Origin of the sequence: Micromonospora sp. CCTCC AA 2012012 (assembly GCF_040499845.1) — a bacterium.
In the GTDB taxonomy this organism is placed as follows: Bacteria; Actinomycetota; Actinomycetes; order Mycobacteriales; family Micromonosporaceae; genus Micromonospora; species Micromonospora mangrovi.
Map to the genome: position 1 here is coordinate 57,448 of NZ_CP159342.1, position 54,355 is coordinate 111,802.

The following is a 54,355-nucleotide window of genomic DNA, read 5'->3' on the forward strand; positions in this document are numbered from 1 at the left end:
CGGACGGCCGTCGGCGGGGCGCCGAGGCGGGCGGCGACGGCGTCCCGCAGGGCGGCCGGCAGCCTCGCCCACGCGGGGCGCAGCGCCGTCGCGTCGTACGGCACCGGGGGGAGTGAGATCTCGGCCACCGGCCCATGCTGCCCGACGGTGACCGGCCCGGCGAGCGGGTCGGCTGTCGGTGTGCTCTGCCAGACTGGCGAGCCATGAGGACCGACGACTTCTGGCAGTTGATCGACCGGGCCCGGACCGGGGCGGGCGAACCGGGGGCGGTGGCCGCCCGGGCGGTCGCCCTCCTCGCCGAGCTGCCCCCGGAGGAGATCGTCGGGTACGCCCACCACCAGCAGCGGGTCCTCGCCGCCTCCTACACGGTCGACCTGTGGGGCGCGGCGTATCTGATCAACGGGGGCGCCTCCGACGACGGCTTCGAGTATTTCCGGGGCTGGCTGATGACCCAGGGGCGGGCGGTCTTCGCGCAGGCCGTCCGGAGTCCCGACGCGCTCGCGGAGCTGCCGCAGGTCCGGGCCGCCGCGCTCAGCGGCGAGGAGTTCGAGTGCGAGGAGATGCTCTCGGTGCCCTGGGACGCGTACCGGAAGGCCACCGCGACCGACCTCCCGGCAGACCGCGACCCGGTGAAGGTGCCGGACCTCAACGACTTCTGGGACTTCGACGACGAGGACGAGGCACGCCGCCGGCTGCCGAAGCTCGCGGCGCTCTTCGTCGAGCCGCCGGCGGAGTGAACCACCCCGGCGACGGGTGACCCGCCCCGTACCCCAGGAGTGATCGGACCGCGTCGTGAGCGACGTGGGAGCATAGAGGGGGCCGGCGGCGCGCCGGCCCGCTCCCGTCAGCCGACCAGAACGGACCGCTGTGCCACCGACGCTCGATCCCGGCGCGAACGCTCCTGGTGCCACCGACCCGGCGCGCATCAGGAACTTCGGCATCATCGCCCACATCGACCACGGAAAGTCGACGTTGGCCGACCGGATGCTGCAGCTCACCGGCGTGGTCGACCCGCGGCAGATGCGCGCGCAGTACCTCGACCGGATGGACATCGAGCGCGAGCGCGGCATCACCATCAAGAGCCAGGCCGTCCGCATGCCGTGGACCATCCGCGAGGGTGACCGGGCCGGCGAGCCGGCCGTGCTCAACATGATCGACACCCCGGGCCACGTCGACTTCACCTATGAGGTGTCCCGGTCGCTGGCCGCCTGTGAGGGCGCGATCCTGCTGGTGGACGCGGCGCAGGGCATCGAGGCGCAGACGCTGGCCAACCTCTATCTGGCGCTCGAGAACGACCTGCGCATCATCCCGGTGCTCAACAAGATCGACCTGCCGGCCGCCCAGCCGGAGAAGTACGCCGAGGAGCTGGCCCACCTGATCGGCGGCGACCCGGCCGACTGCATCCGGGTCTCCGGCAAGACCGGTGAGGGCGTGCCGCACCTGCTGGACGAGATCGTCCGGCAGTTCGTCCCGCCGACCGGCGAGGCCGACTCCCCGGCCCGGGCGATGATCTTCGACTCGGTGTACGACGTCTACCGGGGCGTGGTCACCTACGTCCGGGTCGTCGACGGCCGGATCAGCGCCCGGGACCGGATCAAGATGATGTCCACCGGCGCGGTGCACGAGCTGCTGGAGATCGGCGTCATCTCGCCGGAGATGGTGAAGGCCGACGCGCTCGGCGTCGGTGAGGTGGGCTACCTGATCACCGGCGTGAAGGACGTCCGCCAGTCCCGGGTCGGTGACACGGTCACCATCAACGGCAACCCGGCCAGGGAGGCGTTGGGCGGCTACAAGGACCCGAAGCCGATGGTCTACTCCGGCCTTTATCCGATCGACGGGTCGGACTACCCGAACCTGCGCGAGGCGCTGGACAAGCTCAAGCTCAACGACGCCGCGCTCGACTACGAGCCGGAGACGTCGGGGGCGCTCGGCTTCGGCTTCCGCTGCGGCTTCCTCGGCCTGCTGCACCTGGAGATCATCCGGGAGCGGCTGGAGCGGGAGTACAACCTCGACCTGATCTCCACCGCCCCGAACGTGGTCTACCGGGCCATCACCGAGGACGGCCAGGAGATCGTGGTGACCAACCCGAGCGAGTACCCGACCGGCAAGATCGCCGAGGTGTTCGAGCCGGTCGTCCGGGCCACGGTGCTCACCCCGAACGACTACGTCGGCGCGGTGATGGAGCTGTGCCAGGGTCGCCGGGGCAGCCTGCTCGGCATGGACTACCTCTCCGCGGACCGGGTGGAGCTGCGCTACACGCTGCCCCTCGCGGAGATCATCTTCGACTTCTTCGACCAGTTGAAGAGCCGTACCAAGGGCTACGCCTCGCTGGACTACGAGCCCTCCGGCGAGCAGGCGTCCGACCTGGTGAAGGTGGACATCCTGCTGCACGGCGAGCCGGTGGACGCGTTCAGCGCCATCGTGCACAAGGACAAGGCGTACAACTACGGCGTCACCATCGCGGCGAAGCTGCGCAACCTGATCCCGCGCCAGCAGTTCGAGGTGCCGATCCAGGCGGCCATCGGCAGCCGGGTGATCGCCCGGGAGACCATCCGGGCGATCCGCAAGGACGTGCTCGCCAAGTGCTACGGCGGTGACATCAGCCGGAAGCGCAAGCTGCTGGAGAAGCAGAAGGAAGGCAAGAAGCGGATGAAGATGGTGGGCCGGGTCGAGGTCCCCCAGGAGGCCTTCATCGCCGCGCTCTCCTCCGACTCCGGCGACGGCAAGGCCGCCGGCAAGAAGTGAGCCACCGCCGCCGGTGACCCGGCGACCGGCGCCCCGCCGGAGCGGACCGACCGGTCCCTCCGCGCGGGGCGTCGGCTTTTCCCCGGCGTACGCGGAGGAATTTTTCCTGGCCGCGCGGCCCGGTTCCGTGCCCGGCTGGTACCGCTCCCACCTGCGGTTTCCCTGCGGTACGGCGGATCGACGCGGTCGCCGGGCATCGACATCCGGCAGCGTGCCGGCGGATGAGTCGGTTTGGATTTTCGGCGCTTCGGGAACTTAGCGGTCACGACAGGAACCACACAGATCGTGTGAAAACATCTGAGGAGGAGGGCGACCGTGGAGCTCACCGTTTGGGGCATCATCACCGCGCTCGTTGTTGGTCTCATCGTCGGCGCTCTGGGCCGCCTGGTCGTGCCGGGCCGTCAGAACATGCCGATGTGGCTGCACATGCTGATCGGTGTCGGCGCCGCGCTGCTCGGTACGGTGCTGGCCCGGGCCATGGGCATCGCCACCGAGACGTCCGGCATCGACTGGACGGAGCTGCTGGTCCAGGTCGTGCTCGCCGCCATCGCGGTCGCCCTGGTGGCCGGCGTGGGCCGTCGCCGGAGCGTCTCCCGGTACTGATCCACACCCCTGAACCGCTGAAGCGGGCGTCCGACCCTCGGGTCGGGCGCCCGCTTCGCGTTCCGCCCCGGGCCCGCCCGTCGGTCCTGGGGCGGACCCTGTCCCGCCGGTGCCCGCCCCAGCCCCCTGGCGGAACGCACCGGTCCGCGCGAGCTCCCGACGGAACGCGCCGGCCCGCGCCCTCCGACGGCTTGCGCCGGCCCGCCGGGAGACCCCGACGGAACGGGTGGTGTCGATGGCCGGCGCGCCCTCCAATCCGGGGCATTCGATGGCAGGCGGCGGCCGACGGCTCTGGTGGGAGCGATGAAAGTGCTGGTCAGGGGCCAGACGCGTAGTTCGTCACCAGAGTCGGTTTGGATTTTCTGCCGGTCGGGAACTTAGCGGTCACGACAGGAACCACACGAACAATCGTGTGACTCACTTATGAAGGAGGAGCGACCGTGGAGCTCACCGTCTGGGGCATCATCACCGCGCTCATCGTTGGTCTCATCGTCGGCGCTCTGGGCCGCCTGGTCGTGCCGGGCCGCCAGAACATGCCGATGTGGCTGCACATGCTGATCGGCGTCGGCGCCGCTCTGCTCGGCACCATCGTCGCCCGCGCGTCCGGCTTCGCCGACACCGCCGGCATCGACTGGCGCGAGCTGCTGCTGCAGGTTCTCTTCGCCGCCATCGCCGTCGCCCTGGTGGCCGGTGTGGGCCGTCGCCGGAGCGTCTCGCGCTACTGACGCACCCCGAACCGCTGACGCGGGCGTCCGACCTCAGGGTCGGGCGCCCGCGTCGTGTCGTTCCCCGGGCCCCTCGACCTGCCGTACCGCAGGCTTGCCCGGGCCCCCGCCGGCTGCGATACGGTCGCCTCGCCTCGTCGTCGCGGCCACCCCCTGTCGTAAAGGAATCTTTCCTACTAGGGTGCGGCGGAGAAGGTTAATGCCAAACCGCGCGAGGGAGATATGGCGTGAACAGGTGGAAGCGGCTGGCTCCGGTCACCGCCGTCGTGGCCTCGGCCGCGATGGTGCTCGCTGGTTGCGGTGGCTCCGGTGACGACGACAAGGCCGCCGACAACAGCAAGCTGACGGTCTGGATGATGGGCGAGGGGGGCGACGCCCAGACGAAGTTCCTCGACGGCGTCGAGTCCGAGTTCAAGAAGAAGCACCCGGAGACCGACGTGGTCGTCCAGTACATCCCCTGGCTCGAGGCGCCGAAGAAGTTCCAGGCGGCGCTCGCCGGTGGCGAGGGGCCGGACGTGACCGAGCTGGGCAACACCGAGACCCAGGGCTGGGCGGCGCAGGACGCGCTCGCCGACGTGACCGGCAAGTTCAACGGCTGGTCCGAGGGGAAGGACATCCTCCCCGGCCTGGTGAAGAACGCCCAGCTGGACGGCAAGCAGTACGGCGTCCCGTGGTACGCCGGCGTGCGGGCCATCTACTACCGCACCGACTGGTTCGCCGAGGCGGGCGTGAAGCCGCCGACGAGCTGGGACGAGCTGGTCACCGCCGCGAAGACCGTCCAGGCGAAGAAGCCGGGCACCTACGGCATCGCGCTGCCCGGCAACTCCGAGCTGCCGTTCTACTCGTTCCTCTGGGGCGCCGGCGCGGAGATCGCCACCAAGGACGGCGACACCTGGAAGTCCGGCTACAACACGCCGGAGGCCCAGAAGGCCGTCAAGTTCTGGACCGACCTGGTGACCGTGCACAAGGTCGCCCCGCCGGCCGCCGCCGGCTGGAACGAGGTCGACGCCCGTACCCAGTTCGCCACCGGCAAGGCCGCGATGGCCTTCGCCGGCAGCTGGCAGGGCGGCGCGATGAAGAAGGACAACCCCGACATCGAGAAGGTGTGGGGCACGTTCCCGATCCCCGGCCCGGACGGCAAGCCGGCCCCGGCCTTCGCCGGCGGCTCCGACATCGCGCTCTGGAAGGACAGCAAGCGGCAGGACCTGGCCTGGGACTACCTGACCGTGCTGCTGAGCAAGCAGAAGGACCAGGAGTTCGCCAGCAGCCTGAACTTCTTCCCGGTCTATCAGGACCTGGTCAGCGGCGGTAACTACGCCAACGACAAGGTGATGGCCGCCTTCGCCACCAGCATGCAGAACACCAAGCTGACCCCGCTGACCCCGAAGTGGGTCGAGGTGAGCCGGACCAAGACGGTGACCCAGGCGATGAACAGTTCGGTGATCAAGGGGCAGAAGACGGTCGAGAAGGCCACCGCCGACGCTGCCGCCGAGATGGAAAGCATCCTCAACGCAAAGTGAGCGTCCTGACCGAGAGCACCGGGACGGCCGCCGCGCGGGAGACCCCCGCGCGGCGGCGGCCCCGCGTCGACCGCCTCCCGTACCTGCTCCTGCTGCCCTGTCTCGCGATCATCGGCGTGCTGCTGCTCTGGCCGCTCGGCGAGGTCGTGGGCATGTCGTTCTACAAGCTCAACAGCGTCCGGCAGCTGCGCGGCGACCGCGAGTGGCCGTGGGTGGGCCTGGACAACTACGCCCAGATCCTCGGCGACCCGTTCTTCCGTACGGTGCTGCGCAACACCGTCCTCTTCGCCGCGGCCAACGTGGTGCTGACGATGATCCTCGGCACCCTGGTCGGGCTGCTGCTCAACCGGCTCGGCAAGCGGATGGCCACCTTCGTCGCGAGCTGCGTCATGCTGGCCTGGGCCACCCCGGCGCTGACCGGCACCATCGTCTGGAAGTGGATCTTCGACGACACCAGTGGCCTGGTCACCTGGCTGTTCAACAAGCTCCCCGACGGCCTCTCCACCAGCCTCTTCGGGCGCAGCGACTGGACCGGCTACGGCTGGTTCAACGACCCGCTGCTCTTCTTCTCGATCCTGACCCTGGTGGTGGTCTGGCACTCGTTCCCGTTCATCGCGGTCAGCGTGCTGGCCGGGCTCAAGAGCGTGCCGAGCGAACTCCAGGAGGCGGCCCGGGTCGACGGCGCCGGCCCGTGGCGGGTCTTCTGGTCGGTGACCTTCCCGATGCTGCGGCCGGTCTTCGGCATCCTGGTGGTGCTCTCCACGATCTGGGACTTCAAGGTCTTCACCCAGCAGTTCGTGCTGGCCGGCGGCACCCAGGACCGCTCGACCTTCATGCTCTCCATCTACTCGTACGCGGAGGCGTTCTCGCCGCCGCCCAAGTACGGCCTCGGTGCCTCGATCGCGGTGATCCTCACCCTGATCCTGCTCGTGGTGACCGGTGTCTACGTCCGCATGGTGCTGCGGCAGGAGGACGAGTCGTGAAGAAGTTCGCCCTCAACGGCGCGGGTGTGCTGGTCGCGCTCTTCGCGGCCTTCCCGGTCTACTGGATGGTCGCCACCTCGCTGAAGCCCAACCGGGAGATCTTCTCCAGCACACCGCGCCCGGTCCCGGCCGAACCCACCCTGGAGCACTACCGGGAGATCCTCACCGGCAACCTGATCCCGGGCGTGACGTTCGTCGACTTCTTCCTCAACAGTGTCCTGGTGGCGGTGTCGACGGTGCTGCTCAGCGGCCTGGTGGCGCTGCTCGCCGCGACGGCGGTGGCCCGCTTCCGGTTCCGGCTGCGGACCACCTTCCTGATCCTGCTGCTGGTGGTGCAGATGATCCCGCTGGAGGCGCTGGTCATCCCGCTCTTCCTGATGATCCAGCGGCTCGGGCTCTACAACACCCTGCCCAGCCTGATCCTGACGTACCTCGGCTTCTCGCTGCCGTTCGCGGTGTGGATGCTGCGCGGCTTCGTCGCCGCGGTGCCGAAGGAGCTGGAGGAGGCGGCGGCGATCGACGGCGCGAGCCGGGCGCAGACCTTCCGGCGGATCCTCTTCCCGCTGGTCGCGCCCGGTCTGGTCGCCACCAGCATCTTCTCCTTCATCACCGCCTGGAACGAGCTGATCTTCGCGCTGACCTTCGTCAACGACCAGAGCCGCTACACCCTGCCGGTGGCGATGACGTTCTTCTTCGGCCGGGACGACACGGCCTGGGGGTCGGTGATGGCGGCGTCCACGCTCTTCACCCTCCCGGTGATCGTCTTCTTCCTGCTGGTCCAACGACGGATGGTCTCCGGGCTGGTCGCGGGCGCGGTCAAGGGCTGACCGGGCCCCGGCCGTCGTCAGGCCCCGGGCGGGGCCAGGGTCGCGCCGGCCCGGGCGACGATCTCCTGGAGCGCGGCGACGTGGCCGTCGAACGCGCCGCGTCCGTGCCGGCTCAGCTTGACCGAGGTGCGCGCCCGCTTGCCCACGAAGCCCTTGTGCACCTCGACGTAGCCGGCCTGCTCCAGGACGCTGAGCTGCTTAGACAGCGCCGAGTCGGAGAGCCCGAGCTCGTCGCGCAGATAGCGGAACTCGGCCCACTCGGTGGCGGCGAGCAGGCCCACCAGCGACAGCCGGGTCGGCGCGTGGATCAGCTCGTCGAACCGGGGTGCGGTCATCGGCCGCCGCCGATCGGCCGGGCGGTCATCACGCCGCGAAGGTGGCGCATCAGCCGGGGGCCGGTCAGCGCCATGGTGATCCCGGTGATCGCGGCGCCGGTGGTCGCCGGCCAGCGCACGTCGAGCGCCTCGGCGGCGAAGCCGGTGGCCAGCCCGAGGCCGACCAGGGCGAACACGAAGCCGACGATGGCGACCGCCCCGCGCGCGCCGAGCAGCGAGGTGCGTACCTGCGCGCGGTGCCGCCGCACCACCACGACGATCAGCGCGCCGAGGGCGACGGCGTACCCGACGGAGCCGACGGCGACCACCCACGGACGGTGCGTCTCGACGGCGGCGGTGAAGGCGACCATGAGGCCGCCGACCGCCGCCCAGTACCAGCTGGGCACGAGGGTGGCGGTGACCGCCTGGTCGCGGCGGGCGTGCAGCTCGGTGAGCGCCGCCGCGGCAGCGGCGGGGGAGACGGCCGGCTCGGACATGGCATCCTCCTTGAGGGCTGGGTGAGTACTTTCCCACTTGGAAAGTACCCGCTGACTTTCCTGTGGGGCAAGTGCTTTCCAGGGCAGAATTCGCTCGACGGCCCCGTTAGGCTGAGCGCCATGGCGGGCAGGCTGGTGACGGTGAACCTCGGCGCGGTGACCGAGGCGGAGTGGGCGGGCGACGCGAGCGGCCGTACGGGCATCGACAAGCGGCCGGTCGACGGCCCGGTGCTGCTGCGGGCCGACGGGGTGGCCGGTGACTTCATCGGCGAGCGGGCCCACCACGGCGGCGCCGACCAGGCCGTCTACGCCTACGCCGAGGAGGACGCCGGCTGGTGGGCGGCCGACCTCGGCCGGGAGATCCGGCCCGGTGCCTTCGGCGAGAACCTCACCACCTGGGCGGTCGACGTCACCGGGGCGGTGATCGGCGAGCAGTGGGCGATCGGCTCGGCCCTGCTCGAGGTCACCAAGCCGCGCACGCCCTGCCGGACGTTCGCCGGCTTCTGGGACATGCCCGACCTGATCAAGCGGTTCACCGTCCGGGCCGCGCCCGGGGCCTACCTGCGGGTGCTGCGCGACGGCGAGGTCGCCGCCGGCGACCCGGTCGAGGTGGTGGACCGTCCCGCGCACGGGGTGACCATCGGGGAGGTGTTCCGGGCGACCACCCTGGAGCCGGAACTGCTGCCCCGGCTGCTGGACGTCCCGGAGCTGCCCGAACCGATCCGGGAGAAGGTCCGCCGCCGGCTCGTCGCCGACCGCGCGCTTTAGCCGGACGGCCTAGACGTCGGCGAAGACCTCGGCCAGGACCTGACCGGCGCTGGCCGGGTCGTCGCCGACCTTGCTCCAGGTGCCCCGGTCGGCGGTCCACTGGAGGTCACCGAAGCGAACCCGCTTCACCCCGTGGTCGTCGGCGTGCGAGACCAGCCAGTGGGCGTACCGCCAGCCGTTGCGGGCGTCCGGCGCGGGCACGGCCAGCCCGGTGAGGTCCGTGGGGGAGGTGACACCGGGCAGCCCCCAGTCCAGGGTGAGACCACGGGTCAGCGCGGCGGCGGCCGCCGCGCCCCGCATCGTCGGCGTCGGGCCGACCGTGCAGGCCACCGCGCCGGTCGCGTCGCCCAGCAGCGCCCGGGTCAGCACCTGCGACTCGTCGGCCCACTTCTGGTACGCCTCGGGGTAGGCCGACCGCTGCACCCGCTGGGCGGCCTCGGTGACCCGCATCCCCTGCCAGCCCTTGACCTTCTTCAACGCGGCATAGAACCGGTCCGCCGCGTAGCGCGGGTCCTGGATCTGCTCGGCGGTGCCCCAGCCCTGGCTCGGGCGCTGCTGGAACAGTCCCACCGAGTCCCGGTCGCCGTGGCCGATGTTCTTCAGGTGCGACTCCTGGTAGGCGGTGGCCAGCGCCACGACGACGGCCTGCTCGGGCATCTTTCGTTGGATGCCGATCGCCGCGATGGTCGCCGCGTTGGCCATCTGGTCGGCGCCGAGCACCACCCGGCCGTCCGCCTGCACGGTGCAGGTACGACTGGCCAGCGGCAGGGTGAGGTGGTGCCCGAACTGCCGCACCACGATCCAGACCCCGAGCAGGGCCACGACCGCCACCGTCACACCGGCTGCCACGACTGCCCGACTTCGCACCGACACCCCCTGTTCGACCGTCCGCCAAGAGTACGTCCCCCGAGACACCGTCCGGGTCGTCCGACCGGCCCCCTCCCGCTGCGTCACCACCTCACCACAGTGCGCCCTTGGGCAGGGCGATGCGCCCAGCTCGCGCCCGAGGCCGGTTTCCCGCGCACCTAGCTCGCCCCCGCTGCCCGCCCCCCGTCCAGAGCGGCCACCCATCGCGCGGGTCGCTTCTCCCGGAAGGCCAGGACACCCTCGCGACCCTCGTCCGAGAGGAAGTACCCGGTGGAGAGCGTCGCCAACTCGGCGATCTCGGCGCGCAGGTCGGTGGCGGCCGGCCGGCGCAGCAGCTCCTTGGCCCCGGTCAGCGCCCCCGGCGCGCCGCGGACCAGGGAGTCGCAGTACCGGGCCACGGCGGCGTCCAGCTCGTCGGCCGGCACCGCCGCGGTGACCAGGCCGATCTCGGCGGCCCGCCGGCCGTCGAAGGTGTCCCCGGTCAGATAGAGCTCGGCGGCGGCCCGCGGGTGCAGCCGGGGCAGCACCGTCGCCGAGATGACCGCCGGGATCACCCCGATCCGGACCTCGGTGAAGGCGAACGTCGCCTCCTGCGCGCAGACCGCCAGGTCGGCCGCCGCGATCAGGCCCAGTCCGCCGGCCCGGGCCGGTCCGGCCACCTTCGCCAGCACCGGCTTCGGGCACTCCCACACCGCCGCCAGGACGTCGCCGAGCATGCCGGCCGGCACGGTCCCGCTGGCGTACGCGGCGGCCGTCTCCTTCAGGTCGGCGCCGGAGCAGAAGACCGGACCGGTGTGGTCCAGCACGACCGCCCGGACGGTGTCGTCGGCGACCGCGGCGGCCAGCCCGGCCAGCAGCTCGGTCATCAGCGGCGTGGAGAGCGCGTTGCGGTTGTGCGGGCTGTCCAGGGTGAGGGTGGTCACCCCACGGGCCGTGGCGACCCGCACGAGAGCGTCCGGAGAGGTCATGCCGGGCACACTAGTGGCCATGCCCGGCGTCCTTCCAGATGGCGAGACCGTCCCCGCCGACGGCTCACTGCCCGCCGCCGCCCTGACCTCGGTCGGCGCGCGCGGCTTCGGCGTGTACGTCCACGTGCCGTTCTGCGCCAGCCGCTGCGGCTACTGCGACTTCAACACCTACACGGCGGCCGAGCTGGGCGGCGGTGCCGACCGCGAGTCGTACGCCGACACGGTGCTCGCCGAGCTGGCGCTGGCCCGCCGGGTGCTCGGCGACGCCCCGCCGCGCCGGGTGGACACCGTCTTCGTGGGCGGTGGCACGCCGACCCTGCTCCCCGCCGACGACCTGGCCCGCATCCTGGACGGGATCGACCGCACCTGGGGGCTGGCCGCCGACGCCGAGGTGACCACCGAGGCCAACCCCGAGTCGGTCACCCCCGACTCGCTGCGCACGCTGCGGAAGGCCGGCTACAACCGGATCTCGCTGGGCATGCAGTCCGCCGCGCCGGGAGTGCTGGCGATCCTGGACCGCAGGCACAGCGCCGGCCGGGCCACCGCCGCCGCCCGGGAGGCCCGGGAGGCCGGGTTCGACCACGTCAACCTGGACCTGATCTACGGCACGCCGGGGGAGAGCGCCGACGACTTCGCCGCCTCGCTGGACCAGGTGGTGGCGGCGGGCGTGGACCACGTCAGCGCGTACGCCCTGATCGTGGAGGACGGCACCCGGCTGGCGGCGCGGATGCGGCGCGGCGAGCTGCCATACCCCTCCGACGACGTGGCGGCGGACCGTTACCTGGCCGCGGAGGCCGCCCTCGACGCGGCCGGCTTCTCCTGGTACGAGGTCTCCAACTGGGCCCGTTCCGAGGCGGCCCGGTGCCGGCACAACCTGCTCTACTGGACGGGCGCGGACTGGTGGGGCCTCGGGCCGGGGGCGCACAGCCACGTCGGCGGGGTCCGCTGGTGGAACGTCAAGCACCCCACCGCGTACGCGAAGCGCCTGGCGGCGGGGGAGTCACCCGGCCTGGCCCGGGAGCTGCTCACGCCCGACGAGGCGCACATGGAGGACGTGATGCTGCGGCTGCGGCTCGCGTCGGGCCTGCCGCTCGCGGTGCTGGACGACGCCGGGCGGGCCGCCGCCGCGCGGGCCCTGGCCGACGGCCTGCTGGCCCCGCCGGAGTACGCGGCGGGGCGGGCGGTGCTCACCCTGCGCGGGCGGCTGCTGGCCGACGCGGTGGTCCGCGACCTGCTGCCCTGACCAGCGGAGGACCCGGCCGACCCGTGGGCCGGCCGGGTCGGGGTCACTTGATGAAGCTGGCGGACATCGGGTAGCGGTAGGGCTGACCCTCGTTGGCCTTCATGCCGGCGATGATCCCGAACAGGATCTGGATCACCACGACCGCGATGCTGGGCAGGAAGAGCAGGCACCAGCTCACGAAGAGCAGCACGAACGCGATGATCGACCAGAGGATCTGGAAGTTCAGCGCGGCCAGGGCGTGCGCCCGGACGGTCGGCGACTGCTGACCGCGGGCCAGGTAGGCGACGAGCGGGGCGACGAAGCCCAGCGGACCGAAGCTGATCAGCGCGCCGGCGGCCCCGCCGAAGTGCGCGACCAGCGCCCAGGTCTTGTCGTCGTTGTTGGCGTAGCCGCCGGTGGGGGCGCCGTACGCCCCGCCGGTGGGGTAGCCGGCGCCCGGCGGCGGGTAGCCGCCCGGCGGGGGGTAGCCACCCGACGGCGGCTGACCGCCGGGCGGCGGATAGCCACCGGGCGGGGGATAGCCACCGCCGCCCGGTGCCCCGGACAGTGGTGCGGTGGGCGGCTCCGACGAGCCGTACGGTGCCGACGGCGGGGTCGGGTCCGGCTGGGCGCCCGGGTCCCCCGCTCCGGGCGGGCGAGGTGGTTCAGTCATGGACGTCACGGTAGGGGTCGGGTGCAACACGGCACCAGAGCGACACCGCCCGGGATGTCCGGCTGATCGGCTCTGGTGCGCCGGCTGCCGGGGTGCCGCACCGGAGGTGCGTCGCTGATCATCGCGTCGGTGGGGGCGCCGACGTAGACTGGCACTCGCTACAGTCGAGTGCCAGGCGTGCGTCAGGAGGTGGGGAGATGGGTCTCGACGACCGCAAGCTCGCCGTGCTGCGCGCGATCGTCGAGGACTACGTCGCCACCCAGGAACCGGTGGGGAGCAGGGCCCTGGTCGAGCGCCACCAGCTGGGGGTCTCCCCGGCGACCGTCCGCAACGACATGGCGGTGCTGGAGGAGGAGGGCTACATCCGCCAGCCGCACACCAGTGCCGGCCGGGTGCCCACCGACCGCGGCTACCGGCTCTTCGTCGATCGGCTGTCCCGGGTCAAGCCGCTCAGCCCGGCCGAGCGCCGGGCCATCGAGCGCTTCCTGGTCGGCGCCGTCGACCTGGACGACGTGGTGCACCGCACGGTCCGCCTGCTGGCCCAACTCACCCGCCAGGTCGCCGTCGTGCAGTACCCGTCGCTGGCCCGCTCCTCGGTCCGCCACCTGGAGCTGGTGCCGATCTCCACCACCCGGCTGATGCTGGTCATGATCGCCGACACCGGGCGGGTCGAGCAGCGGCTGGTCGAGCTGCCCGCGCCGACCCCCGCCGAAGACGTCACCGACCTGCGCCGGCTGGTCAACGAGAAGCTCGTCGGCAGCCGGCTGTCGGAGACGCCGCCGCTGGTCCAGGCGCTGGTCGACGAGGCCGCGCCGCACCTGCGCGGGGCGATGACCACCCTGTCGACCGTGCTGCTGGAGACGCTCGTCGAGCGGCACGAGGAGCGCATCGCGCTGGCCGGCACCGCCAACCTGACCCGGGGCGGCCTGCTCGACTTCCAGGGCTCCCTGCGTCCGATCCTGGAGGCGCTGGAGGAGGAGGTGGTGATGCTCAAGCTGATCGGTGAGGCGGAGTCGACCACCACCCGGGTGCTGATCGGCGACGAGAACGAGATCGACAACCTGCGGGCCGCCTCCGTGGTCAGCACCGGATACGGCCCCGGCTCGACCGCGCTCGGCGGTCTGGGCGTGTTGGGTCCGACACGGATGGACTACCCCGGCACCATCGCCACGGTGCGGGCCGTGGCACGCTACGTGGGCGAGCTGCTGGCCCAGAACTGACCAGTCAGGGCCGACGGCCGGCTCCGGCCGACGACCGGCGCAACGCGAGACGAACATGAGGACACGGAACGCAGTGGCCAGGGACTACTACGGCATTCTCGGTGTGAGCCGGGAGGCCTCCGACGACGAGATCAAGCGCGCCTACCGCAAGCTGGCGCGGCAGTTCCACCCGGATGTCAATCCGGACCCGGAGGCACAGGAGAAGTTCAAGGACATCAACGCCGCGTACGAGGTTCTCTCGGACGACCGGAAGCGGCAGATCGTCGACCTGGGCGGCGACCCGCTCGCCCCGGGCGGCGGGGGTGCCGGTGGGCCCGGCGGTCCCGGTGGGGCGGGGCCGTTCGTCGGCTTCCAGGACATCATGGACGCCTTCTTCGGCGGGGCGGCCGGCGGCGCCCGGGGCCCCCGTCCGCGGACCCGTCCGGGCGCGGACGCGATCCTGCGGCTGGAGCTGGACCTGCACGAGACCGCGTTCGGCGTCGAGGCGCCGATCACCGTCGACACCGCCGTGCTCTGCACCACCTGTTCCGGCGCGGGCACCGCGGCCGGCACCCACCTGGCCACCTGTGAGGCGTGCGGCGGCCGGGGTGAGGTGCAGTCGGTGCAGCGGACCTTCCTCGGTCAGGTGGTCTCCGCCCGGCCCTGCACGGTCTGCCAGGGCTACGGCACCACCATCCCGCACCCCTGCCCGACCTGCGCCGGTGACGGGCGGGTCCGGACCCGCCGCTCGCTGACCGTCAAGATCCCGGCCGGGGTCGAGGACGGCATGCGGATCCGGCTGGCCCAGCAGGGTGAGGTGGGCCCGGGCGGCGGCACGGCCGGCGACCTCTACGTCGAGATCCACGAGCGGCCGCACGACGTCTACTCCCGTAAGGGCGACGACCTGCACTGCCGGGTCACCGTGCCGATGACCGCCGCCGCGCTCGGCACCCGGCTGACCATCAAGACCCTCGACAGCGAGGAGACGGTCGACGTCAAGGCCGGCACCCAGCCGGGCAGCACGCTGCGGCTGCGTGCCCGCGGGGTGCCGCACCTGCGCGGCACCGGCCGGGGTGACCTCTATGTCCACCTGGACGTGCGCACCCCGACGAAGCTCGACGCCGACCAGGAGAAGATGCTGCGCGACTTCGCCAAGACCCGGGGCGAGGAGGTCGCCGAGCTGACCAAGCAGGGCGGCTTCTTCTCCCGGATGCGCGACGCCTTCAACGGGCACCCCTGAGGTGTCGGCGCCGCTGTTCCTGGTCGAGGCGCTGCCCACCGGTGACACGCTGACCCTGGACGGTCCCGAGGGGCACCACGCCGCCGACGTGCAGCGGCTGCGCGTCGGCGAGGAGCTGCTGCTCGCCGACGGGCGGGGTGGCACGGCCGCCGCCGTGGTCACCGCCGCCGGCCGGGGCACCCTCGACCTCCGGATCACCTCCCGGGGGTACGTCGACGCGTCCGTCCCCCGGCTCGTGGTGGTGCAGGGCATCGCCAAGGGCGACCGGGGCGAGCTGGCCGTGCAGGCGATGACCGAGGTCGGGGTGGACGAGATCGTGCCCTGGGCGGCGTCCCGCTCGGTCGCACAGTGGCGCGGCGAGCGGGGCGTACGGGCGCGGGAGAAGTGGGCGGCGACCGCCCGGGAGGCGGCCAAGCAGGCCCGCCGGGCGTGGCTGCCGGTGGTGGCCGGGTCGCCCGACGAGTCCACCCGGACGGTGGTCCGGCGGATCGCCGGGGCGGCCGCCGCGTTCGTCCTGCACGAGGAGGCGGAGGAGCGGCTCACCACCGCCGAGCTGCCCGCCACCGGGGAGATCGTCCTGGTGGTCGGCCCCGAGGGTGGGATCGCGTCGGCGGAACTCGCCGCGTTCCGTGAGGCCGGTGCCCGTCCCGTCCGGCTCGGCCCGTCGGTGCTGCGCACCTCGACGGCCGGCGTCGCCGCCCTCAGCGTCCTCTCCGCCCGCCTCGACCGCTGGTAGCCCGCGCGAGTCCGGCTCCGCGGCTGTCGCCATGCGTCCTGGCAGGGGCCGGGGGTCTCGACAGATTCGGGGTTCGGTCAGCCCTTGGCCCGCGCGGCCGGATCTCTGGCTCGGGTGGGCGGATTCGCGGCTCGTGGCCGGGCTCCTGGCCTGCGCTCGGTGCGTCCTTTGCTCTGCAGCCACCGACGCAGCACCCCCGGACTGGCCGATGCTGCGTATCTGGCTGCAGAGCAAAGGGGCCGGGCAGGGGGTTCGGCGCCGCCGGTGGGTGCGCGCCCTTCCGGGGTCAGCTGCGCAGGTAGGAGGCGCCGTTGAGGTCGACGATGGTGCCGGAGGCCCACTCGGCCTCGGGGCTGGCGAGCCAGTGCACGGCGGCGGCGATCTCCTCCGGGCGGGCCACCCGGTTGAACGGGCTCTGGGCGCGGATCGCATCGCCGCGTTCGCCGGTCAGGTGGGTGGTGGTCATGTCGGTCTCGACGAAGCCGGGGGCGACCGTGGCCACCGCGATGCCGTACGGGGCCAGGGCCAGCGCCAGCGACTGGCCGAGCGCGTTCAGCCCCGCCTTGCTCGCCCCGTACGCGGGCTGCTCCGGCTCGCCCCGGAAGGCGCCCCGGGAGGAGACGTTGACGACCCGGCCACCCCGCTCGCGCATGTGCTGGGCGGCGCACCAGGTCACGTTGGCGGCGCCGGTCAGGTTGGTCTCCAGCACCAGGCGCCACTGCTCGCGCCACTGCTCGTAGGTGTTGCCGAAGACCGGGTGCGGCAGGTCCCGGGGCCCGTAGACGCCGGCGTTGTTCACCAGCACGTCCAGCCCGCCGAGCTGCTCGGCGGCCGCGTCCACCATCGTGCGGACCGCCTCCGGGTCGGCCAGGTCGGCGCGGACCACCACGTGCCCGTCGCCGGGCAGGTCGGCGCGTACCCGCTCGGCCAGCTCGGCCGAGTCGCGGTGGTGCACCGCCACGCGGTCCCCGCCCGCCGCGAACGCCCTCGCCACCGCGCTGCCGATGCCGCGCGAGGCCCCCGTCACCAGTACCGCCCGTCCCGCCATGGCGGCCATCCTGCCCCAGCGCCACGCCGCACCGACAGGCGGCCCGCCCCGCGGCGGGCGTCGACCGGGTGCCCTTTCCTAGACTGCGCGGATGGGAACCGACTGCCTGTTCTGCCGGATCGTCGCGGGAGAGATCCCGGCCACCGTGGTGCGGGAGACCGCCACCACCCTCGCCTTCCGGGACATCGACCCCAAGGCGCCCACCCACGTGCTGGTCATCCCGAAGGAGCACTACGCCGACGTGGCGACCCTCGCCCAGGGTGACCCGGGCCTGGCCGGCGAGCTGCTCGCCACGGCCGCCGTCGTGGCCGAGGAGGAGGGGCTGACCGTGGACGGGTTCCGGCTGATGTTCAACACCGGCCCGTACGGCGGCCAGGAGGTCTTCCACGTGCACGCGCACCTGCTCGGCGGTGCGCCGCTCGGCCCGATGCTCTGCCGCTGACGCCGCCCTAGACTGCCCTGGTGATCACGATCCACGACCGGCTCGGCCGGATGGTGCGGCAGGCGCAGGCGCAGGGGCGGATCCCGGCGGTCTCCGCCGCCCTGCACCGGGCCGACCGACCGCTCTGGACCTGCACCGTGGGCCAGACCGGCAACGACACCCCGCTCGGCCCGGAGACCGTGTTCCGGATCGGCTCGGTCACCAAGACCTTCACCTCGGTGCTGGTGCTCCAGTGCCGCGACGACGGGCTGCTCGACCTGGACGACCCGATCGGACGGCACCTGGACCTGCCGGCGCACGGCGAGCTGACCGTACGCCGGTTGCTGTCGCACACCGCGGGCCTGCAGCGGGAGCCGCACGGCGACGTGTGGGACACCCTGCGCGCGCCGGGCGTGGAGCAGCTCCTGGCCGACCTGGACCGGGTCGAGCGGGTGTTGCCCACCGGGCGGCGCTACCACTACTCCAACCTGGGCATGGCGCTCCTCGGCGAGCTGGTCGCCCGGCTGCGCGGCGGGACCTGGGCCGAGGTGCTGGCGCAGCGGGTGCTCGTCCCGCTCGGGCTGACCGGGACCTCGCCGACGCCGGGGGAGCGGGCGGCGACCGGATTCCTGGTGGACGCGTACTCGGACGAGGCCCGGCCGGAGCCGCCGACCGACTTCGGCGCGGTGGCCCCGGCCGCGCAGCTCTGGAGCACGGCGACCGACATGGCCCGCTGGGCGGCCTTCCTGGCCGACCCGGCCGCGCTGGACCCGACCGGCGCGGTGCTCGCCCCGGCCACCCTCGACGAGATGCGCTGGCCGCTGACCACCACCGACGAGACGCTCTGGGCGGCCGGCTTCGGGCTCGGCCTGATCCTGGTGCCGCAGGGGCAGCGGGTGGTGCACGTGGGGCACGACGGGGCGATGCCGGGCTTCCTGGCCGCGGCCTACGGCCGCCGCGGCGGGGACGGCACGGCGGGCGCGATGGGCTGCGCGGTGCTCGGCTCCGCCGGCACCGGCGTCGAGGTCTTCGACCTGCCGCACCGGCTGCTCGCCGCCGCGGCCGAGCACGACCCGGCCGACGTCCCGCCGTGGCGACCCGGCCCGCCGGCCCCCGACCACCTGCGCGGCGTGCTGGGCCGCTGGTGGGGCGAGGGCTTCGAGTACGTCTTCTCGTGGCACGACGGCGCCCTGCGGGCGCGCGGCGCGGACGATCCGGCGGGTCGCCCCCCGGCGGTCTTCGCCCCGCTGCCGGAGCGGCCGGACGTGTTCCGCACCGTCGCCGGGCGGGAGGTCGGCGAGCTGCTCCGGCTGACCCGCGACGAGCGGGGCGTGGTGGTCCGGATGCACTGGGCCACCTACCGCTTCACCCGCGCCCAGGAGACCTTCGACGGGTACGACTTCCGCACCGGTAGTTGATCTCCAAGCCGGGGAAATGGGCGAGGTGCGCCCGGTGTTGACCGGATAGCATGGGCGTAACGTCCGTCCGCCGCGCCAGCAGGGCCCGGCGCCGAGATCGAGAGCAGGTGGCGCAGGGCCCGACGGGCCCGACCTATGACCGGCACCCCACCTCCCGGCCCGCCCCGGGTGCAGACCAGGATCACGGTCCCCGACTCGAAGATCATGGTGAACCTGCTCGGCGCGGGCGACGAGATCCTGCGACTCGTCGAACGCTCGGTCAACAGTGACGTCCACGTGCGCGGCAACGAGATCACCATCACCGGCGCCCCCGCGGACAACGCCCTCGCCGAGCGGCTCTTCAGCGAGCTGATCGAACTGATCGAGAAAGGCGAGACCCTGACCACTGACGCCGTCCGGCGTACCGTCGGCATGCTCGAGCAGGGCACCGCCGAGCGGCCCGCCGAGGTCCTGACGCTCAACATCCTCTCCCGGCGCGGCCGTACCATCCGCCCCAAGACCCTCGGGCAGAAGAAGTACGTCGACGCGATCGACGCGCACACCATCGTCTTCGGCATCGGCCCCGCCGGTACGGGTAAGACCTACCTGGCCATGGCGAAGGCCGTCCAGGCGCTCCAGGCCAAGCAGGTCAACCGGATCATCCTGACCCGGCCGGCGGTCGAGGCGGGTGAGCGGCTGGGCTTCCTGCCCGGCACGCTCAACGAGAAGATCGACCCGTACCTGCGCCCGCTCTACGACGCGCTGCACGACATGCTCGACCCGGAGTCCATCCCCAAGCTGATGGCCGCGGGGACCATCGAGGTCGCGCCGCTGGCATACATGCGGGGGCGGGCGCAGCCGTACGACGCTCGGGTGCTGACGCCGGAGGGTTTCAAGCCGTTCGGCTCGCTCCGGATCGGTGACCTGGTCATCGGCTCGAACGGGACGCCGACCCCGGTGATCGGCATCTACCCGCAGGGGCCGAAGCAGACCTACCGGGTCACCACCCAGGACGGCGCGTCCACGATCGCCTGCGGTGAGCACCTCTGGACCGTGGCCACGCCCGACGACAAGCGGCGCGGCCGTCGGCGCACCCTCGAAACGCGGGAGATGATCGGCAAGGAGTGGCGGGGGCACACCCGCCGGTACGAACTCCCGGTCGTCGCACCGGTGCGGATGGAGTCGCAGGAGGTCCCGCTCGACCCGTACGCGCTCGGTCTGCTTCTCGGAGACGGCTCGATCTCGTGCCGGACGACTCCGGCGTTCACCACCGCGGATCCGGAGCTGGCCGTCGCGCTCGAAGAGGCACTGCCGGACATCGAACTCGTTCGCAAGGGTGACTACGACTACGTGCTCCGGCACGTCCATGGTCGCCGGGGCGGCGTGATCGTGGCCAATCCGGTGACGGCTGTGCTGCGCGAGCTGGAGCTGGCCGGGACGACGTCGGGCACCAAGTTCGTGCCGGAGATCTACAAGACCAACAGCCTCGATGTCCGGCTGGCCGTGCTGCAAGGACTGCTGGACACCGACGGGGGTCCGGTCACCCAGACCGGGCGGACCTGCCGGGTGCAGTACTCGACGACGTCGCCGCGCCTGCGGGACGACGTGGTGTACCTGGTCCAGTCGCTTGGCGGCGTCGTCACCTGGCGGGTCCGGGAGGCCGACGGGCGTAAGCCCGGCCTGGCCAAGGGACGCCCGGTGCCGTACCGCGCGAACTGCTACGTCATGGAGATCCGGCTTCCGGCCGGCGTCGCGCCGTTCCGGCTGGCCCGTAAGCGTCGCCTCTACGACGAGTACGGCAGTGGCCGTCCGATGCGCTTCATCGATTCGATCATCCCGGCCGGGGTGCGGGAGACGATGTGCATCCAGGTCGCGGCGGCGGACTCGCTCTACGTCACCGATGACTTCCTGGTGACGCACAACACGCTCAACGACGCGTTCATCATCCTGGACGAGGCGCAGAACACGACGCCCGAGCAGATGAAGATGTTCCTCACCCGGCTCGGCTTCAACTCCAAGATCGTGGTGACCGGCGACATCACCCAGGTGGACCTTCCCGGCGGGACGACCAGCGGCCTGCGGGTGGTCCGGGAGATCCTGGCAGGCGTCGAGGACGTGCACTTCGCCCAGCTCTCCAGCTCCGACGTGGTCCGCCACAAGCTGGTGGGGGAGATCGTCGACGCGTACGCCCGCTGGGACGCCGAGCGGGAGAACCAGCAGGCGCAGAGCGTGCACGCCGTACCCGGGCGGACCGCCCAGGGCGGCCGGGCCGGCCGGCGCCGCTAACTCACCAGAGGAAGACAGTTGTCCATCGAGATCGCCAACGAGTCGGGTGTCGAGGTCGACACCGACGCCGTGCTCGCCGTCGCCCGGCACGCCCTCGACGAGATGGGGGTCAACCCCCTCGCCGAGCTCTCCGTGCTGCTGGTCGACGTCGACTACATGACCGAGCTGAACCACCGCTGGATGGGTGGCGACGGCCCGACCGACGTGCTCGCCTTCCCCATGGACGAGGGCAGCGTCGACCACGGCCCGGGCGAGAGCGCCCCGGCCGGCGGTGAGCCGGCGCTGCTCGGCGACATCGTGCTCTGCCCGGAGGTCGCGGCCAAGCAGGCGGCCACCGCCGGTCACTCGCCCGCGGACGAGCTGCACCTGCTCACCGTGCACGGCGTGCTGCACCTGCTCGGCTACGACCACGCCGAGCCGGAGGAGGAGCGCGAGATGTTCGGGCTCCAGGCCCGACTGCTGGCCAGCTGGCGGTCGACCCGGTCCCGGTGATGAGCACCCTGGCGGCCGGCGCCGCCCCGGGCCTGCCCGACGTCCAGCTCGTCGTCTTCGCGGCGGGGCTGGTGGTGCTGGCCGGCCTCATCGCGATGACCGAGGCGGCGCTGGCCGCCGTCTCCCCGGCCCGGGCCGCCGAGCTGGCCCGGGACTCGGCGCGCGGCGCGCGGGCCCTGCAGGCCGTCGCCGGGGACGTGGTCCGCCACCTCAACCTCCTGCTGCTGCTCCGGCTGCTGGCCGAGCTGACCGCCACCACCCTGGTCGCCCTGGTCGCGGTGGACAGCTTCGGCGCCGGCTGGCGGGCCGCGCTGGTCACCGCCGGAGCGATGACCGTGGTCAGCTTCGTGGTGGTCGGTGTCGCACCGCGCACCCTGGGCCGGCAGCACGCGTACGCGGTCGGCCGGGCGGTGGCGCCGCTGGTGCGCTGGCTGGGTCGGGCGCTCAACCCGCTCGCCTCGCTGCTGATCCTGATCGGCAACGCGGTCACCCCGGGGCGCGGCTTCCGGGAGGGGCCGTTCGCCACCCAGGTGGAGCTGCGCGAGCTGGTCGACCTGGCCGAGCAGCGCGGTGTGGTGGAGCACGGCGAGCGGCAGATGATCCATTCGGTCTTCGCCCTCGGTGACACCATCGCCCGTGAGGTGATGGTGCCGCGTACCGAGATGGTGTGGATAGAGGAGGGCAAGACGCTCTCCCAGGCGCTGGCGCTCTTCCTGCGCTCCGGCTTCTCCCGCATCCCGGTGATCGGGGAGAGCGTGGACGACGTGCTGGGCGTGCTCTACCTGAAGGACCTGATCCGGCGTACCCGGGGCGGGGATCCGCGGGCCGAGGAGCTGCCGGTGGCGGAGCTGATGCGCCCGGCGACGTTCGTGCCGGAGTCCAAGCCGGTCGACGACCTGCTCTCGGAGATGCAGGCGGCCCGCAACCACCTGGTCATCGTCGTCGACGAGTACGGCGGCACCGGCGGTCTGGTCACCATCGAGGACATCCTGGAGGAGATCGTCGGCGAGATCACCGACGAGTACGATGTCGAACGCCCGCCGGTCGAACGCCTGGACGACGGGGCCGTACGGGTCACCGCCCGGCTCCCGGTGGAGAATCTGGGCGAGCTCTTCGACACCGAACTCCCTACCGACGAGGTGGAGACGGTCGGCGGTCTGCTCGCCCAGTCCCTCGGTCGGGTGCCGATCCCGGGTGCGGAGGCCGAGGTGGCCGGCCTGCGGCTGATCGCCGAGGGCACCACCGGTCGGCGCAACCGGATCGACACCGTGCTGGTGAGCCGGATCGAGCCGACCGACGGGCAGGACAGTCCGGGGCGCGGCGAGCACGCCGAGTCCCGCAGCAACCAGAACCGATCCGAGGAGAGGCAACCCGCCGATGCCTGAGTCACCCGCCGTACCGGCTGCCCGGCCCACCCCGTCCGATCCGGCGGAGCTGAGCGCCGAGGACGGCAAGCTGGTCATCCTGGCCCGGGGCGCGCGCGGCCGGGTCGGTGCCGTGGAGGGCGCGGCGGTCCGCGACCAGGACGGTCGGACGTACGCCGCGGCCAGCGTGGCGCTGCCCTCGCTCACCCTGACCGCGCTGCAGCTCGCGGTCGCCTCGGCGGTGGCGGCCGGTGCGAGCCGGTTGGAGGCCGCCGTGGTGGTGACCGAGGCGTCGACGCTGGACGGGTCCGGGCACGCCGCGGTCCGTGACCTGGCGCCGGACGCGCCGATCCACGTGGCGGCCCCGGACGGCACGGTCCTCGGCACGGTGGTGGAGTGACCGGGTCCGCGCCGCGTCCGCCGTACCGTGCGGGTTTCGCCTGTTTCGTCGGGCGGCCGAACGCCGGCAAGTCGACGCTCACCAACGCGATCGTCGGTACGAAGATCGCGATCACCTCGAACAAGCCGCAGACCACCCGGCACATCATCCGGGCCGTGCTGCACCGCCCGGACTCGCAGCTCGTCCTCGTCGACACCCCGGGTCTGCACCGGCCCCGGACGCTGCTCGGCGAGCGCCTGAACGACCTGGTCCGCTCCACCTGGAGCGAGGTCGACGTGATCGGCCTCTGCATCCCGGCGGACGAGCCCATCGGCCGGGGTGACCGGTTCATCACCGGCGAGCTGGCCGAGTTGAAGGCCACCGTGCTGGCCGTGGTGACCAAGACCGACCTGGTGGACAAGAAGAAGCTGGCCGAGCAGCTGCTCGCGGTGAGCGAGCTGGGTGAGTTCGCCGCGGTGGTGCCGGTGAGCGCGGTCTCCGGGCACCAGGTGGACACCCTGGTCGACGTGATGACCGGCTATCTGCCCGAGTCGCCGCAGCTCTATCCGGACGACATGCTCACCGAGGAGCCGGAGCAGGTGCTCTGCGCCGAGCTGATCCGGGAGGCGGCCCTGGAGGGGGTCCGCGACGAGCTGCCGCACTCGATCGCCGTGGTGGTCGAGGAGATGATCGCGGAGGGCCAGCTCACCAAGATCTACGCCGACCTCTACGTCGAGCGGCCCAGCCAGAAGGCCATCGTGATCGGGCACCGGGCCAGCCGGCTCAAGGCGGTCGGCACCACCGCCCGCAAGCAGATCGAGGAGCTGCTGGGCACCCGCGTCTATCTGGACCTGCACGTCCGGGTGGCGAAGGACTGGCAGCGGGACCCGAAGCAGTTGCGCAAGCTCGGCTTCTGACGTACCCGACGGCCGCCGGTCCGTCGGTCCGGCGGCCGTCGATGGTCCTGACCGGTCGGGCATATGGGATCTTTCACGTTTGCCCGGGGGCTCTGCTCGTTTGTCGCGGCCGACCCGGAGGGTAGGGGAACTTCGCCCCCGCCCCCGGACCCCGATGCAGGCTGATGCGAAACAGATACCTGGACCTGCTCCGCTTCCTGGCCATCGTGCGAGTCGTCGTCTATCACGTGACGGGCTACGCGGCGCTCACCCTGGTCTTCCCGGCCATGTCGGTGATGTTCGCGCTCGCCGGTTCGCTGATGGCCGCCTCGCTCGACCGGACCGGCCCGTCGGCGGTCGCCCGCCGGCTGCGTCGGCTGCTGCCGTCCCTCTGGGTGGCGGCGGCGGTCTTCGTGCCGGCGATGCTGCTCACCGGGCTGCCGTGGAGCACGAAGGTGCTGCTCTGGCTCTTCCCGGTCGGTGACCCCCCGGCCAACTACTGGGGCGGGTTGGCGCTCAGCCCGATCTGGTACCTGCGGGACTACCTCTGGTTCGTGCTCGCCTCGCCGGTCGCCCTGTGGCTGTTCCGGCGCGCCCCGCTGCCCACCCTGCTCGCCCCGTACGTGCTGCTGCTGGTGATCGAGGTGGGCATCCTGCCGGACGCGCCGACCGTGCTGCGTGAGTTCGGCCTCTATTTCGGCGCCTGGCTGTTCGGTTTCGCCCACCACGACGGTCTGCTGGCCCGGCTCGCCAACCGGGTGCTGGTGCCGGTGGCGGTCGTCCTGGCCGGCGCGGGCATCGGCTGGATCGTCACCCACCCCGGCCCCCGGGGATACGACCTCAACGACATCCACCTCGGCAACGCCCTCTGGTCCGCCGCGTTCATCCTGGTGGTGATCGGCCGGGCGCCGGCCGCCGCCGCCTGGGTGGACCGCAACCGGCTCTTCGGCCGCGCGGTGACCCTGGTGAATCGGCGGGCGCTCACCGTCTACCTGTGGCACATGCCGTTCGTCGTGCTGCTCACCCCGCTGGTCGGCCTGGTCGGCTGGTCCGTACGCGACCCGGTCGGCCTGGCGGTCCGGGTGGTGCTGGTCTTCGCCCTGGTCGGGGTGGTGACGCTGCTGGTGGGCTGGGTGGAGGACCTGGCGGCCCGCCGCCCGCCCGAGCTGCTGCCGGGCGGCCGTCGGCGCGGCCCGGTGCGGCCGCCGGTCGCGGCCCCCGCCAGCCCCGCCCCGGCCGGCGCGGCGACCCGGCTCGTCCCGGTGGGGGCGGGCGCGGCGGCCGGGCGGGCGCGGGTGCCGGCACCCCGCACCGCCGTCGACGAACCGGTGACCGTGGAGATCAACGCTGGGTGAGGGTCACGTTCCCGCTGGCCGCGCTGGCGTCCAGGACCAGCGTCGCGGTGGGGTCGTCCGGCACGCCGAGGTCGGTGTCGCCGGAGCCGGCGTGGGCGCGGACCCGGTACCGGCCGGCCGGCACGGTCAGGTCGACGTTCCCGCTGGCGGCGTGCGCGCGGACGGACGCCGGAGCGGCCAGCTCCACGGTGACGTTGCCAGAGCTGGCCTCGGCGTCGACGGTGCCGGCGAGGCGGCGACCGGTGACGTCACCGGAGGCGGCGCGGAGGCTCGCCGTACCGGCCACGTCGGCGACCTCGATGTTGCCGGAGTCGGTCTCGGCGCGGACGTCGCCGGTCGCCCCGGTCACGGTGAGGTTGCCGGAGTTGAGCTTCAACTCGACCGGCCCGACCCCGGAGAGCTCCACGTCGCCGGAGGCGGCCTCGCCCCGGACGGCCACCCCCGCCGGGGCGGTCACCTCGTAGGAGAGGCTGCACCGGGGACCGCAGTCGGTGTCCAGGACCAGTTCGTCGCCCTTGATCTCGTACCGGGCGGTGGGCTCGTCGCCCTGGTAGCGCACGGTGCGCTTGATCCGTACCTGGGCGGCGGTGCCGGCGGCCCGGACCACCACGTCCCCGGCGCCGGGACGGACGCTGATCCGGGTGATCTTCACCGCCTCGGTGTTGTCGAAGTCGAGCCGGCGGAACGAGAGGGTGTCACACCCGGAGAGCAGGATCAGGGTCGCCGCGGCGGCGGCCGTCCAGCGCGGAACGGGGGTCCGGTGCAGAGCCATGGCAGCACGCTACGACCGGACCGGGCGCCGGCACATCCGGGTCCGACCGCCGGTCCACCCCGAACCGACCCTGAGATCGCACCCCGAGGGAGAATGACCGGATGGCCGGTTACCGCCGACAGCTCTACCGCGACGACGCGGTGGTGCTGCGTGTGCAGAAGCTCGGCGAGTCCGACCGGATCATCACGCTGCTCACCCGCCGGCACGGGCGGCTGCGCGCGGTCGCCCGGGGCGTACGCCGCACCACCAGCAAGTTCGGCGCCCGGCTGGAGCCGTTCGGGCACGTGGACGTCCAGCTCGCCGGTGACCCGAAGGGCAACCACGGCAGTTCGCTGCACAGCATCAGCCAGGTCGAGGGGATCGACCTCTACGGCAAACGCTTCCTCGGCGACTATCCCCGCTACACGGCGGCCAGCGCGATCGCCGAGACCGCCGAACGGCTCACCCCGGTCGAACGGGAGCCGTCGCTGCGGCTGTTCCAGCTCACCCTCGGCGCGCTGAAGTCGCTGTCCCGCGGCGATCACGCCACCACGCTGGTGCTCGACGCCTACCTGCTGCGCGGGATGGCCTTCGCCGGCTGGGCGCCGGCCCTGACCGCCTGCGCGGTCTGCGGCACGCCGGGGCGGCACCGGGCGTTCTCCGTACCGGCCGGGGGAGCGGTCTGCCCGGACTGCCGGCCGCCCGGCGCGGCGCACCCCGCACCGGCCACCATCGACCTGATGTCCGCGCTGACCACCGGCGACTGGGTGCTCGCCGACGCCACCGAGGCCGGCGTACGTCGGGAGTGCAGCGGCCTGGTCGCGGCGCACCTGCAGTGGCACCTGGAGCGCGCGTTACGCTCGCTGCCGCTGGTCGACCGGGGGGCGACCGGCGCGGTCCCGTCGCCACCGGGCGCAGGCGGACCGGGCACGGCCGGTGTGAACAGGGAGAAGACCGAGTGATCCGATCGATGAGGGCCGGCCGGCGTGAGCCGGTGCCGCCGACTGCGCACCCGTCGGGTGCCCGGCCCCCGGCGCTGCCCGCCGAGGCGCTGCCGAAGCACATCGCCGTGGTGATGGACGGCAACGGCCGGTGGGCCAAGGAGCGCGGCCTGCCCCGCACCAAGGGTCACGAGCAGGGCGAGCAGAGCCTCTTCGACACCATCGAGGGCGCCATCGAGCTGGGCGTGCCCTACCTCTCGGCGTACGCGTTCTCCACCGAGAACTGGCGGCGCTCGCCGGACGAGGTCCGCTTCCTGATGGGCTTCAACCGGGACGTGATCCGTCGTCGCCGCGACCAGCTCGTGGAGCTGGGCGTCCGGGTGGTCTGGTCGGGGCGGGCCGGCCGGCTGTGGAAGAGCGTCATCTCCGAGCTGCAGACCGCGGAGGAGATGTCCCGGGGCAACTCGACGCTGACCCTCCAGTTCTGCGTCAACTACGGCGGCCACGCGGAGATCGCCGACGCCGCCGCCGCGATCGCCCGCGACGTGGCGGCCGGCAAGCTGCACCCGGACAAGGTCACCGAGAAGACGATCCAGAAATACCTCTACCACCCGGAGATCCCCGAGGTGGACCTCTTCCTGCGCCCCTCCGGGGAGCAGCGCACCTCCAACTTCCTGCTCTGGCAGAGCGCGTACGCCGAGCTGGTCTTCCTGGACACCCTCTGGCCGGACTTCGACCGCCGCCACCTGTGGTACGCGTGCGAGCTCTACGCCCAGCGGGACCGCCGCTTCGGTGGCGCGCTGCCGAATCCGGTCGCCCCCGTGCTGTAGAGGTCACGCTTACCGACGCGGTGAGCGGGGTACCGATACGACCAGCAGCCAACAGCGGAGGTGAACCCACATGATTCAGAAGCGGATTGCCCAGTGGGCGGTCATGGCGGTCGCAGTGCCGCTGGCCGCGGCCGGTGCTCGCCGGCTCAGCACGACCCTCGAGGCCCGGCGCGGTCCGTCCGGGGTGAGCCGACTGCTCACCAAGGGCGCCGACATGCTCCGGCCGCAGAAGGCGAAGCGCAAGCGTCGCTTCTTCTGACCGACTCCCGTCAGCGCCGTCACCCTCCCGGGTGGCGGCGCTGACGCGTGTCGCGCTGCGGCTTTCCGGCCGGGCGCCGGGCCGGCCGCGCGTAGGATCGGCGCAGGGCGCGCCGCCCGGACGCGCCCGCCACGGGGGTGGGCAGATGCGGGATCTCCGGTTCAAAATGATCATGGCGCTGAACGCGGCCGACCTGGGCAGTCCGCTCTGCGAGCAGGTCGCCGAGATCTGCGCCGAGATCGCCGAGCAGCACTGCGCCGAGTTCGGGCACACCCCGACCGCCCGCTCCGGCGAGATCGCCGAGCTGGCCACCGGCGAGACGGCGCTGAGCTGGGCACCCACCGAGACCGGGCAGCGTGCCTGGTGACCGCGCTGGCACCCACGCCGGCCGTGGACGTCCGCCGGGCCGCCGACCGGTTCGCCACCCGGCTGTCCTGGCTGGACTCGAAGCACTCGTTCTCGTTCTCCCGGCACTACGACCCGGCCAACACCCACCACGGCCTGCTGCTGGTCAACAACGACGACGTGGTGCACCCGGGCACCGGCTTCGAGACGCACCCGCACGAGGACATGGAGATCGTCACCTGGGTGCTGCGCGGCTCGCTGGTGCACCAGGACTCCACCGGCCACTCCGGGGTCATCTATCCCGGCCTGGCCCAGCGGATGAGCGCCGGCACCGGCATCCTGCACTCGGAGAAGAACGACTCCTGGCGGCTCGACGACAGCGCGCCGCACAGCGAGCCGGTGCACTTCGTGCAGATGTGGGTGCTGCCGGACACCGAGGGCGTCGGCCCCGGCTACGAGCAGCTCGAGATCGGCGACGAGCTGCTGCGCGGCGGCCTGGTCCCGGTGGCGTCCGGCATGGACCGGTACGCCGACGCGTCCGCCATCCGGATCCGTAACCGCTATGCCACCCTGCACGCCGCCCGGCTCGCCCCCGGCGACGAGGTGCACCTGCCGGACGCCCCGTTCCTGCACCTCTACGTGCCGAGCGGGGCGGTGACCCTGGAGGGCGCCGGCCGGCTCGGCGAGGGCGACGCCGCCCGGATCACCATGGCCGGCGGGCAGCGGGTGGCCGCCGCCGAGCCGGCGGAGATCCTGGTCTGGGAGATGCACGCCACCCTCGGCTGAGCCTCACGCCTGCACTTCGGCCCGGTCACCGGCCCAGACGGTGTGGAACGAGCCGTCCCGGTCCACCCGGCGGTAGGTGTGCGCGCCGAAGTTGTCCCGCAGCCCCTGGATCAGCGCGGCCGGCAGCCGCTGGGCGCGCAGCCCGTCGAAGTAGGCCAGCGACGACGAGAACGCCGGGGTCGGCACGCCCGCCCGGGCCGCGTCGGCCACCACCCGCCGCCACCCCGGCACCCCCGCGCCGACCCGGTCGGCGAACCACGGGGCCACCAGCAGCGTCGCCAGCTCCGGCTCCGCGTCGTACGCCTCGCGGATGCGGTCCAGGAAGCGGGCCCGGATGATGCAGCCGCCCCGCCAGATGGTGGCGGTGCCGCCGAGGTCGATGTCCCAGTCGTACTCCCGGCTGCCGGCGCGGATGTGGTCGAAGCCCTGCGCGTACGCGACGATCTTGCTGGCCAGCAGCGCGCGCCGGACGTCCTCGACGAACGTCTCCCGGTCGTCCACCTGCCACTTCTCACCGGCGTCCGGGAAGGCCCGCCGGGCGGCTTCGCGCTGGTCGGCGTGGCCCGACAGTGACCGGGCGAAGGTCGCCTCGGCGATGCCGGTGATCGGGATGCCCAGGTCGAGGGCGCTCTGCACGGTCCAGCGGCCGGTGCCCTTCTGCTCGGCCTGGTCGAGCACCACGTCGACGAAGGGCCGGCCGGTCGCGGCGTCGGTGTGCGCCAGCACGTCGGCGGTGATCTCGATCAGGAACGACTCCAGCTCGCCGCCGTTCCACTCCCGGAAGATCTCCGCGATCTCCGCCGGGCTGGCCGACAGCCCGGCCCGCAGCAGGTCGTACGCCTCGGCGATGAGCTGCATGTCGGCGTACTCGATGCCGTTGTGCACCATCTTTACGAAGTGGCCGGCCCCGTCCGGGCCGATGTGCCGGCAGCACGGGGTGCCGTCGACCTGTGCGGCGATCTTCTCGAAGATCGGCCCCAGCTTCCGGTACGACTCGGCGGAGCCGCCCGGCATGATGCTCGGGCCGCGCAGCGCCCCCTCCTCGCCGCCGGAGACGCCGGTGCCGACGAAGTGCAGCCCGTGCCCGCGCAGCGCCTCCTCCCGGCGGCGGGTGTCGGCGAAGTGCGCGTTGCCGCAGTCGACGACGATGTCCCCCTCCTCCAGCAGCGGGACCAGCTCGTCGATCACCGCGTCGGTGGGGGCGCCGGCCTTGACCATGACGATCACGGCGCGGGGCCGCTCCAGCGAGCCGACGAAGTCCGCCAGGGACTCCGCGGGCACGAAGGTGCCCTCGTCGCCGTGTTCGGCGACCAGGCTGCGGGTGCGTTCGGGCGAACGGTTGTGCACCGCCACGGTGAAGCCGTTGCGGGCCAGGTTCCGGGCCAGGTTGCGGCCCATCACCGCCAGCCCGGTCACGCCGATCTGCGCGCTCGCCCGCTCTGCCATCCGTACCGCCACCTCTCGTCGGACTGCCGTGCTGCGACCGTATCGCGGTCGGCGGCGGCCCGGGCCGGGTCGTCGACGGTCGGTGCGGGCGCGGTGGCGCTCGGTCGACGGCCCTCGCCCGTCGGCCGTCGGTGGTCAGCCCTCGGCGAGGCGGGCCTCGACGTGGGCGACCTTGGCGGTCAGCGCGTCGGTGACGCCCGGGCGGAGGTCCGCCTTCAACACCAGACTGACCCGGGGCGCCTCGGCGGCGACCACGTCGACCGCCCGCTTCACCACCGCCATCACCTCGTCCCACTCGCCCTCCACGGTGGTGAACATGGCGTCGGTACGGTTCGGCAGCCCGGACTCGCGGACCACCCGGACGGCGTCGGCGACCAGGTCGCCCACGGACTCACCCACGCCGAGCGGGGTGATCGAGAATGCGATCAGCATGCCGCCGATCGTGCCAGTAATTCGGGTGCGGGTCGGCCCGGCGGTCGGTTAGCGTGCCGGTATGCGTAACTGACGCCCCATCGTCGAGCCTGCTCCGCCGCCGTCCGGCCGCCGAGCTGTCCGCTCCCGGGCGTCCGCCTCCTCCACCGCCACGGTTCGTGGCCCTCGTCGTGGTGGGACCCGTCGCCCGGACGGACCCGTTTCCCGTGCTCGTCCGGCCGGACCCTGTCGTCGCGGTCGGAACCCAGTGACCGGCCCCGTGGGCCGGTCCCGCACCGCCGACTCCGCCCGTCCGGCGCGACGGACGGTCGTCGGTGAGAAGGAGGTAGTGGATGCCCGCCAAGCGCAGTCCGAAGAAGTCCCGTAAGCCGTCCGGGGAGCCGTCCCTGGTGGACCTGACCCCACCCGATCTCGACACGATCGCGGTGGCCCCGGCGGCACCGGTCGCCCTGCCGGCGGAGTCGCCGGCCCCACCGAAGGCCGGCCCGCCGCCCGGTCGGGACGCCCGGTTCGCCGGCCGCTCCCAGCAGGCGGGCCAGGCCCGCCGGTACGCCTTCCGCCGCAGCTGACCCGGCCCGGGTGGTTGTCGTCGCCCCGCCGACGGCAACCACCCCGGCCAGGCCCCGTGGCGGCGACGTGGAGTCGACCGGGGACCGGTCGGTCAGCCGGTCAGCGGGCGGAAGGTGCCCAGCAGGACGCTGACCGTGAGCGCCGCGCCGGCCAGCGCCGCCGCCCCGGCGATCAGCAGGGCGTCGGCCCGGGTGAAGTCCTGCCGCCGGGCGACCGTACGCGGGGTGCCGGCGTCGAACCCGCGGGCGTCCATCGCCACGGCCAGCCGGGTACCCCGCCGGATCGCCCCCACCAGCAGCGCGAACGCCGTCGAGGCGAACAGCCGTAGCTTCGACAGCGGGTTCCGGCCGGCGTCCACGCCCCGGGCCCGGCGGGCCATGCTGATCATCTGCCATTCCTGCTCCAGCAACGGCACCAGCCGGAACGCGGCCAGCGCGCCGATGGCGAACCGGGCCGGTGCCTTCGCGTTCTGCACCAGCGCGTCGGCCAGGTCGGTCGGGTCGGTGGTGGCGAAGACGATGATCCCGGGCAGCGCCACGGCGAGCAGCCGGAGCACCAGGCCGAGGGCGGTGAGCAGCACCCCCGAGGTGACCACCAGCGGCCCGACGTCCAGCAGCACCGGGCCGGACCGGTCGGCGGCGAAGAGCACCAGGGTGACCAGGATGCCGCCGGCGCTGGCCAGCAGCGGCCACGCCCGTCGGGCGAGCACCCGGTAGCGGATGCCGAAGAGCGGCAGCACGGCCAGCTCGACGGCCAGCGCCAGCGCGGGGGCCACCGGGTCCAGGGTGGCGATCAGGGTGAACGAGAAGACCAGCGCGGCCGCCAGCTTCGCCACCGGGTTGCGCCGGGCCAGCGGCGCCCCGGGCGCGGCCACCGACCCCACGTCGATCACGACCGCTCCCGGGTGACGGTGCGGTCGGGGTTGGTGCGGGGTGCGGCGGTGGTCGTCATCGGTGTTCCAGGGTGACGGTGCGGTCGGGGTTGGTTCGGGGTGCGGCGGTGGTCGTCATCGGTGTTCCAGGGTGACGGTGCGGTCGGGGTTGGTGCCGGGTGCGGCGGTGGTCGTCATCGGTGTTCCAGGGTGACGGTGCGGTCGGCGAGGGCGGCGACGAAGTCGGGGTCGTGGGTGACCGCGACGACGCCGTGCCCGGCGTCGCGCAGTTCGGCGAAGAGGTCGACCAGTTCGCGCCAGGTCCGCCGGTCCTGTCCGAAGGTCGGTTCGTCGCAGATCAGCAGGCGCGGCGCGGTGGCCAGGGCGGTCGCCACGCTCAGCCGCCGCGCCTCGCCGCCGGAGAGGGTGTACGGGTTCGCCCCGGCCAGCTTCGCCAGCCGGAGCCGCTCCAGCAGGGCGTCCACAGTGGTCCTGACCGTCGTTTCGGGTCGGCCGGTCCGGCGGGGACCGAGGGCCAGCTCGTCGAAGACGGTACCGGTGACGAACTGGTGTTCCGGGTCCTGGAAGACCGAGCCGATCCGCCGGGCCAGCGCGGGTGCCCGCCAGCGGTGCGGGGGAGTGCGGGCGTCCCGGCCGGCGAGGGTGGGGGTGGCGGTGGCCGTACCGGTGCCGGGGCGGAGCAGGCCGCCCAGGAGCAGCGCGAGGGTGGACTTGCCGGCGCCGTTCGGGCCGAGCACGGCGAGCGCCTCGCCGGCGCGTACGGAAAGGTCGGTCTCGGCCAGCCGGGGTGGCAGGCCGAGCCGCTCGGCGGTGATCAGCGGCTCCCCGGCCGGCGCGGTCGCGTGCCGGGGCGGCACGGTCCGGCCCGGCACCCAGACCCCTTCGGCGGCGAGCGCGTCGCCGTGTGCGGCGAAGACGGCGGCCGGCGGCCCGTCGGCCCGGACCCCGCCACCGGGCTCCAGGACGATCACCCGGTCCACCAGCGGCAACGCCTCGGCGACCCGGTGCTCCACCAGGATCAGCGTGGTGTCGGCGTCGACGGCGTCCGCGACGGCCCGCCGGATCAGCGTCGCGCCGGCCGGGTCGAGGTTGGCGGTCGGCTCGTCGAGCAGCAGCAGCGTCGGCCGCAGCGCCAGTGCCCCGGCGAGGGCGAGCCGCTGCTGTTCCCCGCCGGAGAGGGCGGCGGTGGGCCGGTCCCGGTGGTACGGGAAGCCGACCCGGTGCAGCGCCTCGTCCACCCGGGGCCAGATCTCCCCGGCCGGTACGCCCCGGTTCTCCAGCCCGAACGCGACGTCGTCGCCGCTGCGGGCCATCACCAGTTGGCTCTCCGGGTCCTGGAAGACGATGCCGACCTGTTCGCGGGCCTTGCGTGGGTCGAGCCCGTCGATCTCGACGGTGCCCTCCTGCGCACCGGAGTCCTCCGGCAGCAGCCCGGCGAGGGCGGCCAGCAGCGTGCTCTTACCCGCCCCCGACGCCCCCAGCAGCAGCACCCGCTCCCCGCGCTCCACGCGCAGGTCGACCCCCCGCAGCGCCCAGGCCCGCCGCCCCGCGTGCCGCCACCCGAACCCCCGCACCACCACCGCGCTCACCGCGCACCTCCCGCCTCAGCCTCGGTGATCAAGAGGTTTGCGTCAGGAGAACCCGCTCAGCTGACGCAAACCTCTTGATCAACTCAGGGTGTGGGGGTCAGACCAGGGTGCGGTCGCGGGCGGCGGGGAAGCGGTCGAGGGCGCCGGTGCGGGCCAGGGCGTTGGCCAGGAGCCAGGAGCCGGCGCCGGCGATGATCGTGGCGCTGACGATCGTCAGGAGGGCGTAGGGGATGCGGTAGCTGGTCAGGTCGTAGCCGCCGTTCCAGACGAAGAAGTCGAAGAGCGCGGCGCTCAGGCCGGTCAGCGCGCCGGCGAGCAGCGCGGTGGGCAGCCGGAACGACCGGTAGCGGAAGGCGGCGAAGGCCAGCTCGGCGCCGAGGCCCTGGACGATGCCCTGCGGGATGACGGTGCCCGCCCACTGGCTGCCCAGCAGTGCGGAGACGACCGCCGCGACGGTCTCGCAGTACAGCGCCGCACCGGGCTTGCGGATGATCAGGCCGCCCAGCACGGCCGGCATCAGCCACACGCCGTAAAGCAGGGTCTGCGCGGGCGGGAAGAAGGTGAAGGCGCCCTCGGTGGCGCTCCAGACCAGGCCCCAGGCCCAGAAGATGACGCCGAAGGCGACCGCGATCACCGAGGCGACCACGATGTCGATGGTGCGCCAGCGGTTGCTGTCCGTGTGGTTCATGAATGCTCCCAGTTCACTGGAACGAACCAGGAGAAGACGCACGCCGCGCCCGGTTGTCACCGGACCACGGCGCGGCTGGAGGTCGACCGAACTCCCTGCGCTGGCATTACCCAGATCAGGTTCGAGGGTCTGCGGGCGGTGCCCGCACTCTCAGCGCTGTGCGCTCCCCTGTCGGATATGAAGTTGTCTCGGCTGACGCTAGCACCGACCTGCGTCGACGGCCCAGCAGGGCGGTCGGTGGGTAGGGTGGCGATCATGCGGGTCGAGGCGCGGGGTCTGACGTTCGAGGTGCACACCGGCGGCCCGCAGGACGGCACACCCGTCCTGCTGCTGCACGGCTTCCCCCAGCACAGCGGGGAGTGGGACGACGTGGTGCCCGCGCTGCACGCCGCCGGGCTGCGCACGTACGCGCTGGACCAGCGGGGCTACTCGCCGGAGGCGCGGCCGACGGACGTCGGGGCGTACCGGATCCCGGAGCTGGTGGACGACGCGGCGGAAGTGCTCGACGCGCTCGGCGTCGCGCCGGCGCACGTGGTCGGGCACGACTGGGGCGCGGTCGTGGCGTGGGGGCTCGCCGGGGCGCGGCCGGAGCTGGTCCGCAGCCTCACCGCGGTCTCGGTGCCGCACCCGACGGCGATGGCGGACGCGCTGGCCACCGACTTCGGGCAGCGGGCCCGGTCGACCTACATGGCGCTGTTCCGCAGACGTCACCTCGCGGAGCGGGTGCTGCTCGCGTTCGACGCGGCCGTGCTGCGCCGGATGCTCTCCGACGTGGGCGACGCGGCCCGGGTGGCCCGCTACGCCGACCCGCTGCGGCAGCCGGGCGCGTTGACCGCCGCGTTGAACTGGTACCGGGCGATGTCCGGAGCGGACATGAAGGCCATCCCCCCGGTGCAGGTGCCGACCACCTTCGTCTGGAGCGACCGGGACGTCGCCATCGGCCGCACCGCCGCGCAGGCGTGCGCCCGGCACGTGACCGGCGACTTCCGCTTCGTCGTGCTCCCCTGCGTCAGCCACTGGATCCCCGACACGGCCCCCGGCCCGCTGGCCGAGGCGATCCTCGCCCGGGCCGCCGGGTGACCGCGGCGTCCGCGCCGGCCCGGCCGCACACCCGCGCGTCGCTCGCCGCCCAGCTCCACGACCTCGGCGTACGCCCCGGCGGGGTGCTCCTCGTGCACGCGGGGCTGCGCCGCCTCGGGTTCATCTGCGGCGGTCCCGAGGCGGTGGTGGGCGCGCTGCGTGACGTGCTCGGGCCGGAGGGCACCCTCGTCGTGCCCACCCACACGCCGGAGAACAGTGACCCGGCCGGCTGGGTCAACCCGCCGGTGCCGGCGGACTGGTGGCCGGTGATCCGGGCGGAGCTGCCGGGCTTCGACCCGGCGCTGACCCCGAGCCGGTTCATGGGGGCGCTGGCCGAGCAGGTCCGTACCTGGCCCGGCGCGCTGCGCAGCGACCACCCGCAGGTCTCCTTCGCCGCAGCCGGCCCGGCCGCCGCCCGGATCGTCGCCGACCACTCCCGGGCCGACATGCTCGGTGAGCGCTCGCCGCTGGCCCGGCTGCACGACCTCGACGCCGACGTGCTGCTGCTCGGCGTCGACCACGGATCGAACACCTCGCTGCACCTGGCCGAGTACCGCCGGCCCGGAGCGCCGAGGACGCGGCTGGCGGCCGCCGTGCGGACCGGCGACGGCGGCCGCGAGTGGGTGTGGTGGGACGACGTGGACCTGGACGAGAGCGACTTCGGGCAGCTGGGCCGTGACCTGGAGGAGACCGGGGCGGTCCGGGTGGGGCCGGTCGGTGACGGGACGGGCCGGTTGATGAACCAGCGCGCGGCGGTCGGCTTCGCGGTGGAGTGGCTGGCCCGGACCCGACGGACGGAGGAAGCATGACGGTGAGCGCCGAGGCGTACCTGGCGACGGTGACCGCGACGATGGCCCGGGTGGCCGCCGGGCAGCGGGAGGCGGTCGGTCGGGCCGCCGACCTGATCGCCGAGGCGTTGCGGGCGGACGGGGTGATCCACGCGTTCGGCACCGGGCACTCCGAGGCGCTCGCGATGGAGATCGCCGGTCGGGCCGGTGGGTTGGTGCCCACCAACCGGATCGCGCTGCGCGACCTGGTGCTGCACGGCGGCGAGCCGGCGAGCATCCTCGGGCCGCACCTGGAGCGCGACCCGGCGGTGGCGCACCGGCTCTACGAGTTGGCCCCGGTCAGCCCGCGGGACATCTTCGTGCTCGCCTCCAACTCCGGCGTCAACGGGGCGATGGTGGAGTTCGCGGCGCTGGTGAAGCAGTGGGGGCACGCCCTGGTGGCGATCACCTCGGCCGCGCACTCCGGCCGGATGACGTCCCGCCACCCGTCGGGGCGCAAGCTCGCCGACTTCGCCGACGTGGTGCTCGACAACGGCGCCCCGTACGGCGACGCGACCCTGCCACTGCCCGACGGCGGCGCGGTCGGCGCGGTCTCCTCGATCACCGCCGCCCTGCTGGCCCAGCAGGTCGTGGCGGAGGTGTGCGCCCGGCTGCTGGCGGCGGGGGAGCGGCCGCCGGTCTATCTGTCCGCCAACATCACCGGCGGCGACGAGCACAACGCCGAGTTGGAGGCCCGGTACGCCGGCCGGATCCGCCGGGGTTCCTGAGGTCGGGTCGCGTTTCGCCGCGCTCGCGCCCGGGCACTGGCGTTGCTGCCGACGGGGTGCTCCCCGCCGGCAGTAGCGTCTTCCGTGGAGGTAGCCGAGTGTCCAAGGAAACCGAGAAGCAGCGCTGGCAGCGCAACTTCGCCGACCTGCTGCAGGAGCTGCGGGTGGCGCAGACGGGTGTGCAGATCCTCTTCGCCTTCCTGCTGACCCTGCCCTTCAGCAACGGTTTCACCCGGACCAGTGGCTTCCAGAAGGACGTCTACATCGTCGCGTTGCTCTCCGCCGCCGCGTCCGCCGCGATGATCATCTCGCCGGTCGCCTTCCACCGGGCGCTGTTCCGGCAGGGCCGCAAGCCGGAGCTGGTCCGGTTCGCCCACCGGATGGCCAGCGGCGGCTTGGCCTTCATGCTGATCTCGATGGTCAGCGCGGTGCTGCTGGTCACCGACTTCGTGCTGCACCGCTCGACCGCCCTGATCCTCAGCGCGGTCACCGCGCTCTGGTTCCTCACCTTCTGGATGTTCCTGCCGTTCGTCCGGCGCGGCTGGGGCGACGACGACATCGACGACGATGACGACGACCCGCAGGTGCTCTCCGGCGACTGACCCTCGCGACGAACGGGCCGGCCCGCCAAATCGGACGTGCAGCGGACGCTACCCCTGGGTAACACCCGGGGGTAGCGTCGTTTTCGTCGAGCACGTCGACGCAGCCGGACCGAGGTTCGAGGAGGCAGCCGTGACCACGACACAGAACAGCCGACCGGACGGACCGCAGGGCGCCGGTGGCCCCACCGGCCGGACGATGCCGAGGGACGACCCGGACCGCGGGCCGACGGACGAGGCGGTCGCGACCGCTGCCGCGATCGACGATGCGGGCGGTGCCGCGCCGCTGCCCGCCGAGGCCGGTCAGGTCTCCGAGAAGGAGGCGCGGCAGGTCGCCGAGGCGGCCCGCGAGTCCGTCTGGGACCGGCCCAGCTTCGGCAAGGAACTCTTCCTCGGCCGGTTCCGGCTCGACCTGATCGACCCGTGGCCCCGCACCGACCCGGGTGGCGCGGCGCGCGCCGAGGAGTTCCTCGCCGAATTTGGGGCGTACCTGGACGCCGAGGTGGACGGCGCGGCGATCGAGCGAGACGCGGCCATCCCGGACGAGGTGTTCCGGGGACTGGCCCGCCGGGGCGCCTTCGGCATGAAGATCGACCGGAAGTACGGCGGGTTGGGGCTGAGCAACCTGCACTACTGCCGGGCCCTGATGCGGGCCGGTTCGGTGAGCCCGGCGATCGGCGCGCTGCTCTCGGCGCACCAGTCGATCGGCGTGCCACAGCCGCTGAAGATGTTCGGCACCCCGGAGCAGAAGCAGCAGTTCCTGCCCCGGCTCGCCGCCGGTGAGGTCTCCGCCTTCCTGCTCACCGAGCCGGACGTCGGCTCCGACCCGGCCCGGCTGGCGACCACCGCCGAACCGACCTCCGACGGCACCGGCTACCGGCTCAACGGGGTGAAGCTCTGGGCCACCAACGGCACCGTCGCCACCCTGCTGGTGGTGATGGCCCGGGTGCCCGCCGCCGAGGGCCGGCGCGGCGGGATCACCGCCTTCGTGGTCGAGGGCGACAGCGAGGGCATCACCGTCGAGCGGCGGAACTCCTTCATCGGCCTGCGCGGTCTGGAGAACAGCCTGACCCGCTTCCACGACGTCTTCGTGCCGAAGGAGAACGTCATCGGCGGCGAGGGCAAGGGCCTGAAGATCGCACTGACCACGTTGAACACCGGGCGGCTCTCGCTGCCGGCGATGTGCGTCGGGGCGGGCAAGTGGGCGCTGAACGTGGCCCGGGAGTGGGCCGCCGACCGGGTCCAGTGGGGTCGGCCGGTCGGTGAGCACGAGGCGGTGGCCAAGAAACTGGCCTTCATGGCGGCCACCACGTACGGCATGGAGTCCATGCTGGACCTGTGCTGTCTGCTCGCCGACGACGACCGCAACGACATCCGGATCGAGGCGGCGCTGGTGAAGCTCTACGCCAGCGAGATGGCCTGGAAGATCGCCGACGAGCTGGTCCAGATCCGTGGCGGACGCGGCTACGAGACGGCCGACTCGCTGGCCGCCCGGGGTGAGCGTCCGGCCGCCGTCGAGCAGCTCCTGCGGGACCTGCGGATCAACCGGATCTTCGAGGGCTCCACCGAGATCATGCACCTGCTGATCGCCCGTGAGGCGGTCGACGCCCACCTCTCGGTGGCCGGCGACATCATCGACCCGGACGCCGGCCTCGGCCGCAAGGCGAAGGCGGGCGCGAAGGCCGGCGCCTTCTACGCGAAGTGGCTGCCCACCCTCGCCGTCGGCAAGGGCCAGGCGCCCGGCGCGTACGCCGACTTCGGCCCGCTCGCCGGTCACCTGCGGCACGTCGAGCGGACCAGCCGCAAGCTGGCCCGGTCCACCTTCTACGCGATGTCCCGCTGGCAGGGGAAGATGGAGCGCAAGCAGGCGTTCCTGGGCCGGGTGGTGGACATCGGCGCGGAGCTGTTCGCGATGTCCGCGGTCTGCGTCCGGGCCACCGCCGAGCGGGCCGAGCACCCGGAGAACGTCGAGCTGGCCGACCTGTTCTGCCGGCAGGCCCGGCTGCGGATCGACGAGCTGTTCACCGGCCTCTGGTCGAACACCGACGACCTCGACGTGACGGCGGCGAAGCGCATCCTCGCCGGCCGGTACGCCTCATTGGAGGAGGGGATCGCCACCCCGCCGGCCGACGCCCCCTGGGTGGCCCGCTGGACCCCCGGCCCGTCCACCGCCGAGGACGTCCGCCGCCGCATCCCGCCCGTGGGGTGAGCCGGCGCGGCGGCACAGCATCGGTCAGCGGGCTGGCCGGGTCGAGCCGGGCCGACCCCCCGAGGAGGCACGGGTGGGGCGGTGAGCGACGCGCCGTCCGGCAGCGGTCACCACGGCGAGCGATATGACGGAGAGGCATATTCATGTCTCTCCGTCATATCGCTCGTGGGCGAACATGCTCCGGGAGCCGGGAGCCGGGAGCCGGGAGCCGGGAGCCGGGAGCCGGGAGCCGGGAGCCGGGAGCCGGGAGCCGGGAGCCGGGAGCCGGGAGCCGGGAGCCGGCGCTCAGCGGGCGACGGCCCAGGCGATCACGGCGGCCAGGATGAGGCCGTTCAGCCCGGCCAGCACCAGGTACGCCGCCGGCGGGATCTTGCGACCCTTGCGGACGAAGCTCACCAGGACACCCGCGTAGACCAGCAGCAGCACGGCGACGACGATCAGGAAGTAGAGCACCCGGACACCCTACCGACCGGGCTTGAGGCCGAGTCCGCGCAGCTCCAGCGCGGCGAGCGCGTCGACGGTCGCGTCGTCGCCGCGCCGCCACGCCTCGGCCACGTCGGGGGCGATCCGGGCCAGCCGGCCGAGCGGCTGACCGGCGAGCGCGCGCAGCGCCAGCAGGTCCCGCCCGGCGGGGGCGGTGGCGAGCGCCTTCGCCGCGCCGGCCCGGCGCATCCAGCGGATCCGCAGCGGCAGCCAGCCGAAGAGCACCAGCCCGAGCGGGAAGACCAGCACCGCGATGCTCAGCGCGAGGGCCAGTTGGCCGACCAGCTCCTGCTGGTCGCGGCCCGCCTCGGCCATCGCCCGGGCGGCGTCGGCGGCCTTGGTGAAGGGGGCGGTCAGCTCGTCGCCGACCAGCGGCACCCGGCCGACCTTGCCGCCGGCGTCGGCCAGGTTGTCGGCGAGGCCGCCGCCGGCCCCCTCCAGCTTCTTCCCGGGTACGGCGAGCTTCTCGACCAGGTCGTGCAGCCAGAGCGCGAAGCGGATCGCCGCGTACACCCAGACGACGACGAGCAGGTCGGTGAGGAGCTGGCGGAGGGCGGTGGGAAAACGGTCGGCGTAGATCTTCACGCCGGACAGCGTGCCACGCCCCGGCCGCCCGGGCACGGGTCGGAATTGTCAGCCGGCGCAGGCCGGGCAGGTGCCGAAGATCTCCAGGGTGTGGCTGACGTCGGCGTAGCCGTGCTGGGCGGCGACCCGTTCGGCCCAGCTCTCCACGGCCGGCCCGGCCACCTCGACGGTCCGCCCGCAGGCCCGGCAGACCAGGTGGTGGTGGTGGCCCTCGCTGCACCGCCGGTAGAGGTGCTCGCCGCCGGGCGGGCGCATCACGTCGATGTCGCCGGCGTCGGCGAGCCCCTGCAACGTCCGGTAGACGGTGGTCAGGCCGACCCGTTCACCCCGCTGGCGCAGCATGGCGTGCAGCTCCTGGGCGCTGTGGAAGCCCTCCACCTCGGCCAGCAGGCTGCTCACCGCCGTCCGCTGGCGGGTGTTGCGCAAGGTGCTCTCGCTCACGGCCCCTCCCCGGCGTGGCTGACCGCGTCGGCGACGATGTGCGCGACGTGCTCGTCGACCAGCGCGTACGCGATCTCCCGGCCGCGCCGGTTGCCGCGCACCACCCCCGCGCCGCGCAGCACCCGCAGGTGCTGCGAGACCAGCGGCTGCGGCGCGCCCAGCTTCTCGACCAGCTCGTGCACGCACCGATCACCCTGCGCCAGCTCGCTCACGATCGCCAGTCGGATCGGCGCCGACAGGGCGCGCAGCAGGTCACCCGCGCCCTCGAAGGCGTCGTACCCGTTCGTGCCGGTCACTCCGCAACGGTAACCAATGCCGACCGGACCCTCCGGCGCAGCCTCATCCGAGCACGACTTCGTGCTCGTGCGGCTCGACCACCGGCGCACCGGCCGGCGGCCGGGACCGGCGGCGCGCCGCCCGCCAGGCCGCCGCGCCGAGCGCGACCACCAGGAACGAGGCGATCGCGAGCAGCACCACCGAGGCCCCGGGCGCGGTGTCGGCGCTGGCCGCGACCGAGATGCCCGCCCCGGCGGCGAAGAGGCCCAGCGCCATCGCGGCCGCCATGGTGCTGCGGAAGCCCCGGGTGACCTGCTGCGCGGTGGCCACCGGCACCACCATCAGCGCGCTGATCAGCAGCACCCCGACGGCCCGCATGGCGATGGTCACGGTGACCGCGGTGGTCACCGCGAGCAGCAGGTTGAGCGCCCGGACGGGCAGACCGGAGACCCGGGCGTACTCCTCGTCGTGGCAGACCGCGAAGAGCGCCGGGCGCAGCGCCAGCATGGTCACCACGATCACCACGCCGAGCACACCGATGGTGACCAGGTCGGCCGGCGACGTCGTGGTCAGCGACCCGAAGAGGTACGAGTTGAGCGACGCGCTGCTGGCGTCGGAGAGGCCGACCAGCATCACGCCCCCGGCGATGCCGCCGTAGAAGAGCAGGGCCAGGGCCAGGTCCCCGGAGGTACGCCCGCGGGCCCGGACCAGCTCGATGACGATCGCGCCGAGCGTCGCCGCGAGCACCGCCACCAGCACGGGGGAGCGGTTGAGCAGCAGCCCCGCGCCGACACCGGTCAGCGCCACGTGCCCGATCCCGTCGCCGATCAGCGCCAGCCGGCGCTGCACGAGATAGATCCCGAGCGCCGGTGCGGCGAGCCCGATGACCAGCGCGCCGACCAGGGCGCGCAGCATGAAGTCGTACTGGAAGAGGTCCATGTCAGATGCTCCACAGCCCGGCGGGCTCCTCGTCGCAGTGCGGGTGCACGTGGTCGTGGCCCGGCTCCGCGTGGTGCCCGGCCGGCTCCGGCACCGGGCCGTCGTGGCAGATGCCGCCCTGGTGGACGACGACCGCGCGGCTGATCAGCGGGCGCAGCGGCCCCAGCTCGTGGGCGACCAGCAGCACCGTCCCGCCGCCGGCCAGGAAACCGCGCAGCGCGCCGGCGAACGCCTCCTGGCTGACCGCGTCGACCCCGGCGGTCGGCTCGTCCAGCACCAGCAGCTCCGGCTCGCCGGCGAGCGCCCGGGCGATCAGGGTCCGCTGCTGCTGCCCGCCGGAGAGGGTGGCGACCGGATCGCCGGCCCGGTCGCTCAGCCCGACGGCGGCCAGCGCGGCGGCGACCTGCTCCCGGTCGGCGCGCCCCGAGGGACGCAGGATGCCCCGACGGGCCAGCCGCCCGGACGCCACCACCTCACCCACCGTGGCCGGTACGCCGCTGCCGGCGCCGAGCCGCTGCGGGACGTACCCGATGCGGTGCCAGTGCCGGAAGCGGCGCTGCGGGGTGCCGAAGAGGGTGACCGAGCCGGCGCCGAGCGGGACCAGCCCGAGCACGGCGCGGATCAGGGTGGACTTGCCGGAGCCGTTGGCGCCCAGCACGGCGACCACCTCGCCGGCGGTGACGGTCAGTGAGACGTCCCGCAGCACGGGTCGCCCGTCATAGCCGACGGCGGCGTGGTCGACCTGGATCACGGGTGCGTTCATGAGCAGTCCAACGCGGTTCGCAGGGTCTGGAGATTGGTCCGCATGGCCGACAGGTAGTCCCCGTCGGCGGGCGGCCCCTCGATCGGGTCGAGCACGGCGGTCCGCGCCCCGACCTCCCGGGCGACGGTCTCGGCGACCTTCGGGCTGACCAGCCGCTCGAAGAAGACGGTGGTGGCGCCGTGCTCGCGGGCTTCCTTCGCCACCTCGGCGAGGCGTCCCGCCGGGGCCTCGGTGTCGGGGGTGAGCCCGGTGATGCCGACCTGTTCGAGCCGGTAGCGGGCGGCCAGGTAGCCGAACGCGGTGTGGCTGACCACGATCTCCCGGCGCTGGCAGTTCGTCAGGCCGGTGGCGTACTCCCGGTCGAGGGTGCCCAGGTCGGCGCGGAAGGCCGCGGCCCGGGCGGTGAAGTCGGCGGCCCGGTCCGGGTCGAGCCGGCCGAGCCGCTCGGCGAGCCGGTCACCGACGGTGGCCAGCCGGGTGGGGTCGAGCCAGAGGTGCGGGTCCTTGCCGCCGTGCTCCTCCGCGTGCCCGGCCTCGCCCTCGTGGTCGTGCCCGCCGGCCGCCGCGTCGAGCAGCGGCGCGACGGTGGCCACGTCGAGGGCCCGGTCCCCGGCGTTCTGGGCGACCGCCTCGTCGACCGCGGGCTGGAAGCCCTTGAGGTAGAGGACCAGTTCCGCGTCGACGACCTGCCCGACCTGGCGGGGGTGCAGCTCCAGGTCGTGCGGCTCGGCGCCCGGCTTGGCCAGGCCGGTGACCCGGACCGCGTCCCCGCCGATCCGCTCGGCGAGGAACTGCAGCGGGTAGAAGGCGGCCACCACGTCGACCCGGTCCGGGTCGGCGTCGGCTCCGGCGTCACCGCAGGCGGCGACGCCGCCCAGCGCGAGCAGGGCGGTGGCGGCGGCGGCCAGGGCACGGGAGCGGACGGTCATGTCCCCACTCTCCGCGATAACGAAATTGATTGTCAAAAACGCATGCTTGCATGTGTGGGTGCGGCCGGCCGCGCGTGGGTCAGGAGAGCTTGGCCAGGGCGAACGCGATCAACACGGTGAGCATGACCAGGCGGATCACCCGGGTGGCGGGGGACTGCACCGGCCAGGTGGTGGCCAGCAGCCACACCAGCCCCGCGGCCAGCACCAGCAGCAGCACGCCACCCACGGGGCCGGGCGCGAAGAACGCCACCAGCACCAGGACCAGGGTGGCCAGGAAGACCGTCGTCGGATTGACCCGGGCCAGCCGGGCCAGCAGGGGGCGCTGCGTACGCTGCATCCCACAGACTCTACGAGGAGGACGCGGTGCTGGTCACCAACCGGTTCGTGGTGGACGCGGAGGCCGTCGCGGCCTTCACCGAGCGGGCCCACGCCGCCCTCGCGGCGCTCGCCGCCCGCCCCGGCTACCTGCGCGGGGAACTGCTGCGGGCGCTCGACGACCCGACCCACTGGTGCCTGGTCACCGAGTGGGAGTCCGTCGGGACCTATCGGCGGGCGCTCGGCGGCTTCGACGTCAAGGTGCACGCCACCCCGCTGCTCGCCGAGTCGATCGACGAACCCTCCGCGTACGAGACGCTCGCCAGCGCCGCGCCGGAGGGCGAGATCGTCATCGTCGCCAGTGATCGGGCCGCTGCTCCTTTCCGCTGAGCCCACGGGCACTACCCTCTGGCGTATGACCGCTCCCGGACCGGCAGCCCCACCCCCGCACAACCTGCTGCCCGGCTCCGACGGTGTCCCGCCGGTCGCGGGGCCGCCGTCCGAGCCCGGCGTGCCGTCCCCGCCGGCCGGGCCGGGGGTGGCGCCGCCGTTCGCCGCACCCCCGACCGAGGGCGGCCGACGTCGGCTCTGGCTCGGGCTGGGCGTCGGCGCGCTCGCCGTGCTGCTCTGCTGCGGCGGGGGCGGCGCGGCCGTCGTCGGGCTCGCGGTGACCAACGTCCAGGCGGTCGAGGAACAGGGCCGGGCGGTCACCGACGACTACTACCAGGCGCTGGTGGAGAAGGACTGGCGCAAGGCGTACGACAAGCTCTGCGACACCGCGCAGCAGCGCGAGTCGCGCCCCGAGTTCGAACGACGGGTCGCCGCCGAGCCGCAGATCGCCAGCTACCGGGTGGGCCCGGTGAACCCGAACACCCTCACCGTCCCGGTGAACGTGGTCTTCAGCGGCGGCGACCGGAACCTCCAGCAGGTCACCCTCGCGCCGGACCAGCAGACGGGCGGCATGGAGGTGTGCGGGGTGAGCTGACCCGACCCCGGTATTCTGCTGGGCTCGGGCCCCCGGTCGCCGTACCGTTGTCCCGAACTGACCGGTTCCACTCACACCGCACCCCCGCCGACCGCCAGCCGGCGTAGGAGGAAACATGCCAGCCGACCGTATCGACGCCGTCGTCAGCCTCGCCAAGCGCCGAGGCTTCGTCTTCCCCTCCAGCGAGATCTACGGAGGCACCCGGTCGGCGTGGGACTACGGTCCGCTCGGCGTGGAACTCAAGGAGAACGTCCGCCGGCAGTGGTGGAAGACCATGGTCCAGCAGCGCGACGACGTCGTCGGCCTGGACTCCGCGGTCATCCTGGCCCGCAAGGTCTGGGAGGCCTCCGGCCACATCGCCGAGTTCGTCGACCCGCTGACCGAGTGCCAGTCCTGCCACAAGCGGTTCCGCGCCGACCACCTGGAGGAGGCGTACGCGGAGAAGCACGGCAAGCCGCTGACCTCGCTCCAGGAGCTGAACTGCCCCAACTGCGGCAACAAGGGCACCTTCACCGAGCCGAAGATGTTCAACGGCCTGATGAAGACCTACCTGGGCCCGGTGGAGAGCGACGAGGGCCTGCACTACCTGCGCCCGGAGACCGCCCAGGGCATCTTCGTGAACTACAAGAACGTCGAGACGGTCGCCCGCAAGAAGCCGCCGTTCGGCATCGCGCAGACCGGCAAGTCGTTCCGCAACGAGATCACCCCGGGTAACTTCATCTTCCGGACCCGCGAGTTCGAGCAGATGGAGATGGAGTTCTTCGTCGAGCCGGGCTCCGACGAGCAGTGGCACGAGTACTGGCTCTCCGAGCGCTGGAACTGGTACCTGGACCTCGGCCTCTCCGCCGACAACCTGCGCTTCTACGAGCACCCCAAGGAGAAGCTCTCCCACTACTCGAAGCGCACCGTCGACATCGAGTACCGGTTCCGCTTCGGCGGCACCGAGTTCGCCGAGCTGGAGGGCATCGCCAACCGGACCGACTTCGACCTGTCGACGCACAGCAAGCACTCCGGCGTCGACCTGTCGTACTTCGACCAGACCAAGGGCGAGCGCTGGATGCCGTACGTGATCGAGCCGGCCGCCGGCCTGACCCGCGCGGTGCTCGCCTTCCTGCTGGAGGCGTACGACGAGGACGAGGCGCCGAACACCAAGGGCGGCGTCGACAAGCGCACCGTGATGCGCTTCGACCCGCGGCTGTCCCCGGTGAAGGTGGCGGTGCTGCCGCTGTCCCGCAACGAGGCGCTCTCGCCGAAGGCGAAGGGGCTCGCCGCCGACCTGCGCAAGCGCTGGGTGGTCGAGTTCGACGACTCGCAGGCGATCGGCCGCCGCTACCGCCGGCAGGACGAGATCGGCACCCCGTTCTGCGTGACCGTCGACTTCGACACCCTCGACGACAACGCGGTGACGGTGCGGAACCGGGACACCATGGCCCAGGAGCGGATCTCCCTGGACCAGGTCGAGCGCTACCTGATCGAGCGCCTGCCCGGCTGCTGAGCGACCGCGCGACGGGGCCCCGACCGGACGGTCGGGGCCCCGTCGTGTGCTACACGGGCGTGTAGACGACCAGCTTCAGCGCGGGGTGCCCCGTGGGGTGCAGGGACGAGTACGCGAACCGCAGCGCGCCCCGTTCGGGATGGTGCAGCGTCTTGCGGCCGCTGCCGCCACGGTCGATGTCGTGCCGGTCCCACCAGCGCGCGAACTCGGGGCTGGTGGCCCGCAGCCGGGCGGTGAGCCCGGTGAACGCCGGGTCGGCCGGGTGCAGGTCGTGCGCCACCCGGAACTTCGCCAGCACCCGCCGCGCGTCGTCGGCCCAGCCGGCCCCGAACAGCCGCCGGGCGTCCGGCTCCAGGAACAGGTACACCAGCGAGTTCCGGTCCGGCTCGGGCAGTCCGACCAGCCCGGCGAAGAGGTCGGCGGCCGCGGCGTTCCACGCCAGCAGGTCCCACCGGCGGCCGGTCACGTACGCCGGCTGGGTCAGGGTCTCGAGCAGCCGCCGCAGGTCGTCCGGGACGCTCTCCCGGACGAACGGGGGCAGCCCGCGCGTACCGGCCAGCGCCCGCAGGTGCGCGTGTTCCGCGCCGTCCAGCCGCAGCGCCCGGGCCAGCGCGTCCACCGTCGCCCCGGACGGGCTGACGTCCCGGCCCTGCTCCAGCCGGACGTACCAGTCGATGCCGATCCCGGCCAGCTCGGCGACCTCCTCCCGGCGCAGGCCGGGGGTCCGGCGTCGGCCCCGGTCGGGCAGGCCGACCGCTGCCGGCGTCAGCCGGGCCCGCCGCGACCGCAGGAACTCGCCCAGCCCGGTCCGGGTCCGCTCAGCCATCGTCTCCTCCTCGTTCCCGGGGGTGGTACCCGCCGGTCCCAGGATCGCTCCGGTCCTGAATCCGGCCCGTCCGGTCGACGCACGATGGGCCGGTCACCCGCCCGTCCGTCCGACAGGAGTCGATCCGATCATGCGCGCCGCTGTCCTCACCGAGTTCGGCACACCCCTGACCGTCCAGACCGTTCCCGACCCCGTGCTCGGCACGGGGGAGGTCGTCGTCGACGTGGTGGCGGCGGGCGTGCTCCCGTACGCCGCCGAGGTCTTCAGCGGCGAACGGTCGTACGCGCTCACCCTGCCCGTCGTGCCCGGCGCGGGCGCGGTCGGCCGGGTCCGCGCGGTCGGCCCCGACGCTACCCGCCTCGCGGTGGGCGACTGGGTCTCCGTCGACCCGACGGTACGCGCCCGCGACGGCGCGCCGACCCCGGACATCACCCTTCAGGGCCTGAGCGGCCGGGGCGACGGCGGGCTGCTGCTGCAGCGCCACTTCGGCCACGGCTCGTACGCGGAGCAGGTGCTGGCGCCCACCGAGAACGTCCACCCGCTGGGGCCGATCGACCCCGACGAGGCGGGCCGGTGGTGCGCGCTGCGGCTCTGCCTGGTGCCGTTCGGCGGCCTCCTCGCCGGGGACCTGCGCCCCGGCGAGACGATCCTGATCAGCGGCGCGACCGGCAACTTCGGCAGCGCCGGGGTGGCCGTCGCGCTGGCCCTGGGCGCGGGCTGCGTCGTCGCACCGGGCCGGGACGAGCGGATGCTCGCCGCCCTCGCCGACCGGTTCGGGCCCCGGGTGCGTACCGTCCGGCTCTCCGGGGACGAGGACGACGACCGGCGACGCATGCGGGCCGCCGCCCCGGGACCGATCGACATGGTGCTCGACCTGCTGCCGCCGGCCGCCCCGGCCACCGCCGTCCGGGCCGCCGCGATGACCGTCCGTGAGTTCGGCCGGGTCGTCCTGATGGGGGGCGTGGGCATGCTCGGCGGTGCCGACCTGGCCCTGCCGTACCCCTGGCTGATGCGCGACAGCATCACCGTACGGGGGCAGTGGATGTATCCGCAGGAGGCCAATCTCCGCCTGATCAACCTGGCCCGGTCCGGGCTGCTGGACCTGGCCGCCTTCGAGGTGACCGAGTTCGGACTCGACGCCGTGAACCGGGCGGTGGCGCACGCGGCGGAGACCGGCGGCCGGTTCCGGCTCACCGTCGTCCGACCCTGAGCCGGCACCCTCCGTACACTTGTCCGGTGACTGCCTCGACCCTGCCCGCGCTGCGCCCGCTGACCCTCGGCCCGCACCAGGTGTGGCCGCCGGTGGTGCTCGCGCCGATGGCCGGGATCACCAACGTCGGCTTCCGCCGGCTCTGCCGGGAGCAGGGCGGCGGGATCTACGTCTGCGAGATGATCACCACGCGGGCGCTGGTCGAGCGGAACCCGAAGACGCTGCGCATGATCGCCTTCGGTGCCGACGAGCACCCGCGCAGCCTCCAGCTCTATGGCACCGACCCCGAGGTGACCGCCGCCGCCGTGCGGATCGTGGTCGAGCGCGACCTGGCCGACCACATCGACCTCAACTTCGGCTGCCCGGTCCCGAAGGTCACCCGGCGCGGCGGCGGCTCGGCCCTGCCGTGGCGACGCCGGCTCTTCGCCCGGCTGGTCAGGGCCGCGGTGGACGCGGCGACACCCGCCGGGGTGCCGGTCACGATCAAGATGCGCAAGGGCATCGACGACGACCACCTGACGTACGTCGAGGCCGGCCTCGCCGCCCAGGACGCCGGCGTCGCGGCGGTCGCCCTGCACGGGCGTACGGCCGCGCAGCGCTATTCGGGCACCGCCGACTGGGACGCCATCGCCACCCTCAAGCAGGCCCTCGACGTGCCGGTGCTCGGCAACGGCGACATCTGGGAGGCCGACGACGCGCTGCGGATGGTCGCGCACACCGGGGTGGACGGCGTGGTGGTGGGTCGCGGCTGCCTCGGCCGGCCGTGGCTCTTCGCCGACCTGGAGGCCGCCTTCAACGGCCGCCCCGACCGGCGGCTGCCCACCCTGGGCGAGGTCGCGGTGACCATGCGCCGGCACGCCGAGCTGCTGGTGGACCAGTTCGTGGCCGGTGCCCGGAACCCGGCGCGCGGCGAGCGGGACGGCTGCACCGACTTCCGCAAGCACGTCGCCTGGTATCTGAAGGGCTTTCCGGTCGGCAGCGAGCTGCGCCGCTCCCTCGCGATGATCGACAGCCTGGCGCAGCTCGACGACCTGCTCGGCAAGCTGGACCCGGAGGTGCCGTTCCCGGTGGAGAACCTGGGCCAGCCGCGCGGCCGGACCAACTCCCCGGGCAAGGTCGCCCTGCCGGACGGCTGGCTCGCCAGCCGGGACGACGACACCGTGCCCGAGGGTGCCGAGCTGGACGACTCCGGGGGCTGACCCGCAGCGGAAGCTGACGAAGGGCCGACCCGGTGGGGTCGGCCCTTCGTGGTGGTCACAGGTCAGGAGGAGTAGCCGCGGCTGGCGATCCAGTGGGCCAGCTCGTCCACGTCGATCCGGTACGACGCCTGGTCCGGGTTGGCGGAGTCGGCGATCGTCACGATCTTGCCACCGTCGTGGTACCCGACGACGCTGATGTAGTGCCCGCCCTCGAAGCTGTGGGTGACACCGTCGGTGTCGGTGGCGGTGCCGGCGATGTTGGCGACCACGGCCCGGCCGTCGTCCACGGCCCGCACGATGTCCGTGCGCAGCTGCTCGACGCGCTTGCCGTCGACCTTGTCGGCCGGGATCTCGGTGCTCCGGTACGCGTCGCGGCCGGTCTCCTTGTTCAGCACCGGGGTGATGTCGTTGATGGAGTTGGTGCCGTCCTCGGTGGTGCCCATCTTCTTGGCCATGGCGTCCACGTCGATGGCCTTGCCCTGCACGGAGAGGGCGTTACGCGTTGCGGCGGGGCCGCAGTAGTAGAAGTTGGGCTGCGCCTCGTAGCGCACGTTCAGCTCGCGCTCGCCGTGGCCCTTGCGGTCGGTGGTGACCGAGGTGGCGGCCTTCTCGGCGGGGGTGGCCTGAGCCGCGATGGCGGGGCCGGCGATCCCACCGGCGGTGGCGGCGATACCGGCAGCGGTCAGGACGGTCTTGCGCAGCAGAGTGGTAGCCATGATCAGATCACGCCTTCCATTCGGGGGTGTGCGGCACACACGCCGACGCACCGGGGGGTGCGCGGGGTGCCGCGAAAAAGGGGGAAAGTCTTCGGGGTGTCCGGCGGTCGTGGTCGACCTGCTCGGTGGCCCGGGGGTGTAACGACCGGCGGCGGGGAGTCATTCCCCCGGCCTCGCCGGTGGGGACCCGGTGTTCGCGGTCCGGGGGATGCAACGACGGCCGGTGGCCGGTCATTCCCGACCGGCGGTCACCGGCTCGGGGGCCGGGATGCCGCGCGGTCTGCCATGTTCAACGACCCCGCCCCCGACATGATTCCGCCGGTGGGGTGGCCCCGACCACGGGTTGCCCGCCGTCAACCACGCCGGGCCCCCACCGTGCTGGTCGGAACGCGAACCCCACGGGAACGGGATGATCCGGACATCCGGCGGCCCGCTCCCGGGTCGCCCCGCGGCGACCTCGACTGTCGGCTTGCCGGGACGCGAACCGCCCCGCCGTCGACGGTCGGCTTCGGGGTGACGTAGCGCCTAGGCGGCTACGAACTTGATGGCATCAATGAATCACCCACAGTGTCCGGTTCATGCCGTTCCGGGCGCGGGCTCACGCCTGATTACAGAAATGCCATCAAGTTCGTAGCGTCCGTTCACCCCTCCCGCCGCCGGGCGCTGCGACCGCGGGGACGGTCAGGGGGCGTCGGCGGGGCGCGGGGTGGGGACGGGACGGGACGGGGTGGTGGGCCAGGGGATCTCGGGGGAGGGGTGGAAGGCGATGCCGGCGGTGGCCCAGCGGGGGCCGTGACCGGCCAGCCGCTCGCGGAAGTCCGCCCAGTCGTGCGTCGACCGGGGTGACCAGCCCAGTTCGGCGAGGGCGGGCAGCCGGGGCAGCAGCATGAACTCGATCTCCGCGAGCGTGGTGACCGACTCGGTCCACAGCGGCGCCTCCACACCCAGCACCGACTCGGCCGGCACGCCGGTGAGGTGGGTGCCCGGATCCCAGTCGTACGCGCGCCGGACGTCGATCAGGCCGGCCCAGTCGTGTCCGATCGGGGTGTCCGGCGCGTACTTCATGTCCAGGTAGGCGTGGTTGCCGGGGGAGAGGATCAGCCGGGCGCCACGGCGTACCGCGTCGGCGGTCTCGGGGTCGTCGGGATGGGTGCCCCACCACTGCACGACCCGGCCGTCGACGTGCCCGGCCGGGGCGATCTGGTGCCAGCCGACGACGGTCTTCCCGGTGCCGGCGACGATCCGCTGCGCGCGCTCCACGAAACCGGTGTACGCCGCGCCCTTGACCTTGAACGCCTCGTCGCCGCCGATGTGCAGCCACGGTCCGGGGGTGAGCGCGGCCACCTCGCCGAGCACGTCGGCGACGAAGGCGTACGTCCGCTCGTCGGTGTGGTCGACGTAGCTGAAGCCGACCTCGGTGCCGGTGTACGGCGACGGCGCGATCCTGTTCGGTGCCAGCTCGGGGTAGGCGACCAGCGCCGCGTTGGTGTGGCCCGGCAGGTCGATCTCCGGCACCACCGTGACGTGCCGGCGGGCGGCGTGGCGGACGATGCGGCGGTAGTCGGCCCTGGTGTAGAAGCCGCCGGGGCCGTCGCCCACCTCGGTGGCGCCGCCCACGTCGGCCAGCCGGGGCCAGGAGTCGACGGCGATCCGCCACCCCTGGTCGTCGGTGAGGTGCAGGTGCAGGTGGTTGAGCTTGTACCGGGCCAGGTGGTCGATCACCCGCAGCACGTCGGGCACGGCGAAGAAGTGCCGGGCCACGTCGAGCATCGCCCCCCGGTACGCGAACCGGGGCCGGTCGACGATCGTGCCGCCGGGCACCGTCCACCGTCCGGTCACCGGGGTGCGGCTCTCGATCGCCGCCGGCAGCAGTTGCCGCAGCGTCTGCACCCCGTGGAAGAGCCCGGCGGCGCCGACCGCGACGATCCGTACCTCGTCGGGGGCGACCGTCAGCCGGTAGCCCTCGTCCCCCGCCGGCCCGTCCCCGGCGGTCGGCGCCGGGGTGGACCGGGCCGGAGTCGGGGTCGGGCCGGAGAGGGTGAGGACCAGGTGGCCGTCGGTTCCGGCGTCGGCCAGCTCGGTGACCGGCAGCCGGTGGCCGGTGGCGGGACGCAGCAGGTCGGCGAGCTGCTCGGCCACGTCCCGGGCCGCCGGGTCGGGGCTGACCCGGACGACCGCATCCGGGGGGAGCGTGAAGTCGGCCGCGGGGTCGGGGTGGACGCGCTCCGGCGCGGGCACCACGTCGCCGAGGCGGACCGGGGCCGGCGGGGTGAGCAACCGGTCGGCCGACCGGGCGGCGGCGTGGGCGAGGTCGGCCACCGCCGGCGGGTGCGGGGAGATCCCCGCCGGCGTCGCCCCGTCCGCCGGCCGCGCCGGGACGCCGGGGACGGCGGTCCTGCCCTGGTCGGGGCTGGTGTCACGCAGGGACGGCACGGTGGCGGCTCCGGGGTGTATTCGCGTGGGATATGGCAAAGGTGAGTTTCGGCCGAGCGAGCGCTGTCAAGAGTACGAGGGGCGGCGAGATTGCGTGATCGTGCGCGTGGAAGCGTTCCCAGAAACCGGTACGGACGCGGACAGTGGTGACCGTTGTGCCGATTGTCACCGAACGGTCCCAGCCCACTCGAAGTTCGCTTAACCTTCGCCCACCGATCGCTGACGACGCCGGGATTACCGGTGGTCGCTCCCGGGGTAAGTCC

59 protein-coding genes, 3 pseudogenes and 1 riboswitch (1 of these 63 cut by a window edge) are annotated in these 54,355 nt (G+C 73.1%); of the genes and pseudogenes, 38 read left to right on the top strand and 24 right to left on the bottom strand.

Going from position 1 to position 54,355, the window contains the following annotated elements; genetic code table 11:
* Positions 1-128 carry the start of a phosphotransferase gene (locus ABUL08_RS00245; protein WP_350933576.1) on the bottom strand. 859 nt of this gene lie to the left of the window's left edge, so the window shows 128 of its 987 coding nt (coding positions 1-128); its start codon is at positions 126-128; its stop codon lies off the left edge, out of view.
* Positions 129-203: 75 nt separating this feature from the next.
* On the opposite strand from ABUL08_RS00245, the gene ABUL08_RS00250 reads away from it, so the two are divergent.
* The 7 genes from ABUL08_RS00250 (at position 204) to ABUL08_RS00280 (ending at position 7,403) form a co-directional block, all read left to right on the top strand.
* Complete coding sequence (locus tag ABUL08_RS00250; RefSeq protein ID WP_350933577.1) at positions 204-737, top strand: DUF4240 domain-containing protein; 534 nt, start codon at positions 204-206, stop codon at positions 735-737.
* 130 nt (positions 738-867) lie between these two features.
* Positions 868-2,745, top strand: coding sequence for a translation elongation factor 4 (gene lepA / locus ABUL08_RS00255; protein WP_350933578.1), 1,878 nt, complete (start codon positions 868-870; stop codon positions 2,743-2,745).
* A gap of 315 nt (positions 2,746-3,060) precedes the next feature.
* On the top strand, positions 3,061-3,348 hold the full coding sequence (locus tag ABUL08_RS00260) for a GlsB/YeaQ/YmgE family stress response membrane protein (RefSeq protein ID WP_350933579.1): 288 nt from the start codon (positions 3,061-3,063) through the stop codon (positions 3,346-3,348).
* 440 nt (positions 3,349-3,788) lie between these two features.
* A complete protein-coding gene (locus tag ABUL08_RS00265) occupies positions 3,789-4,073 on the top strand; it encodes a GlsB/YeaQ/YmgE family stress response membrane protein (protein WP_089013026.1) in 285 nt (94 codons plus the stop codon).
* Positions 4,074-4,300: 227 nt separating this feature from the next.
* Positions 4,301-5,593, top strand: a complete 1,293-nt coding sequence (locus tag ABUL08_RS00270; protein ID WP_350933580.1) for a sugar ABC transporter substrate-binding protein — start codon at positions 4,301-4,303, stop codon at positions 5,591-5,593.
* Positions 5,590-6,576 carry a carbohydrate ABC transporter permease gene (locus tag ABUL08_RS00275; RefSeq protein ID WP_350933581.1) on the top strand — a complete coding sequence of 329 codons (987 nt, stop codon included), beginning with the start codon at positions 5,590-5,592 and terminating at the stop codon, positions 6,574-6,576. The genes ABUL08_RS00270 and ABUL08_RS00275 overlap by 4 nt, the downstream gene beginning before the upstream one ends.
* Entirely contained in the window at positions 6,573-7,403 is an 831-nt protein-coding gene (locus ABUL08_RS00280; protein WP_350933582.1) for a carbohydrate ABC transporter permease, read from the top strand. Before ABUL08_RS00275 ends, ABUL08_RS00280 begins: the two co-directional genes overlap by 4 nt.
* Before the next feature lie 17 nt (positions 7,404-7,420).
* On the opposite strand, the gene ABUL08_RS00285 is transcribed toward ABUL08_RS00280, so the two are convergent.
* Both ABUL08_RS00285 and ABUL08_RS00290 read right to left on the bottom strand, forming a co-directional pair.
* Positions 7,421-7,738 (bottom strand): winged helix-turn-helix domain-containing protein, encoded by a 318-nt coding sequence (locus ABUL08_RS00285; RefSeq protein ID WP_350933583.1) that lies wholly within the window; start codon positions 7,736-7,738, stop codon positions 7,421-7,423.
* Positions 7,735-8,214 (bottom strand): hypothetical protein, encoded by a 480-nt coding sequence (locus ABUL08_RS00290; RefSeq protein ID WP_350933585.1) that lies wholly within the window; start codon positions 8,212-8,214, stop codon positions 7,735-7,737. Before ABUL08_RS00290 ends, ABUL08_RS00285 begins: the two co-directional genes overlap by 4 nt.
* A gap of 120 nt (positions 8,215-8,334) precedes the next feature.
* Between ABUL08_RS00290 and ABUL08_RS00295 the strand changes: the two genes are divergently transcribed.
* Positions 8,335-8,982 (top strand): MOSC domain-containing protein, encoded by a 648-nt coding sequence (locus ABUL08_RS00295; protein WP_350933586.1) that lies wholly within the window; start codon positions 8,335-8,337, stop codon positions 8,980-8,982.
* Positions 8,983-8,991: 9 nt separating this feature from the next.
* Here ABUL08_RS00295 and ABUL08_RS00300 read toward each other — a convergent pair whose 3' ends face one another.
* Positions 8,992-9,855: a hypothetical protein gene (locus tag ABUL08_RS00300; protein WP_350933587.1), complete on the bottom strand. Its 864-nt coding sequence runs from the start codon at positions 9,853-9,855 to the stop codon at positions 8,992-8,994.
* Between the two features lie 152 nt (positions 9,856-10,007).
* The gene (locus ABUL08_RS00305) at positions 10,008-10,817 is read right to left on the bottom strand and encodes an enoyl-CoA hydratase-related protein (protein ID WP_350933589.1); all 810 of its coding nucleotides are present in this window, start codon (positions 10,815-10,817) and stop codon (positions 10,008-10,010) included.
* 19 nt (positions 10,818-10,836) lie between these two features.
* Here ABUL08_RS00305 and hemW point away from each other — a divergent pair, with 19 nt between their 5' ends.
* A complete protein-coding gene (gene hemW, locus ABUL08_RS00310) occupies positions 10,837-12,060 on the top strand; it encodes a radical SAM family heme chaperone HemW (protein ID WP_350933590.1) in 1,224 nt (407 codons plus the stop codon).
* Between the two features lie 43 nt (positions 12,061-12,103).
* Here the strand turns inward: hemW and ABUL08_RS00315 are convergent, their stop codons facing one another.
* Positions 12,104-12,712, bottom strand: coding sequence for a DUF4870 domain-containing protein (locus ABUL08_RS00315; protein WP_350933591.1), 609 nt, complete (start codon positions 12,710-12,712; stop codon positions 12,104-12,106).
* 197 nt (positions 12,713-12,909) lie between these two features.
* Between ABUL08_RS00315 and hrcA the strand changes: the two genes are divergently transcribed.
* From hrcA to ABUL08_RS00330, 3 genes are all read left to right on the top strand, one after another.
* The gene (gene hrcA / locus ABUL08_RS00320; RefSeq protein ID WP_350933592.1) at positions 12,910-13,932 is read left to right on the top strand and encodes a heat-inducible transcriptional repressor HrcA; all 1,023 of its coding nucleotides are present in this window, start codon (positions 12,910-12,912) and stop codon (positions 13,930-13,932) included.
* 73 nt (positions 13,933-14,005) lie between these two features.
* On the top strand, positions 14,006-15,151 hold the full coding sequence (gene dnaJ, locus ABUL08_RS00325) for a molecular chaperone DnaJ (RefSeq protein WP_350933594.1): 1,146 nt from the start codon (positions 14,006-14,008) through the stop codon (positions 15,149-15,151).
* Position 15,152: 1 nt separating this feature from the next.
* Entirely contained in the window at positions 15,153-15,887 is a 735-nt protein-coding gene (locus ABUL08_RS00330; protein ID WP_350933595.1) for a 16S rRNA (uracil(1498)-N(3))-methyltransferase, read from the top strand.
* A gap of 286 nt (positions 15,888-16,173) precedes the next feature.
* On the opposite strand, the gene ABUL08_RS00335 is transcribed toward ABUL08_RS00330, so the two are convergent.
* Positions 16,174-16,935, bottom strand: a complete 762-nt coding sequence (locus ABUL08_RS00335; RefSeq protein ID WP_350933596.1) for an SDR family NAD(P)-dependent oxidoreductase — start codon at positions 16,933-16,935, stop codon at positions 16,174-16,176.
* 91 nt (positions 16,936-17,026) lie between these two features.
* Between ABUL08_RS00335 and ABUL08_RS00340 the strand changes: the two genes are divergently transcribed.
* The 10 genes and pseudogenes from ABUL08_RS00340 to ABUL08_RS00385 all read left to right on the top strand — a co-directional run bounded on the left by ABUL08_RS00340 (position 17,027) and on the right by ABUL08_RS00385 (position 25,525).
* Positions 17,027-17,377 carry a histidine triad nucleotide-binding protein gene (locus ABUL08_RS00340; protein WP_350933597.1) on the top strand — a complete coding sequence of 117 codons (351 nt, stop codon included), beginning with the start codon at positions 17,027-17,029 and terminating at the stop codon, positions 17,375-17,377.
* Positions 17,378-17,427: 50 nt separating this feature from the next.
* Positions 17,428-18,774, top strand: coding sequence for a serine hydrolase domain-containing protein (locus ABUL08_RS00345; protein WP_377521734.1), 1,347 nt, complete (start codon positions 17,428-17,430; stop codon positions 18,772-18,774).
* A gap of 135 nt (positions 18,775-18,909) precedes the next feature.
* A pseudogene (locus ABUL08_RS00350) lies at positions 18,910-19,656 on the top strand (PhoH family protein); the annotation flags it as partial.
* 273 nt (positions 19,657-19,929) lie between these two features.
* Positions 19,930-20,358: pseudogene (locus ABUL08_RS00355) on the top strand (PhoH family protein); the annotation flags it as partial.
* A gap of 315 nt (positions 20,359-20,673) precedes the next feature.
* A pseudogene (locus ABUL08_RS00360) lies at positions 20,674-21,039 on the top strand (PhoH family protein); the annotation flags it as partial.
* Positions 21,040-21,057: 18 nt separating this feature from the next.
* Positions 21,058-21,531 carry an rRNA maturation RNase YbeY gene (ybeY, locus tag ABUL08_RS00365; protein WP_350933599.1) on the top strand — a complete coding sequence of 158 codons (474 nt, stop codon included), beginning with the start codon at positions 21,058-21,060 and terminating at the stop codon, positions 21,529-21,531.
* Complete coding sequence (locus ABUL08_RS00370; protein WP_350938410.1) at positions 21,507-22,916, top strand: hemolysin family protein; 1,410 nt, start codon at positions 21,507-21,509, stop codon at positions 22,914-22,916. Before ybeY ends, ABUL08_RS00370 begins: the two co-directional genes overlap by 25 nt.
* A complete protein-coding gene (locus tag ABUL08_RS00375; RefSeq protein WP_350933600.1) occupies positions 22,909-23,295 on the top strand; it encodes a cytidine deaminase in 387 nt (128 codons plus the stop codon). The genes ABUL08_RS00370 and ABUL08_RS00375 overlap by 8 nt, the downstream gene beginning before the upstream one ends.
* Complete coding sequence (era, locus tag ABUL08_RS00380; RefSeq protein WP_350933601.1) at positions 23,292-24,191, top strand: GTPase Era; 900 nt, start codon at positions 23,292-23,294, stop codon at positions 24,189-24,191. Before ABUL08_RS00375 ends, era begins: the two co-directional genes overlap by 4 nt.
* A gap of 164 nt (positions 24,192-24,355) precedes the next feature.
* Positions 24,356-25,525 (top strand): acyltransferase family protein, encoded by a 1,170-nt coding sequence (locus ABUL08_RS00385; protein ID WP_350933602.1) that lies wholly within the window; start codon positions 24,356-24,358, stop codon positions 25,523-25,525.
* Here the strand turns inward: ABUL08_RS00385 and ABUL08_RS00390 are convergent.
* A complete protein-coding gene (locus tag ABUL08_RS00390; RefSeq protein ID WP_350933603.1) occupies positions 25,512-26,297 on the bottom strand; it encodes a DUF4097 family beta strand repeat-containing protein in 786 nt (261 codons plus the stop codon). The two genes, ABUL08_RS00385 and ABUL08_RS00390, sit on opposite strands and share 14 nt — an antisense overlap.
* Positions 26,298-26,398: 101 nt before the next feature.
* On the opposite strand from ABUL08_RS00390, the gene recO reads away from it, so the two are divergent.
* From recO to ABUL08_RS00415, 5 genes are all read left to right on the top strand, one after another.
* Positions 26,399-27,238 carry a DNA repair protein RecO gene (gene recO / locus ABUL08_RS00395; RefSeq protein ID WP_350933604.1) on the top strand — a complete coding sequence of 280 codons (840 nt, stop codon included), beginning with the start codon at positions 26,399-26,401 and terminating at the stop codon, positions 27,236-27,238.
* 8 nt (positions 27,239-27,246) lie between these two features.
* Positions 27,247-28,047 (top strand): isoprenyl transferase, encoded by an 801-nt coding sequence (locus ABUL08_RS00400; protein WP_350938412.1) that lies wholly within the window; start codon positions 27,247-27,249, stop codon positions 28,045-28,047.
* Positions 28,048-28,117: 70 nt separating this feature from the next.
* Complete coding sequence (locus ABUL08_RS00405; RefSeq protein ID WP_242793625.1) at positions 28,118-28,306, top strand: hypothetical protein; 189 nt, start codon at positions 28,118-28,120, stop codon at positions 28,304-28,306.
* A 145-nt stretch (positions 28,307-28,451) separates the two neighbouring features.
* On the top strand, positions 28,452-28,673 hold the full coding sequence (locus tag ABUL08_RS00410; protein WP_350933605.1) for a thioredoxin reductase: 222 nt from the start codon (positions 28,452-28,454) through the stop codon (positions 28,671-28,673).
* Complete coding sequence (locus tag ABUL08_RS00415; RefSeq protein ID WP_350933606.1) at positions 28,670-29,437, top strand: pirin family protein; 768 nt, start codon at positions 28,670-28,672, stop codon at positions 29,435-29,437. The genes ABUL08_RS00410 and ABUL08_RS00415 overlap by 4 nt, the downstream gene beginning before the upstream one ends.
* Positions 29,438-29,440: 3 nt before the next feature.
* Here the strand turns inward: ABUL08_RS00415 and gndA are convergent, their stop codons facing one another.
* Together gndA and ABUL08_RS00425 are read right to left on the bottom strand one after the other, a co-directional pair.
* Entirely contained in the window at positions 29,441-30,883 is a 1,443-nt protein-coding gene (gndA, locus tag ABUL08_RS00420; RefSeq protein WP_350933607.1) for an NADP-dependent phosphogluconate dehydrogenase, read from the bottom strand.
* Positions 30,884-31,018: 135 nt separating this feature from the next.
* Complete coding sequence (locus ABUL08_RS00425) at positions 31,019-31,315, bottom strand: MTH1187 family thiamine-binding protein (RefSeq protein ID WP_350933608.1); 297 nt, start codon at positions 31,313-31,315, stop codon at positions 31,019-31,021.
* Between the two features lie 332 nt (positions 31,316-31,647).
* Here ABUL08_RS00425 and ABUL08_RS00430 point away from each other — a divergent pair, with 332 nt between their 5' ends.
* Complete coding sequence (locus ABUL08_RS00430; protein ID WP_350933609.1) at positions 31,648-31,884, top strand: hypothetical protein; 237 nt, start codon at positions 31,648-31,650, stop codon at positions 31,882-31,884.
* 92 nt (positions 31,885-31,976) lie between these two features.
* Here the strand turns inward: ABUL08_RS00430 and ABUL08_RS00435 are convergent, their stop codons facing one another.
* The 3 genes from ABUL08_RS00435 to ABUL08_RS00445 form a co-directional block, all read right to left on the bottom strand.
* Entirely contained in the window at positions 31,977-32,777 is an 801-nt protein-coding gene (locus ABUL08_RS00435; RefSeq protein WP_350933610.1) for an energy-coupling factor transporter transmembrane component T family protein, read from the bottom strand.
* A 173-nt stretch (positions 32,778-32,950) separates the two neighbouring features.
* The gene (locus tag ABUL08_RS00440; RefSeq protein WP_350933611.1) at positions 32,951-34,366 is read right to left on the bottom strand and encodes an ABC transporter ATP-binding protein; all 1,416 of its coding nucleotides are present in this window, start codon (positions 34,364-34,366) and stop codon (positions 32,951-32,953) included.
* A 97-nt stretch (positions 34,367-34,463) separates the two neighbouring features.
* Positions 34,464-35,054, bottom strand: a complete 591-nt coding sequence (locus ABUL08_RS00445) for an ECF transporter S component (RefSeq protein ID WP_350933612.1) — start codon at positions 35,052-35,054, stop codon at positions 34,464-34,466.
* Positions 35,055-35,128: 74 nt separating this feature from the next.
* Positions 35,129-35,234: riboswitch (TPP riboswitch) on the bottom strand.
* Between the two features lie 75 nt (positions 35,235-35,309).
* Between ABUL08_RS00445 and ABUL08_RS00450 the strand changes: the two genes are divergently transcribed.
* The 5 genes from ABUL08_RS00450 (at position 35,310) to ABUL08_RS00470 (ending at position 40,497) form a co-directional block, all read left to right on the top strand.
* Positions 35,310-36,134 (top strand): alpha/beta fold hydrolase, encoded by an 825-nt coding sequence (locus ABUL08_RS00450; protein WP_350933613.1) that lies wholly within the window; start codon positions 35,310-35,312, stop codon positions 36,132-36,134.
* Positions 36,131-36,943 carry an AAC(3) family N-acetyltransferase gene (locus ABUL08_RS00455; RefSeq protein ID WP_350933614.1) on the top strand — a complete coding sequence of 271 codons (813 nt, stop codon included), beginning with the start codon at positions 36,131-36,133 and terminating at the stop codon, positions 36,941-36,943. Before ABUL08_RS00450 ends, ABUL08_RS00455 begins: the two co-directional genes overlap by 4 nt.
* The gene (locus tag ABUL08_RS00460) at positions 36,940-37,689 is read left to right on the top strand and encodes an SIS domain-containing protein (RefSeq protein WP_350933615.1); all 750 of its coding nucleotides are present in this window, start codon (positions 36,940-36,942) and stop codon (positions 37,687-37,689) included. Before ABUL08_RS00455 ends, ABUL08_RS00460 begins: the two co-directional genes overlap by 4 nt.
* 98 nt (positions 37,690-37,787) lie before the next feature.
* Entirely contained in the window at positions 37,788-38,291 is a 504-nt protein-coding gene (locus tag ABUL08_RS00465) for a DUF6328 family protein (protein WP_350933616.1), read from the top strand.
* Between the two features lie 130 nt (positions 38,292-38,421).
* Positions 38,422-40,497 (top strand): acyl-CoA dehydrogenase family protein, encoded by a 2,076-nt coding sequence (locus tag ABUL08_RS00470; RefSeq protein WP_350933618.1) that lies wholly within the window; start codon positions 38,422-38,424, stop codon positions 40,495-40,497.
* A 285-nt stretch (positions 40,498-40,782) separates the two neighbouring features.
* Here the strand turns inward: ABUL08_RS00470 and ABUL08_RS00475 are convergent, their stop codons facing one another.
* The 8 genes from ABUL08_RS00475 to ABUL08_RS00510 all read right to left on the bottom strand — a co-directional run bounded on the left by ABUL08_RS00475 (position 40,783) and on the right by ABUL08_RS00510 (position 45,250).
* A complete protein-coding gene (locus tag ABUL08_RS00475; RefSeq protein WP_242793577.1) occupies positions 40,783-40,950 on the bottom strand; it encodes a hypothetical protein in 168 nt (55 codons plus the stop codon).
* 9 nt (positions 40,951-40,959) lie between these two features.
* Complete coding sequence (locus tag ABUL08_RS00480) at positions 40,960-41,565, bottom strand: hypothetical protein (protein WP_350933619.1); 606 nt, start codon at positions 41,563-41,565, stop codon at positions 40,960-40,962.
* A gap of 48 nt (positions 41,566-41,613) precedes the next feature.
* Positions 41,614-42,006, bottom strand: coding sequence for a Fur family transcriptional regulator (locus ABUL08_RS00485; RefSeq protein WP_350933620.1), 393 nt, complete (start codon positions 42,004-42,006; stop codon positions 41,614-41,616).
* Positions 42,003-42,302 carry an ArsR/SmtB family transcription factor gene (locus ABUL08_RS00490; protein ID WP_350933621.1) on the bottom strand — a complete coding sequence of 100 codons (300 nt, stop codon included), beginning with the start codon at positions 42,300-42,302 and terminating at the stop codon, positions 42,003-42,005. The genes ABUL08_RS00485 and ABUL08_RS00490 overlap by 4 nt, the downstream gene beginning before the upstream one ends.
* A gap of 43 nt (positions 42,303-42,345) precedes the next feature.
* The gene (locus ABUL08_RS00495) at positions 42,346-43,221 is read right to left on the bottom strand and encodes a metal ABC transporter permease (protein WP_350933622.1); all 876 of its coding nucleotides are present in this window, start codon (positions 43,219-43,221) and stop codon (positions 42,346-42,348) included.
* 1 nt (position 43,222) lies between these two features.
* Positions 43,223-43,984 carry a metal ABC transporter ATP-binding protein gene (locus ABUL08_RS00500; protein WP_350933623.1) on the bottom strand — a complete coding sequence of 254 codons (762 nt, stop codon included), beginning with the start codon at positions 43,982-43,984 and terminating at the stop codon, positions 43,223-43,225.
* The gene (locus ABUL08_RS00505) at positions 43,981-44,913 is read right to left on the bottom strand and encodes a metal ABC transporter substrate-binding protein (RefSeq protein WP_350933624.1); all 933 of its coding nucleotides are present in this window, start codon (positions 44,911-44,913) and stop codon (positions 43,981-43,983) included. The genes ABUL08_RS00500 and ABUL08_RS00505 overlap by 4 nt, the downstream gene beginning before the upstream one ends.
* A gap of 79 nt (positions 44,914-44,992) precedes the next feature.
* Positions 44,993-45,250 carry a DUF6703 family protein gene (locus tag ABUL08_RS00510; protein ID WP_350933625.1) on the bottom strand — a complete coding sequence of 86 codons (258 nt, stop codon included), beginning with the start codon at positions 45,248-45,250 and terminating at the stop codon, positions 44,993-44,995.
* A 26-nt stretch (positions 45,251-45,276) separates the two neighbouring features.
* On the opposite strand from ABUL08_RS00510, the gene ABUL08_RS00515 reads away from it, so the two are divergent.
* From ABUL08_RS00515 to ABUL08_RS00525, 3 genes are all read left to right on the top strand, one after another.
* Positions 45,277-45,618, top strand: a complete 342-nt coding sequence (locus tag ABUL08_RS00515; RefSeq protein ID WP_350933626.1) for an antibiotic biosynthesis monooxygenase family protein — start codon at positions 45,277-45,279, stop codon at positions 45,616-45,618.
* 121 nt (positions 45,619-45,739) lie between these two features.
* Complete coding sequence (locus ABUL08_RS00520) at positions 45,740-46,213, top strand: hypothetical protein (protein ID WP_350938414.1); 474 nt, start codon at positions 45,740-45,742, stop codon at positions 46,211-46,213.
* A gap of 115 nt (positions 46,214-46,328) precedes the next feature.
* Positions 46,329-47,708 (top strand): glycine--tRNA ligase, encoded by a 1,380-nt coding sequence (locus tag ABUL08_RS00525; protein ID WP_350933627.1) that lies wholly within the window; start codon positions 46,329-46,331, stop codon positions 47,706-47,708.
* 49 nt (positions 47,709-47,757) lie between these two features.
* Here the strand turns inward: ABUL08_RS00525 and ABUL08_RS00530 are convergent, their stop codons facing one another.
* Complete coding sequence (locus tag ABUL08_RS00530) at positions 47,758-48,534, bottom strand: helix-turn-helix transcriptional regulator (RefSeq protein WP_350933628.1); 777 nt, start codon at positions 48,532-48,534, stop codon at positions 47,758-47,760.
* Positions 48,535-48,664: 130 nt separating this feature from the next.
* Between ABUL08_RS00530 and ABUL08_RS00535 the strand changes: the two genes are divergently transcribed.
* Both ABUL08_RS00535 and dusB read left to right on the top strand, forming a co-directional pair.
* Entirely contained in the window at positions 48,665-49,744 is a 1,080-nt protein-coding gene (locus ABUL08_RS00535; RefSeq protein ID WP_350933629.1) for a zinc-binding alcohol dehydrogenase family protein, read from the top strand.
* A 26-nt stretch (positions 49,745-49,770) separates the two neighbouring features.
* The gene (gene dusB, locus ABUL08_RS00540; RefSeq protein WP_350933630.1) at positions 49,771-50,943 is read left to right on the top strand and encodes a tRNA dihydrouridine synthase DusB; all 1,173 of its coding nucleotides are present in this window, start codon (positions 49,771-49,773) and stop codon (positions 50,941-50,943) included.
* 62 nt (positions 50,944-51,005) lie between these two features.
* On the opposite strand, the gene ABUL08_RS00545 is transcribed toward dusB, so the two are convergent.
* Together ABUL08_RS00545 and ABUL08_RS00555 are read right to left on the bottom strand one after the other, a co-directional pair.
* On the bottom strand, positions 51,006-51,659 hold the full coding sequence (locus tag ABUL08_RS00545) for a C39 family peptidase (protein ID WP_350933631.1): 654 nt from the start codon (positions 51,657-51,659) through the stop codon (positions 51,006-51,008).
* A 681-nt stretch (positions 51,660-52,340) separates the two neighbouring features.
* A complete protein-coding gene (locus ABUL08_RS00555; RefSeq protein WP_377522861.1) occupies positions 52,341-54,113 on the bottom strand; it encodes a beta-N-acetylhexosaminidase in 1,773 nt (590 codons plus the stop codon).
* Between the last annotated feature and the right edge of the window lie 242 nt (positions 54,114-54,355).

Excerpts from the sequence above, each read along its gene's own strand:
- ABUL08_RS00495 (WP_350933622.1), bottom strand. The coding sequence starts at position 43,221 with ATGGACCTCTTCCAGTACGACTTCATGCTGCGCGCCCTGGTCGGCGCG.
- ABUL08_RS00500 (WP_350933623.1), bottom strand. The coding sequence starts at position 43,984 with ATGAACGCACCCGTGATCCAGGTCGACCACGCCGCCGTCGGCTATGAC.
- hrcA (WP_350933592.1), top strand. The coding sequence starts at position 12,910 with ATGGGTCTCGACGACCGCAAGCTCGCCGTGCTGCGCGCGATCGTCGAG.
- hemW (WP_350933590.1), top strand. The coding sequence starts at position 10,837 with ATGCCCGGCGTCCTTCCAGATGGCGAGACCGTCCCCGCCGACGGCTCA.
- ABUL08_RS00385 (WP_350933602.1), top strand. The coding sequence starts at position 24,356 with ATGCGAAACAGATACCTGGACCTGCTCCGCTTCCTGGCCATCGTGCGA.
- ABUL08_RS00400 (WP_350938412.1), top strand. The coding sequence starts at position 27,247 with ATGAGGGCCGGCCGGCGTGAGCCGGTGCCGCCGACTGCGCACCCGTCG.
- ABUL08_RS00375 (WP_350933600.1), top strand. The coding sequence starts at position 22,909 with ATGCCTGAGTCACCCGCCGTACCGGCTGCCCGGCCCACCCCGTCCGAT.
- ABUL08_RS00450 (WP_350933613.1), top strand. The coding sequence starts at position 35,310 with ATGCGGGTCGAGGCGCGGGGTCTGACGTTCGAGGTGCACACCGGCGGC.
- ABUL08_RS00405 (WP_242793625.1), top strand. The coding sequence starts at position 28,118 with ATGATTCAGAAGCGGATTGCCCAGTGGGCGGTCATGGCGGTCGCAGTG.
- ABUL08_RS00445 (WP_350933612.1), bottom strand. The coding sequence starts at position 35,054 with ATGAACCACACGGACAGCAACCGCTGGCGCACCATCGACATCGTGGTC.
- ABUL08_RS00425 (WP_350933608.1), bottom strand. The coding sequence starts at position 31,315 with ATGCTGATCGCATTCTCGATCACCCCGCTCGGCGTGGGTGAGTCCGTG.
- ABUL08_RS00460 (WP_350933615.1), top strand. The coding sequence starts at position 36,940 with ATGACGGTGAGCGCCGAGGCGTACCTGGCGACGGTGACCGCGACGATG.
- ABUL08_RS00525 (WP_350933627.1), top strand. The coding sequence starts at position 46,329 with ATGCCAGCCGACCGTATCGACGCCGTCGTCAGCCTCGCCAAGCGCCGA.
- ABUL08_RS00340 (WP_350933597.1), top strand. The coding sequence starts at position 17,027 with ATGGGAACCGACTGCCTGTTCTGCCGGATCGTCGCGGGAGAGATCCCG.
- ABUL08_RS00285 (WP_350933583.1), bottom strand. The coding sequence starts at position 7,738 with ATGACCGCACCCCGGTTCGACGAGCTGATCCACGCGCCGACCCGGCTG.
- ABUL08_RS00535 (WP_350933629.1), top strand. The coding sequence starts at position 48,665 with ATGCGCGCCGCTGTCCTCACCGAGTTCGGCACACCCCTGACCGTCCAG.
- ABUL08_RS00290 (WP_350933585.1), bottom strand. The coding sequence starts at position 8,214 with ATGTCCGAGCCGGCCGTCTCCCCCGCCGCTGCCGCGGCGGCGCTCACC.
- ABUL08_RS00545 (WP_350933631.1), bottom strand. The coding sequence starts at position 51,659 with ATGGCTACCACTCTGCTGCGCAAGACCGTCCTGACCGCTGCCGGTATC.
- ABUL08_RS00345 (WP_377521734.1), top strand. The coding sequence starts at position 17,428 with ATGGTGCGGCAGGCGCAGGCGCAGGGGCGGATCCCGGCGGTCTCCGCC.
- ABUL08_RS00335 (WP_350933596.1), bottom strand. The coding sequence starts at position 16,935 with ATGGCGGGACGGGCGGTACTGGTGACGGGGGCCTCGCGCGGCATCGGC.
- ABUL08_RS00295 (WP_350933586.1), top strand. The coding sequence starts at position 8,335 with ATGGCGGGCAGGCTGGTGACGGTGAACCTCGGCGCGGTGACCGAGGCG.
- ABUL08_RS00410 (WP_350933605.1), top strand. The coding sequence starts at position 28,452 with ATGCGGGATCTCCGGTTCAAAATGATCATGGCGCTGAACGCGGCCGAC.
- recO (WP_350933604.1), top strand. The coding sequence starts at position 26,399 with ATGGCCGGTTACCGCCGACAGCTCTACCGCGACGACGCGGTGGTGCTG.
- ABUL08_RS00530 (WP_350933628.1), bottom strand. The coding sequence starts at position 48,534 with ATGGCTGAGCGGACCCGGACCGGGCTGGGCGAGTTCCTGCGGTCGCGG.
- ABUL08_RS00505 (WP_350933624.1), bottom strand. The coding sequence starts at position 44,913 with ATGACCGTCCGCTCCCGTGCCCTGGCCGCCGCCGCCACCGCCCTGCTC.
- ABUL08_RS00305 (WP_350933589.1), bottom strand. The coding sequence starts at position 10,817 with ATGACCTCTCCGGACGCTCTCGTGCGGGTCGCCACGGCCCGTGGGGTG.
- ABUL08_RS00250 (WP_350933577.1), top strand. The coding sequence starts at position 204 with ATGAGGACCGACGACTTCTGGCAGTTGATCGACCGGGCCCGGACCGGG.
- ABUL08_RS00510 (WP_350933625.1), bottom strand. The coding sequence starts at position 45,250 with ATGCAGCGTACGCAGCGCCCCCTGCTGGCCCGGCTGGCCCGGGTCAAT.
- gndA (WP_350933607.1), bottom strand. The coding sequence starts at position 30,883 with ATGGCAGAGCGGGCGAGCGCGCAGATCGGCGTGACCGGGCTGGCGGTG.
- ABUL08_RS00390 (WP_350933603.1), bottom strand. The coding sequence starts at position 26,297 with ATGGCTCTGCACCGGACCCCCGTTCCGCGCTGGACGGCCGCCGCCGCG.
- ABUL08_RS00315 (WP_350933591.1), bottom strand. The coding sequence starts at position 12,712 with ATGACTGAACCACCTCGCCCGCCCGGAGCGGGGGACCCGGGCGCCCAG.
- ABUL08_RS00430 (WP_350933609.1), top strand. The coding sequence starts at position 31,648 with ATGCCCGCCAAGCGCAGTCCGAAGAAGTCCCGTAAGCCGTCCGGGGAG.